This is a genomic window from Mycobacterium sp., assembly GCF_049683935.1.
Classification (GTDB): Bacteria; Actinomycetota; Actinomycetes; order Mycobacteriales; family Mycobacteriaceae; genus Mycobacterium.
Window position 1 is genome coordinate 1 of record NZ_JBAUJR010000194.1, and the last position, 46,820, is coordinate 46,820.

Sequence of the window (46,820 nt, forward strand, 5' to 3'; positions counted from 1 at the left end):
CCCAAAGGGCTTGCCAAGTGTGAGTCCATCACAGCTGCTGCCAGCCGCCCATCCCGAAACTGCCGACCCTATCGATATCAACAATCACCGGATTACGGCTGAATCGAATACTGAGGGTTACCAGTAAACCACTCCATATTGCACTGCACGCCAACGGGTTTGAACTCACACCCTGCCCCGACCTAGCCGATGCTGCCTCGTTCCAACGCCCAGCGATGTTGGAGAGGTAATACCTCGGCAGCGACCTCGAAATCAGCGTCGTAGTGGAGCAGTGTCACAGCATGGGCATTGGCAAGGGTGGCGATCAGGAGGTCGGCCATGCCGACGGCACGATGGCGACCGGTGCTGGCCAGCGACCGCTGCGCATCCAACGCCGCCTGCCAGTGTTCATCATTGGTCGGCAGGTACTCGTATGCGAGACGGCGATCTGACCATAACTGCTCGTATTCCGCGGCGGTCCGGGCGCTATAGAGCGCCTCGGCATCAAGCTGAGCGGTGGTTGCGACCAATCCGGCCTCGATAAGCGGAGCAAGCCGGTCGGCGACCTCGGGGTGCGTCATCCGTGCCGCGGCACTGGTGTCGATGAGATACCGCGCTACTTGCGCCACACATCTCCTCGTTTACCAGCGTCAGCCATCTCCCCCATACCGCCGGTCTTTAACCATGCGATCTGGCGCGCGCGAGCAGAGGCCGCCGCAGCCTGCTGCAACGCAACGCGGACGGTATCCGATACCCCGGACGTCTTGAGTTCCTTCTGCGCCGCGGCCAGCAGCTCATCATCGAGGTCAATCAAGCGCTTTGTCATATCGCCATCCCCGTGTATATATACGAACTCTTGATTCAGTATATACACGCACGCGTCATCAGGCGGCTGCACCGGCCGTGACCGGAGAATATGCAGTAATCGAATACGCAGGGTTACCAGTAAAGTACGCCGTATCGCTTTGCATACCAACCGTTTTCATCCGACGACGGCGACGCCGGGAGCTGGACCTTCACAGATCTAGGACGAAACGCAGCGCTTGGTCAATGGCTTGCATCTGTTCTGGACCAATGATTCCTTGGCGAGATGACAGTCGTTCGGTGGAGACCACTCGCAGTTGGTCGCAGCGAGCGTAGGAAATATGGTCCAGCCCGCTTTTCGCTGGCTCAAGTTCGACGTGGCTTCGCAAGCCGTACCCAACGGTCGTGATCGGCACGACAACCACCAGGTCGCCCGGTCCGTTGTTGAGAATGTCGACCGACACCACCACCGCCGGGCGGTGAAAGGCTGGCTCGTGTCCTACTGGCTGGCCGAGATCGACGTGGTAGACCTCCCCTCGCCAGATCAAGCCAGTGGATCCCACTCGTGACGTTCGGCCAGGTATTGCTCCCACAGTTCGGGGTCGTTGCGCAGGCGCTGGTAATCCCCGTTCAGCCCCCGCAAGAATTCCTGCCTTTCCAAGGCGTCGATTGCGGCGTGCACGACGTCGACGACGGCGGTTTGACGAGCCTTCGCTAAAGATTGCAGCCGTTCAGAATCGGGACGGCGGACTCGGACGGTTGTGGTTTCTGCTGCCATTGAACCAGTGTAGACGAATTGTAGACACAGGTAACGGCGTATCGTCCGAAGTATTCAGCAAACCAGCGTCGGTACAAACCTCGCGCGCCGGCGGGCCCTTGCGTCATGCATTGAGCGGGACGGCTCCCAGGGTCTACATCTAGGCGCCGGTGGCGATCAGCCGGCCCGCCCCGGAAGGAATACGGCGGGATCGAATATGGCGGATTACCGGTTAACCCCGCCGTATCACGTGTTCTACCAATTGCTTTCGTTCTGATGATGTGTGGTGTTCACACAGCGCTCAGAGCTCGAGAACGACACGCAGGGCCGCATCAACGCGGCGCAATTCGTCGAAGCTGAGGAACCCGACGCTACTGCCTAGCCGGCCTGGATCTATCGCTGCAGTCTGCTCAGCAAGCACTCGGGTCTTCACGCCGCCGACTTCGACCTCGGGTCGGAAGCTGGCAGCACGAGCCAACGTGGATGTCGGCGCAACCAGCCAGGTCGACAGCGGCAGTTGATCCGACTGGACGATTACGGCGTATCGGGAACCGGACTGCTCGTGACTGCGACTCCCCCTCGCGGCATGCAACCGAAAGACCTCACCACGCACGCAGTGTCTCCATATCGCGCAGCACCTGCATGGCCGCAGCGCGATCGGACGCGTCTTCGGCGAGCCTTTCCGCCTCGGCGCGAATCGCCGCGCCAGCCTTCCGTCGTGCGGCATCGATAAGGGCAGACCGAACGGCTGCCGACACAGCCGTACCGTCTTTGGTCAAGAACTCCAGCGCCTTCGTTGTGTCTTCGTCGGGCCGGAAGGTAATCGTGGCAGCCATAGCAACAGCGTACGACGTTTTGTAAGACGGTTACCGGTTCCACGTGAGCGCTGGTTTCACATGGCTGCCGCGACCCCCAGCAGCGGCGTCCGCCGACAACCCGGCGTGGCCTTCCAGCGAACAGAACACGGGCATTTTCGAATCGTCTCGCGGCGCATCTCGTCGAAGCTCAGAAACCCCGCGCTCTTGCCGAACCGGTCGGGATTGACCGCCGCGGCCTGCTTGGCAAGTACCCAGGTGTTCACACCGCCGATTTCGACCTCGTGACGAAAGCTCGCAGCACGTGCTGATGTGGACGTCGGTGCAACCGTGGATCTTGCCGCGTTCACCGGTTGGCGGCCAGCACTGCCGCGAGGCCTTCTTGGAGGTCCCTGACGAAAAATTCGGGAACCTCCAGCGACGGGAAATGTCCCCCGGCTTCCGGCGACCTCCATCGGACGATCTGGCGATACCGCTCCTGTGCCCAGGCGCGCGGATACTTCTCGATGTCGCGGGGATATTGGGTGATCGCCGACGGAACGTCGACCCGGAGTTCGGGGTCGAGCGACGCGTGGCTTTCGTAGTAGATACGGGCCGACGATGCGCCGGTGCGCGTGAGCCAGTACAGCGTGACGTCGTCAAGAATGCGATCTCGGGAAATCGTCTCGAACGGGCTGTCTTCGGTATCTGTCCACTCCGCGAACTTGTCCAGGATCCAGGCGAGAAGCCCGGCCGGTGAGTCGACCAGCGAGTAGCCGATGGTCTGCGGGCGGGTCGCCTGCTGCTTCGCGTACGCCGCGCGCAGGCGCCAGAAATCGCGGGTTTCCTCAGCCCATTCGCGCTCGGCCGCAGTCAGGCCATCCATCGTCAACCCAGGCGGTGCCTGTGCGAACGTGGTGTGGATGCCCATGACGTGCGCCGGGAACCTGCCGCCGAGGACCGTGGTGACCACCCCTCCCCAGTCGCCGCCGTGAGCCACGAACTTGCTGTAGCCGAGCCTTCCCATCAGTTCGACCCATGCGGCCGCGATCTTTTCGATTCCCCATCCGGTGGTGGCCGGCTTGTCGCTGTAACCGAAGCCCGGCAGCGATGGGACCACGACGTGGAACGCCGGCATGTCTGTATCCGTCGGATCTGCCAGCTCGTCGACAACACCGATGAACTCGGCAATGCTGCCTGGCCAGCCGTGCGTCAGGATCAGCGGAGTGGCATCTGTGCGCGCGGATGGGCGGTGCAAGAAGTGGATTCCGAGATCATCGATGGTCGTGCGGAATTGGCCGATTCGGTTGAGGTGCTCTTCGAACGACCGCCAGTTGTACCCGGTACGCCAGTAGTCCACGACATCGATGAGGTCGGCGAGCGGAACGCCCTGCTCCCATCGGCGCGGATCGGGCGCGGCGCGATGGACGGTCTCGACTTCCGGGAGACGCGTTGCGGCGAGTCGCGCGCGCAGATCGTCTAGTTCGGCGTCAGTTGCGTGGGCTTCAAATACCTGCACGTCGGCGGCTAGGCAGTTCATGAGATCTCATACCTCCGTGTTGTGGAACCATCTTAGATGGTTCTACATGGCTCTCCGTCCACACGCAACCGGCTAAGCTGGTTCCATGCGCGATGGGTTTCCTGACTTCCGCCTTGGCAGCGTGCTGGCGACCAGCTTCACCGGGACTCTGTCGGAGCGTCATGGCACCGCTGTGGAGCGCATTCCCACGCCGCAGCGACTCGTCGACTGGTTGACGGTGAACGGCCTCGCTGTGGACTCCTGCACTACCGCCCAGCTCGCACTCGCTCGAGAACTCAGGGAATCAATTCACGCCGCGGCGACGGCGGCCGCGAGCCACGCCCCTCTCCCCCTGGCTGCGGTCCAGGTCATCAATGACTGCAGCACTGCGAGCCGGGCAGCGGCCTGCCTGACGCCCGAGGGCAACCGGCAATGGCGGCTTAGCTCGGCGTCCCGCGTCGAAGATGCCCTAGGGGTTATCGCGGCCGACGCGATCAGCATCATCGCGGGCGAACGAGACGGAAAATTGGCCTTGTGCGCATCGCCAACATGCCAAGCCGCCTTCTTCGACACCAGCCAAAGTCGTACCCGCAGATGGTGTGACATGAACACGTGCGGTAATCGCCAAAAAAAGGCGCGCTTCAATGCCAACCACCGCGGCAAGGCTTGAAGCGAAGTGGCCCTCACCTTCGCTGCGTTGAGTTCCGTGAAATCTATTGCTTCAAAACACTATTAACACGTTGGCGGCGTTGTGATCAGGGTGCGGCCATTGACGAGTTCCCGGGATAGACCGCAACTGTGGCGCCTAACGATCGCTCAGCTGAGCGCGAACGCGGTACTGAAGTGCCGAAGCGCGTAGCTATCGTGACCACATGGTCGTCACGCGCGAACTCACCTACGACGTCGACGGACTGACGATGGTCGCCCACCTGGCGCGGCCTGACGGCAAGGGGTCCTGGCCGGCAGTGCTCATCGGACATGACGGAATCGGTCTCGAAGGATATCAACGCTGCCGCGCCGACGACCTCGCCGAGCACGGCTACATCGCGCTTGCGATGGATTACCACGCCGGCCGAACGTACTTCGGTGACCCGCAAGCGATGCTGGCTCGCGTGATGCCACTGATGGCTGACCCCGCCCGCATGCGAGCCATCGGCCGTGCCGCGCTTGGCGTTCTACTCGCGGTGCCCGGCGCCGACCACGAGCGGCTCGCTGCGCTCGGATACGGCGCCGGCGGCCGAATCGTGCTGGAACTTGCCAGCACGGGAGTGCCATTCAAGGCACTCGCCGCGATTCATCCGGGCTTGCCAGCCGCCCACACCGAGGACTGGATCAACGTGGCCGGCTCCTTCTTGCTGTGCACCGGCTCCGAAGACCCACTCTGCACCCCAGGCCAACTGTTCACCTTCACCAGTGTGCTTCAGGACGCCGAAGTTGACTGGCGTGTCAACGTTTACGGCGGAGCCCAGCACGCTTTCTGGGCCGCTCCGATGACCCCTGACGGCTCATTGACCGGTGGCACCACCCACGCCATTGCCACCGTGCCCGGGGTGGGACATCACCCCTTGCACGCGACACGGGCGTGGCGGGCGGTGCTAGATCTGCTCGATGAGACCATCGGCTCGTCGTCCGCTTCGACCCCGGCAATACTTCCGCATCTCGACTGACGCGCTGCTGCGGCACTGTGCCGGTGCGTCACGCCACGCTCTCGCTCTGTCCCGGCGACGGCGTGAAGTACCGTCGTGGAGTGAGCCGGGCCCTCGATATCCGTGTGCCCGGCGGACCCTACGCAATTGCGGTGGGACCGGACGGCGCCATGTGGGTGACGCTTGTTCACTCCGGGGAGATCGCACGCATCGGGCCGGGCGGCGGACTCGACGTGTTTCCTGTGCACCCGCAGAGCAAGCCCTCGATCATTGTCGCCGCGCCTGACGGCGCCCTGTGGTTCACGCGCAACGGTGATGACCGGATCGGGCGGATCGCGGTGGACGGTGCGCAGCGCGAGATCGAGTTGCCCGACGGGAGCGCTCCATTCGGCCTATGTATCGGACCTGACGACGCCCTGTGGTTCACCACGATGACATCAGGCACGGTGAGCCGAATCGGTGCTGGCGATGAGGTGGACGTCGTGGCTATCCCCGGTGGCAGCCCGTCGATGATCACCGCGGGCCCCGACGGCGCGATGTGGTTCACCCTCAACCAGACCAGCGCCATCGGGCGGCTGGATATGGCAGGAACAGTGAGCATCCGGCAGACCCCTACCCCAACGGCGGGACCCGTCGGCATCACCGCGACGCACGATGATGCGTTGTGGTTCACCGAAATTCGCGCGAGCAAGCTCGGCCGCATTCCACTGAACGAAGCGATTCAGGAACTCGACCTGCCGGGCAGGCCCCACGCGGTAGTAGCCGATCAGGCGGATGGGGTCTGGGTCAGCCTCTGGGAAACCGACCAGCTCGCCCGTGTCAATGCCGATGGCGAGGTCACGATGATCGAACTGCCCGCAGGCAGCGAGCCTCATGGACTGGCGGTGGCAGCCGACGGCGCGCTCTGGGTCGCCCTCGAAGCGGGGTACGTCTTGCGCCTGCCCACAAACTAGGCGCGCGGGGATCGGCCGAGCGGAGGCGTTGCCGTCGGGATACGCCGACACCGACCACCGTGACATGTCGATCCCAACCGGAATAAACTCCACGCGCGTGAACTTGGCTCAAGAGTCGTCACTCCCCGACTCAGGAGCAATCCATGACCCGTCCCGTCCGCGTCGCCGTGCAGATCCAGCCCGGCGGCACCCCTGATTACCGCACCTGGCGCGACGCCGTCCTAGCCGCCGACGACCTCGGCGTCGACGTGATCTTCGGCTACGACCACTTCCACCGCCCGGCGATGGAGGGCATCGTCGACGGCAAGCCCGTCATGTTCGACGAACAGCCCGACGTCGCCAACTTCGAGGGGTGGACCGCGCTCGCGTCATGGGGCGAGATCACCTCGCACGCCGAGATCGGGCTCCTCGTCACCGGCGTCGGCTACCGCAATCCGGACCTGCTCGCCGACATGGCACGCACCGTCGACCACATCAGCGGCGGCCGGCTCATCCTCGGCCTCGGTGCGGGTTGGTACGAAAAGGACTACACCACCTACGGTTACGACTTCGGTACCTTCGGTTCCCGCTTCGATCTGTTCGACGAGAGCCTGATTCGCATCGAGAACAGGCTCGCAGCGCTGATTCCGCCGCCCGTGCGCAAGCTACCGATCCTCATCGGAGGCACGGGGCCCAAGCGCTCGCTGCCCGCCGTTGCCCGGCACGCCGACATCTGGCACGCGTTCACCGACCTCGACGCCTTCCGCAGGTCCAGCGACCGCGTCGATGAGTTGGCAGCAACGTTCGGGCGCAACGGCTCCGATATCGAACGTTCGACCCTCTGGGAGAATCCCGACAGCGCCGACGCCTTCCGTGAGGCCGGAGTGACGTTGTTCCAGACCGAACTCACCGCAGACAACGGTTACGACGTCACGTCGCTCAAGCAGGTGCTCACATGGCGGGACAACGGGTGATCACGTTCCCTTCACGTTGAGCACCTGCCGCAGCTCGTACTGAACCTCTACAAGATCAGCGGCGTCAGCCATCACCACGTCGATGTCCTTGTAGGCGTCGGGGATCTCATCCACCCATTGCTCGCCGTGCCGGTACTCGATACCTGTCATGCGGGCGGCGAGGTCGTCGGCGGTGAACAGTTCGCGGGCCTTTCTGCGTGAGAATCGGCGGCCCGCGCCGTGCGGGGCTGAACACAACCCCGCCTGGTCGCCTTTGCCGCGGACCACGTAAGAGCGGGTGCCCATGGAGCCGGGGATGACAGCCCACACGCCTTCGTGGGCGTCCACGGCACCCTTACGGGTCAGCCACACGTCCTTGCCGCCGTGCTTCTCTTTGACGGTGTAGTTGTGGTGGCAGTTCACGGTCTGCTCGAGGAAACCACTGGTGTCGTCGTGGGGTGCTCCGATCCAGTCGGCGAACACGCGGGCGAAGCGGTCCATCATTTCGGCGCGGTTCTCCAACGCGAACTTCTGCGCCCAGTTCAGTTCCCGCAGATACGTCGAGAACTCGGTTGTTCCCTGAGGCAGGTACGCGAGGTCCGGGTTGGGTAGGTCGATCCACCACCGCTTGCAGAGCTGTTGGGCGACCTTGATGTGCTTCTGCGCGATCTTGTTGCCGACACCACGCGACCCGGAATGCAGGAACAGCCACACCCCGTCGTCCTGGTCGATACATAGTTCGATGAAATGGTTGCCGCCGCCGAGGGAGCCGAGTTGTTCGCGCCACTTCGGGGAATGCGAAAGGTCGACGTTGCGGTGGGTTCGACCCTCCCCGTCGTCGCCGGGCCAAGCAAGGTTCTCGAGGTTCTGGATGCGCGCAGCGGTGAAGGCGAAGCGGTCGAGGTGACTGTTGTAGTTGCCCGGCGAGAGCGGTATCGCCCATTCGATTGCCTCGCGCAGCTTTCCGAGGTCACGCCCGGTGATGTCGTCGGCACTGTAGGTGGTTCGGGCCGCGATCATTCCGCAGCCGATGTCCACGCCGACCGCCGCGGGGATGACGGCATCCACTGTGGGGATGACAGTTCCCACCGCTGAACCCTTCCCGGAGTGGGCGTCTGGCATCAGGGCCACGTGGGGGTGGACGAACGCCATCGACGCCGTTTCCTTCGCCTGGTCGATGGTGTTGTCGTCGACATGGGAAGCGAAGTTCAGCAGTTTGTATCCGTCGATCCGCTGCGCCGTCATTGAATTTCTTTCTTTCGTCAGTTCCTCAGCGGGAGAGATGAATCCCAGGCAGCAGCACCGACCGCTTCCATCCCTACGGCCACCCGTGGAGTTGTTGGAGGCGTAGTGGTATGGCTTCAGAGCTCCGAGTGTTCAGGTTGCCCCCCACTGCTGACGTGCGCAACCGAATTTTGTCATCTTGAGCAGGTGTGCAGACAAGCACCTGATATCGGAGTCATCGCGGCGCCACGGGTGCCCCCAGATTCACGCTGTGCACCAGTGCTTTTCACTGGAGAGGCTCACGCCAGCGTTGGCACGCCGCGTTTCACGGCTACGGCGGCGAGAGTCCTATCGAAGGTCGCGAGGCTTGCCTGATGTCGAATCGCGACATCGAGGACGCAGCAGTCCGGCAATGTCAGCCCGCTGCTGGCGCGCAGTTCGGCAAGCCGGAGCGGTTCCTCGCCGTCGTGCGGTGCGACGGCTATGCCCGCGGCGCGAAGGTCGTCTCGCATCGACACCCCCCGTCCTATCCGAACACCGCCGACCAGCACTTCGGCCACAGTGATCGTGTGTGCGAGCATCTCTCCAGGCGTGCCGGTCAGGAGTAGTTCGGTGGCCGCTTCATGATGCGGATCGGCAGGATTCAGATGCGCGATCAGAACACTCGCGTCCAGTGCGATCAACGGGGCCAGTCCGCTCTCAGATCGGCGAGATAGTCAGGACTGAATGCCTCGGCGTATCGGCCGGCGCTGGCCAACACCGCGGCGCGGTGGGTCAGGTTGTCGGCGTGCTCGTCGTTCTCCAGGAGGTTGGCTCCCGCTTCGACCAACCGCACAAGCAGCTTCGAGCGCGACTCCCCCGGCCAGCGTTTGGCGGCTCGGTCCAGGGCGCGGGCAAGCTCGGGCGTTTCTGTCACTTGATACCGGGGGCGGGTTGTCGGCACAGTCGCGAGTGTACCACCGGGAATCAGGTGGTACACCTATGCGCTTTCCTTCTGCTTCCGCATGTCTTCGCAATTACGTGGCGCATCAACGCGGCGCACCGGGGATGAGTCGGTAGAGTCGAAATCACGATGTTGGAGAGGCGCACGGCCTGGCGATTGGCGTTCATGCTGATCGTGCTGTTGACGAGCACGGCGCTCGGTTCAGCCACCGCTGTGGCTGCCGAACTCAGCGACTACCTCTGGGAACGTCGTCCATTGCTGGTGTTCGCGCCCACAGACAGCGATCCGAGACTCGTTGAAACGCTGAGCCGAATCGAGGCCAGCCGATGCGACTTTGTCGATCGCGACATGGTTGTTGGCCTCGTGGTGACGGAGGGCACGAGCACACTCGATGGCCACGTCATCAACGCCGATGAGTCACAACAGTTGGCGAATGAGTATGCGATCGGTGAAAACGCTTTCAGCGTGCTGTTGATCGGAAAAGACGGCGGCGAGAAACTGCGTGTCAACGAGGTGCCGGATCTTCGAACGATTTATGCCGTGGTCGACGGTATGCCGATGCGAAGCGGCGAGATGAGTGCAAATCCGAGTCGGTGTTGATGGCGGGAAAAGCACGACACCGATACATTTCCCGGCGCAGCGGATTCGGCATCCTGCTGGCATGCTCGGCACTTCTGGTTGTGTCGTGCGGGAGCGCGGGGCGATCCGCCAATGCAGATCAGACGACGAACGCTCCGGCGACTCCTCGCCCGCCCGCCCAGGCAGTCGTTCTCGTCGACCTCGACGTCGCCGGCGAGGTGGCCACCTGGCAGACGGTCAACGACCCCGTCATGGGCGGTCTGTCCACCTCGAACGTCACGTTCGGCGACGGTGGGCTCGTGTTCTCGGGTGACATCTCGCTGGAGAACAACGGCGGGTTCGCCTCAGCCCGCGGCCCGCAGAACTCCGAACTCGGGCGGAGAGCGGCAGGCGCGAAGTCGCTGCGAGTGCACGCACTGGGCGACGGCAAGACCTACCTGTTGAAGGTGGGATTGCAAGGGCAGCCATGGTCCTACATCCAGCGCTTCCCTACTGAAGCTGCCGTCCCGCGGATCTACGATCTACCCATCGAGGGCTTCCAGCCTGTCGGCATGCGCCTCGATCCGGCGCCGGACGCCCCGCAGATCTTGGACCCTTCACGCATCAACCAGCTTTCGATCTACATCCTCGACAAACAGCAGGGCCCTTTCGAGATCACTGTCGGCGCAATCGACGCCACAGTCTGAGGGCGCTGGGCACTGCGCGATCGTACCGGCGGCAACGAGCAAGTCAGGCAGAAGCCGCGGTCGCCAAGCGCGAGAGAGTATCGGACAGCTCGTCCTTGCTGACCAGCGGGAACTTCACCTTCTCGAGCAGCTTCTTGTCGGTGACCTTGGACCAATCGTAGGTGTGGCGGACCAGCGTCTCGCTGGGTCCCTGAGATTCCAACTCCCACAGCCACTCCCATCCGGGAGGCTCGGTGCCCGCGGGCGCGGTCTTCCAGGCCAGCAGCTTGTCCTTAGCATAACCGGACACGTGGTTGTCGGTCTTGTACTCGCCACCCATGTGATCACCCTGCATGTTCATCGTGAACACCTCCCCCACCTTCTGGATGCGGTCGGCGTGGTCGACGCTGCGGATGAAGCCGGAGCCGTCGAGCTCCTCGTGCCGCTCGGGGTTGGAGAGGATGTCAAAAACCGCATCCACGGGTGCGGCGATGGTTCGTTCAACAGTGACTTTCGTATCGTCGCTCATCCCCTCACAATGCCCCACAGGACGAGGTTGTTAAACCAAAGCGCGGAGTCTCGACTCCTGAGGCACCTGTCCACCGACCGCGGGCTGGCGGCGTCGGGCGACGGCGGTCTCATCGGGTGCGGCGTCCAGTGAGGCCGCACCGGCAAGGCGCCGGGATGAATTCGACCGCGCCGACGCGTCTCACGAAGAAGACCGGTGATTCGCCGAGTCTTCGGGTCACACCTTCCAAGGGGAGCAGAACATGAGCATTGTCGATATCCAACACCCCGGCAGGCAGGGGTATGACGAGCTGGTTCCGTCACGTTATGCGCTGAAGGTCGGCGACATCGATGTGATGGTGATCAGCGACGGGGTGCTGCCGATCACCGCCGTGACGATGGCCACCAACGTCCCTCCGGCCGACCTGTCGGCATGGCTGAAGGACATGTATCTTCCGCCGGAGGTGCTCGACTGGCCGCTGAATGTGGCGGTGGTGCGCAGCGGTGGCAAGACCATACTCATCGATTCGGGTCTGGGTACCGAGTTTCCGGACTTCCCACGGGCCGGGCAGTTGACCATGCGACTCGTTGCCGCGGGAATCGATCCGTCCTCCGTCACCGATGTGGTGCTGACCCACCTGCACATGGACCATATCGGCGGACTGCTGGTCGATGGGCTGAGAAACCGGCTGCGGCCGGACCTGCGTGTCCATCTGGCGTCGGCGGAGGCCGAGTTCTGGGAGGCGCCCGACTTCTCCCGAACCGTCATGCCAGAACCCATTCCGGAGGTCCTTCGGCGGACCGCCGCGCAGTTCCTGGATGTGTATCGCAGCCAGTTGAAGCCGTTCGAGACCGAGTACGAGGTGGCACCCGGCGTGCTGATCCGGCGTACCGGCGGTCACACCCCCGGCCACAGCATCGTCCGCGTCGAGTCCGGCGGCGAGGCGCTGACATTCGCCGGCGATGCGGTGTTTCAACCAGGGTTCGACAACCCCGAGTGGCAGAACGGGTTCGAACACGACCCCGAGGAGTCGGCGCGGGTCCGCGTCGGGCTGCTGAAGGAGTTGGCCGCCAGCGGCGAGCAATTGGTGGCCACTCATCTGCCGTTCCCGTCTGTCTGTCACGTGGCGGTCGCCGGCGACGCTTTTCGGTTCGTCCCGGCCACGTGGGACTACTGACCGTCACCGGCTGTTGCCGGCCGCGTCCGGGGTGAGCCGCACATGGTGGTTGCTCGTGTCGCGCGTCATTCGTGACACGAGCGCCGTCATCGGCTGTCCAACAGAGATCTTGATCAGCGGCGGAGGCACGCCGGTGATGTCGCAGTAGTTGCCGGGTCCTGGTGTCTGTGGTCGTAGAGTGGCCCCAGGCAAGCAGTTCAACCGGGTAGGTGACTCATGCAGGACACGCCGAAGCCCCTGGCCGGCGGCTTCTTGATCGACGCGGATGACGTCGATCAGATCGAAGAGCAGATCGGGGCCGCATTCGGGGCGATCCGCATCCAGAAGTCCGATTCCACTGCGCGCACCCGCACGCGTGTCTGGCGGAGCACCATCGGAGCCCTCAGCGTCGACGACGCCGAATACAGCTTCGACATGAGCTACCAGATGGAGGCGCCCGAGCACATCCTGTTGTGCCGGGTGCATTCTGGTGTGCTCGAGGAGACCCCGATGCGAGAGTCCGCACGACGCCATGGAACCGGTGCTGTCGTCGCATTCGGCACCGACGCGGGCCGCCCGCTCGCGGGGCGGCAGCAACAAGCGCGTTACCACACCCTCAACGTGCCGCGTCGTGCGCTGGCGGAGGTCGCCGGTGACGACACCGATGGCGAGCCCGTTCGATTGAGCAGTTCCACACCGGTGTCCCCGGCGGCCAACCAGCATCTGGTCGACGTGATCGACCACATCCGTCACGGCCTGCTGGGCAACCTCTTCGCCGCTCAACAACCTCTCGTCTACAGTGGCGTCACCCGATATCTGGCTTCGAGCATGCTGGCGGCGTTCCCTCACACGACGGTTGCTGCGCCGACGCCGGGCGGCGACGTCGACAATCACGAAGCGCTTCGCCGAGCCACGGCGTTCATCGAGGACAACGCCCACAGAGACATTTCGCCGGCCGATATCGCGCAGGCGGCGCGCATCTCCACGCGGGCGCTGGAGACCGCGTTCCGCAGACACCGCGACTGCACCTCGACACGTCATCTCCAACGAGTGCGGCTGACCTACGTGCACCAGGATCTTTTGAAGTCTGGTCCGCACGAGCGCACTGTGGCCGACATCGCGAACGAGTGGGGCTTCTGGAATCTTCCCCGCTTCCGATCCGCCTACCACCAGGCCTACGGGTTCACGCCCGAAAGCACACTGAATCAATAGGTGTCGACGGCGCTCTGGTGTCATTCCGTGCCATTCGGCGGACATGACCGGGCGCCATCCCGTCAAATGCACGAGTGAGTGCAGAGCAGGCGCGCGGGGGCGTCACGATGGCCATCGCCGCACAGGTGTCAGTACAGATGGGGATGGTCGTGGCCATCGGCCTCATCGACCAGATCGGATCCGATGGCACGGCATGGCTTCGACTGGCCTGGGCGGGGGCACTGCTCCTCGTGGTGGTGCGGCCGCGGCCGTCGGCATTCACCTGGCAGACCTTCGGTATGTGCGTGGTCCTGGGGTGCGTCACGGCGGCGATCTCGCTTCTGTTCATGGCTTCGCTGGACCGTCTTGCCCTCGGTACCGCGACGGCACTGGAGTTCTTGGGTCCGCTGGCCATCGCGGTGCTGCACGGCAAAGGGCCTCGCCGGTTCTTGTGGCCCGGGCTCGCCGCGATCGGCGTGGTGCTCTTGAGTCAGCCGTTCAGCGGCGGTATCGACCCCAAGGGCGCGTTTCTCGCGGTATCAGCCGGAATCTGCTGGGCCGTCTACATACTGCTCACGCAGCGCGTCGGCGATGAGGTGGCCGGAGTCAACGGGCTTGCGGTGTCCATGCCGATCGCGGGCGTGGTCTCCAGTTTCTTCGTGAGCACGGCGGTGTTCGAGCGGATCACCCCCCAGGTGCTGCTGTTCGGCCTGGGGATGGCCATCCTGCTGCCTGTGGTGCCATATGTGTTGGAGCTCTTGGCATTACGCAGGCTGACCACCGCGGCGTTCGGCACGCTGATGAGCCTGGAGCCTGCCTTCGCGCTCCTTGTCGGTTTCCTGCTGCTCGATCAGGCTCCCGGGATCGCCGGCATGCTCGGCATCGCGGCGGTGGTGGCGGCCGGCATCGGCGCGGCGCGAGGCGGTGGTCGGGAGATGGCCGTGCCGCTCGAGGTGGGCTGAGGACGAAGTGGGCTGCGGTGACTGTAGCGTGGCGACCGTGGCATCTTCTCGCGTGCGTGCTCCCTTGACTCTCCTGGCCTGTGCCGCCTCCGTTGTCCTGACCGTTGCCGCCTGCGGCTCGGACACCGATACGGAGGCTCCATCCGACGGCGCCACGTCGTCATCCGAGGCCCTCGAATTCTTCCCGCCCGAAAGCGACATGGCGCCGACCGCGCCCGCAGCGCCCAGCCCCTGCCCGACCGAAAGGCCGGCCACCGAGGGCGCAGCGGAATGGACGCTGCCCGGCGCAACCGGCAGCGTGTCGGTCACCGGTCCGACCGACACCGCCTCGCCGCGGGTCGACGTGGAGGCACCCTTCAGCGTGACCGCGACCGAGGTCCACACGTTGCAGGCCGGTGACGGGCCCGTCGTCGCGGACAACGCAACGGTTCTGGTCTGCTACATGGGCGTCAACGGACGTGACGGCACGGTCTTCGACAGCACCTACGACCAAGGCGCCCCGATCGACTTCCCGCTCGACGGGGTCATCGCGGGATTCCAGAAAGCCATTGCGGGACAGACGGTGGGGTCCGAGGTTGCCGTGGCGATGACCTCCGCCGACGGCTACGCCGAGGGGCAGCCCAGTGCGGGGATCGAACAGGGCGACACGCTCGTTTTTGCGATCAAGATCCTCGACGCCTCGAGCTGACACCAGCTGCCCGGTGAAACCTGTTGCGTTTCATCTGTTCTCGGGATGGACCAGCTGCCGCTGCCACGTGCTGACTCGCGGTCGGACTCGGAGAATCCGGGGGCCGCGGACCCGACGAGCCCTCTGAGCTTTGGTTTCACCGCTGCACAGGGGTAGTGCGAGATCGATCACACGCAGGCGCCATCGGCTTCGGCCGGCGGAGGGCGGGTACTCCCCCTGGTCCACCCGTTGTCGGCAGTTGAGGATTCGACGTGAGCAAGACCAGTCAGCGCCAACTCGGCGACTCCGACAGCCCGATCGAAGACGAGCTCGAGGAGACCTTCAACAGGACCGTCACCGAGGGCGCCCAACGTCTGCACCGGAGCTGGCACGAGGTGCTCGTCACCGGCTTCTTCGGCGGTACCGAGGTGGCGATGGGTGTGCTTGCCTACCTCTCTGTTCTGCATGCCACCGGCAATCAACTGCTGGCCGGCTTGGCGTTCTCGATCGGCTTCCTCGCACTCCTTCTGGGCCGCAGCGAATTGTTCACCGAGGGCTTTCTGGTGCCGGTGACCGCGGTAGCCGCGAAGCGAGCCAGCTTCGGCCAGCTCCTCAAACTGTGGAGCGGCACCCTCGTGGCCAACCTCGCGGGCGGCTGGGTCATCATGTGGCTGATCATGGGGGCCTTCCCGAAGCTGCGTGAGCAGACTGTCGAGTCGGCATCTCACTTCGCCACAGCCCCTGTGTCAGTGGAAACGATGTCGCTGGCACTGCTCGGCGGCATGGTGATCACGCTGATGACGCGCATGCAGCACGGCACCGAGTCCGTGCCCGGGAAGATCGCCGCAGCCGTAGCCGGAGCGTTCCTGCTCGCCGGGCTGCAGATGTTCCACTCGATCCTCGACTCGCTGTTGATCTTCGGTGCGTTGTTCACCGGTGACGCGCCGTTCGGATATCTCGATTGGCTCGGCTGGTTCGGTTACACCCTGGCCGGCAACATCGCCGGCGGGTTGATCCTGGTGACACTCCTGCGGCTGTTGCGCTCGAAAGACCGTCTGCAGGAAGAGCGCAGCGACGCCGAAGCCGACGGATCATGACACCGCGAGCCGGCGCTAGAAGGGTCATGGCACAGCGCTGACAGCGCTCGCCGTCACGGGATCGACTGGCGGTGCTGTGTCCGTCGGCTCTTGCGGTGATACATCTTGGCGTCGGCTTCGCGAAGCAATTCATCGAACTCGTTCATCGGCCCGTGGGTCCATCCGACGGACGCGGTCAGCGACACCTGCACTGAGTCGCCGTAGCGGCCCGTCAGCGCACGGGTGATGGCCTCCGCCAGTTCGGCGAGATCGGACACGTCGGGATCCGGCACCAGCACGATGAACTCGTCACCACCGAGGCGATAGGTCGTGCTCGGCGCATCGACGACGCGGCTCAGGCTCCGCGCGGCTTCGGCGAGGATGGCATCTCCGGTCGCATGTCCGTGGGTGTCGTTGATGATCTTGAATTCGTCGAGATCGACGTAGATGATCCCAATCGACCCGTCGGGGTGGGTGCCGCGTCGTCTGCTGGTCCAGTCATCGAAGGCGCGACGGTTGTGCAGGCCGGTGAGTGGATCGGTGATGGCCATGCGGGCGAGTTCGGTCGCGGTGTGCCGGCGGGTGGTGATGTCGTCGTACTGCGCGACCACCATGTCCTCTGCGCCGCCCGTTCCACGGACGAGCACCGCGGTGCAGAGCATCCAGACGAAGGTTCCGTCGACACGCACGTACCGGCGCTCCGAGGACACCTTCGTCTCCGCGCCGCTGACCAACAGTTCGAATTCGGCCTCCGACTCACAGATGTCGTCCGGATGGACCAAGCGGCGATAACTCTTCCCGACCACGTCTTCAGCCTGGTAGCCGAGTGCTTTGGACAAGGCCGGATTGACATGCAACAGAACACCATTGGTGTCAAGCATGGCCTTGCCGAAAGGCGCATTGGCCACCATGGCCTGAAACCTGCGCAGGGCCTCGGCGCCGGCCTGCTCTGCTTCGACACGGGCTGTCTCATCGGTGACCACGGCGTAGAACCCGTCGATGACACCTTTGACCGGGTTCGGGATGTAGGTCACCTGTGCATGACGTGTGGCGCCCTGACTGTCGATGAGGGTTCGGCTGAAGGATTGTTCCCGGCCCGCCAGGGCGGCACGAATGTAGGGCAGGTTGAGTTCGTAGATCTCCTCGCCCAGAACGTGGCGCATGTGGCGGCCCGCGACTTGTTGGGGAGTCGTTCCCCAGTACTCGATGTAGGCATCGTTGGCGAACACGTTGCGCTGATGGCGATCCCAGTAACCGATGAGGCCGGGCAGTCGGTCCAGCAGCGATCGCGACCACTGAACGTCCTCGGCGGACTGATCACCCGACGCCACTACCACCCCCCAGGTCCGCCATCCGGTCAGATGAGCCTACCGCCGATGATCGTCGTCGTTCGACGCCAAATCGCCGCCGCGATCAAGCCTCCCGACCTACCTGCTAGCTGGTACAGGTCATTGGCTGCCAGCGTCGATGTGTGGCGGCGGCGGCCGCGGGAGTCTGATGACACCCGATCATCACCTCTTCGCTCAGGAGCACACGACCATGGACGCCAGCACCACGACGCAGAGTACCCACCGATCGCGGCTGCCGGGTCGTATCGCCGCCACGGTCGTGTCTGCCGCTGCGGTGCTGGGGCCGCAGGCCGCGGGAGTGGCCTCGGCCGCCCCTGACCCGTCGTGCTCACCTGTCGAAGTGGTGTTCGCGCGCGGCACCAACGAGGCACCCGGTATCGGCGCAACCGGGCAGGCCTTCGTCGACGCGCTCAACACCCGTCTGGGAGGCGAGCCCGTCGCCGTCGACCCGGTCGACTATCCCGCGTCGCTGGACTTTCAAGCCGCCACCGGCGGGATCGTGGACGCGGGCAACAAGATCGAGTCGATCGCCGCGTCCTGCCCGGACACCAAGATCGTGCTGGGCGGCTACTCGCAGGGTGCTGCCGTGGCCGCCTACACCACATTCGACGCAGTTCCCCCGGGGCTGACGTTGCCCGCCGGACTCGGGCCGATGCCGCCGTCGATCGCCCCCCACGTCGCCGCAGTGGCGCTGTTCGGTACCCCCGACAACTGGTTCCTGAACCTGGTCGACCACAACGCGCCACCGGTCACGGTGGGACCGCTCTACTCGGCCAAGACCATTCAGTTGTGTGCTCCCGGGGACCCGGTCTGCTTCCCTGGTGGCTTCGATCGTGCCGCCCACAGCGCCTACAAGGACAACGGGATGGCCGACCAGGCCGCCGCGTTCACAGTCAACGCTGTGACGTCCGCCGACGCGCACACCACCGACTGACCGGTCACACCACCATCCACAATGCCAGCGAGATCAGGAACACGGTGCCACCGAGCGTGGTCTCCATGACCGTCCAGGTTTTCAGGGTCGTCTTCACATCCATGCCGAAGAAGCGGCTGACGAGCCAGAAGCCTGAGTCGTTGACGTGGGAGAGGACGGTCGCGCCTGCGGCGATCGCGAACACCAGCAGCGAGAGCTGAATGCTGCTGAGGTCAGCTTCGAGGGCGGCGGCGCTGATCAGACCCGCGGTCGTGGTGATCGCCACGGTGGCCGAGCCCTGCGCGACACGGAGCAACGTGGCGATGAGGAAGGCCTGCACGATCAGTGACATGCCCAGGCCTGACAGTGAATCGCTCAGTGCGGCGCCGATGCCGCTCAAACGCAGCACCCCGCCGAACATTCCGCCGGCGCCGGTGATCAGGATGACCGAGCAGACCGGGCCGAGCGCCTTGTCGAAGATGGTGCTCACGTCGGCCATCGAGTGCTCCCGCAGTCCCAGCACGAGCGTGGCCACGATCACCGTGATGAGCAGTGCGACGCTGGTGTTTCCGAGCAGCATCAGGTATTCCGCCCACGTCGCGCCCTCGGCGATGACACCGGCGGTGGTGAGCGTGCTGAGCACGGTGTTGAACGAGATCAACACGAACGGCAGCAGCAGCACGCCGAGCACGGTCGAAAACGCGGGCGCCGAGCGGGTCAGGGTGCTTCCCGCTGCCGAGCCCTGACCGGTCGTGTCGCCGGCGGCTGAGTCGTCGGCAGTGGTGATCTCGCGACCACCGTTCATCTCACCGAACAACGCCTCCGGGACGTCGACGTGCACTCGACGGCCGATGAACTGCGAGACGAGCAGCACGCCGACGTACCACGACAGCACCGCGACCGGGACGCCGATGAGCAGCGTCAGACCGATGTTCGCGCCGAATGCTTCGGCTGCGGCGACGGGTCCGGGATGGGGCGGCACGATCGCATGCATGGCGGCGAAGGCGCCGGCGGCCGGGAGACCGTACAGCAGGAGGGATCCGCCGAAGCGCCGAGCGACCGTCATGATGATCGGCAGGAACACGACAAGCCCGGCATCGAAGAAGATCGGGAAACCGAACAGCAGCGCGGCCACGCCGAGCGCGAGGGGCGCTCGTTTCTCACCGAACCGGCTGATCAATGTGTCGGCGAGTACCTGGGCGCCGCCGGTGAGTTCGAGGAGGCGGCCGATCATCACGCCGAAGCCCACCAACAGCGCCACCGAGCCGATCGTGTTCGAGAAGCCGAAGGATATGGCGCTGGGGACGTCGGCGACCGGGATGCCGGCCGCCAGTGCCGTCAGCACGCTCACCAGCACCAGCGCCACGAAGGCGTGCATGTTCACTTTGATGATGAGGAACAGCAATACGGCGACCGCCGCGGCGGCGATCAAGAGCAGGGTTGTCGTCCCGTATGCCGGATCAATTGCTTCCACGAGGGCTCCAAACTGTCAGTGCCCGGCCAGTTCCGGACGTTTCACGACCCTGAAGTAGGTGGTTCTGACGGTTCATCAGCCCCCCGTTCGATCGCGTGTGATCGACAACGGCGCTGATATACCCATGGCGACGATGAGTGACGCCGTTCCCTGTACCTGCTCCATTGTGCTTGGTGTCACATAGAATGACCTAAAAGGCATACGAATACAAGGTCTACGGACAAATAGCAGGTTTTATCTGGCGGATGTGGCAGGTAAGGCACGATGAATGACGGGTGTGCCGATCGCGCGCACCTACATGACTTGTTGTATCTGGATGAGATTGCCACATGTGTCGTCCAGCACCGCGGTGGACACCGGGCCCATTGCCGTGGGCTCCTGGGTGAAGGCCACCCCGAGATCGCGTAGTCGCTGGTACTCGGCTTGGACGTCGGAGACCGTGAATGCGGTGGCGGGAATGCCGTCGGCCACCAGCGCCTCCTTGAAGGGTTTGGCGGCGGGGTGTTCGTCGGGCTCGAGGACGAGTTCGGTGCCCTCCGGCTCCTCCGGCGACACCACGGTGATCCACCGGTGCTCACCCATCGGCACGTCATGCTTCAGCAGGAAACCCAGCGCCTCTGTGTAGAACTGCAGCGCCCTGTCCTGGTTGTCGACGAACACACTCGTCAGATTTATTCTCATGGTGGTTGTCCTCCAGGGTCTTTGAGCCACCTCCGAACGATCGGTAGGAGTGGCGCGGTGTTGATGTAGTGAAATTTGTAGCGGCCCTCGCGGCGGGTCTCGACAAGGCCGGCAGCCTCGAGGACATCGAGGTGCTGCGAGACCGCCTGGCGCGACGACCCGAGGCCGTGTTTGGTCGCCAGGCGCGCGCAGATCTCGAACAGCGTCTGCCCGCTGCGCTCGGTCAGTTCGTCGAGGATGGTGCGGCGGGTGGGATCGGCCAAGGCCTTGAAGACGTCTCCCACGCGACGACATTAGGCAAGTGGATACTTGCCTGTCAAGCATTCCGGCCGCAGTGGACCCAGTGTCGTGAGGCGGATCGCCGGTCCATGATGGGTGCATGGAGTCGACCCGCGTGGATCGGTGGCTGTGGGCGGTACGGCTGACAAAAACCCGGCCCGACGCGGCATCCGCGTGCCGGGGTGGTCACGTGCGGGTCAACGATCGCCCGGCGAAACCGGCGACGACGGTCTCCCCCGGCGACGAGGTGCGTGCCCGGGTGGGTGAGGTGACACGGATCGTCCAGGTCGTCCGGGTGATCCACAAGCGGGTTGGCGCCGCCGATGCCGTCACCTGCTATCTGGATCGCACCCCCGCGCCTCCACCGACCTCGTCCGTTCCGGTGGCCGCACGAGATCGGGGCGCGGGCAGGCCGACCAAGCGTGATCGGCGGGTCCTGGACAAATGGCGTGCAGCGCAGCGGTGAACTCCGCGACCGCGCAGCGTCCGTATCGGTCGCAGAACTTCTTACGAAGATGTGACCGAGGTGCCCGTACGCGGTGCCGACCGTAACGGCGAATCGTCACATGACGAACTAACCGACGTGGCACCGCTGCGGCGGTGGACCGCTCGCGTTGCGGTGGATGCGAAGCAGTTGCATCCGATCCAGTGAACGACCTGCTGGGCCGCATACCTTTTCGTGAGAAACGGCGCCTCCTTACGCGTCCAGAGAGAACGGCAGAATCAATGAAATTCGTGCACAGTGTGGGGCGTCGGCTGCAAGCCGGCGCCTTGGCGGCCCTGCTGCTGGCGGGCTTGATCACCGTCGGCGGCGGATCGGCGACCGCCGGGGCGTACTCGCGGCCGGGCCTGCCGGTGGAGACGCTGATGGTGCCCTCGGCGGCGATGGGCCGTGACGTCATGGTCAGATTCCAGGGTGGTGGGCCCAAGGCGGTGTACCTGCTCGACGGTCTGCGGGCCCGTGATGACAACAGCGGCTGGGACATCGAGACCGCGGCATTCGAGGACTATTTCGAGTCCGGCCTGTCGGTCGTGATGCCCGTCGGCGGCATGTCGAGCTTCTACACCAACTGGCAGAACCCCGCGGTCGGCAACGGCCGCACTCAGAGCTACCAGTGGGAGACGTTCCTGACCTCTGAACTGCCGGCGTACCTGGCGGCCAACAAGGGAATCTCGACCAGCGGCAACGCAGTCGTCGGTCTGTCGATGGCAGGCAGTGCCGCGCTGATACTGGCCGCGTATCACCCCGGGCTGTTCAGCTACGCGGGGTCGCTGTCGGGGTTCCTGAACCTGTCCGAAGGCATCTGGCCGACGCTGGTCGGCTTCGCGATGCGGGACGCAGGTGGCTTCGATGCGTCCGCGATGTGGGGTCCCGGCGGCGGTCCGGCATGGCAGCGCAACGATCCGACTCTGCAGGCAGGCCGACTGGTGGCCAATGGCACCCGTATCTGGGTGTACACCGGCAACGGCAGGCCCGGCGATCTCGGCGGTGGCGGCGATCTTCCCGGTCAGATCCTCGAGAGCATCACTCAGGACAGCAACCGAGCGTTCCAGGACGCCTACCTGGCTGACGGTGGGAGCAACGCCACGTTCAACTTCCCGCCCAACGGCACCCATGGATGGGGTTACTGGGGTTCGCAGCTCAACGCGATGAAGCCGGACATCCAGCGCACGCTGGGCGCCTGATCCACAGGTGACAGGGCCGGAGCGCGGATGACGTCCGCGTTCCGGCCCGCTGGGTTGTGAACGCCGCGGGCTCAGGTCCCGTCCGGCTCGGCGACATGGGTCTGCCACCGGGCCCGACGCTGCGCAGCAGTCTGCTCCCACCACGGAGGCTGGCCGCGCTCGCCCAGTGCGACCTTGGCGGCATCCACCCCGGCGCGAGCAGTCGACTCGCCGTCGGTCCCCTTGGTACGACGCACTTCTCGGCGCCACGCCATCAGGATTCGGGTGAGTTCAGCTCGCCGGTCTTCGGGTATCGACGGGTCGGTGGCCCGCCAGCGGCGCCCGTCGATGACCACGTGATGTCCGTCTTCGGTGGTCGGCAACTCGCCCATTGGGCAGAGCTTAGTTCTGGGACGCGCCGCCATCGCGGCCCGTTTGGGTCGTCGATGCCTTTGACTGGGCAGATGGGTCAGCAAGTGCGCACCGAATTGAGTCGGATAGTCGACGCCGCCGGCGCCGGGGCCGCCGATGCCCGCGTCGCCCTGGGCGACGGTCCGATCGGGCAGAGACTGGCGGCGGCCGTTCGCGCGCTGGCGATACATCGTGGTCCGGACAGCAGCACCTGCCCGTCAGATGCGGCGCGGATCGTCGGCGGTGAGAATTGGCGCGAGTTGATGGAGAGCGCCCGGGAGGTGGCACGGGAGTTGGCCAGGTCCGGTGACGTCGAGATCACCCAGGGCGGCCGCGTCGTCGATCCCGACAGCGAGTGGCGCGGCCCGATCCGGATCCGCGTCACCCGCCGCGCGCGCTGACACCGGCAGTCACAGCCCTGCTACGTGTTTTCGTCAGTGCACGTCGACCAGGTGTAGCGCTGATCGGAGGTGGAGTGACTGTCACCGAGCATGAACGCGCGGTGGTAGCGGCTCGAACGGCCGATCGTCGCCATCCAGGTGGCGACGGTGCTGGCACGGTTGCGTACCCCGGTGAGCGCGGCGATGTGAATGAAGCCCCACCCCAGCCATCCCGGGAAGCCGGCGATCCGGATCGGGCCGACCTGCAACAGTGCGTGGCCCCGTGAGATGTAGGCCGCGGAACCCAGATCGCGGTAGCGGTATCGTCGGCGAGATTTACCGGTGAGTTCGCGGCGGATGCACGACGCGACATGCAACCCGCCCTGCATCGCGTTCTCGGCGACACCCGGCAGGTCGTCGCGACCGACGAGATCGCCGATCACGAAGATCTCAGGGTGACCGGCGACCGAGAGGTCGGGTTCGACCTCGATTCGGCCGGACCTGTCGGATGGGGCCTCGAGGATCTCGGCCAGGTGCCGGGCAAAGGGTACGGCCTCGACCCCGGCGGTCCAGAGCACCGTGCGCGCCGCGTACTGCTCGTCCGGGCCGCCGGCCTTGGGGGTGACGGTCACGCCGTCCCGACGCACATCGGTGACGTGCACACCGAGTCGCAACTCCACCCCCAGTCGCTGCAGGGTCCGGGCAGCTCTACCCGCCAGTTCCGGCGCAAAGCTCTTCAGCACGCGGTCCCCGCCGTCGAACAGCAACACCCTGGCATCCTCGGGTTCGATGCTGTGGAACTCGTTGGCCAACGTCCGTGTCGCCATCTCCCGGATCTGGCCGGCCAGTTCGACTCCGGTGGGACCGCCGCCGGCGACGGCGAACGTCAGCCAGGCATCGCGGTCGGGACCGGGTGGCAGCGTCTCGGCGATCTCGAATGCCGTGAACAGGCGCTGACGGATGTTCAGTGCGTCGTCGAGTGTCTTCATCCCGGGTGCCCACTGCTCGAACTGCGGGTTGCGGAAATAGGATTGCCGCATACCTGCTGCCACCACGAGCACGTCATAGTCGACCATGAACGTGGATTCGTCGGGTCGGCGCGCTGTCACCCGCCGCGAGTGCGGGTCGAGTTCGAGCGCTTCGCCGAGCAGAGTGGTGATGTTGCGGTGGCGGGCGAACTCCTCCCGCAGTGGCCGGCTGATATGCCCGATGCTGAGTGTGCCTGTGGCGCACTGGTAGAGCAGCGGCTGAAACAGATGGCCGGCCGAGCGATCGATCAGGGTGACGTCGACGTCGGCGCCTCCCAGCCTCTTCGCACAGAACAGTCCACCGAAGCCGCCTCCGATGATCAGCACCCTGGTGCGGTGGTCGGTCATGGGACTCGACGGTAGTCGCCGACGCATCGGGCGGCGTGCTGCGGCCGAAATCTGCTCGACGGATCCTCTGCCGCCGTCGATACTCGTGCTGATGCTGACCCCCGACCAGATCGCGCAGCGAACAGCCCGCGCCGTGGACGCCGCAGCGGCCGCGGGCCGCCATCTCGGGCTACGCGTGACTCACCCACGGGTGCTCTACGACGTGTTCTCGGTGATCGTCCACCTGGCCCCCGCACCCGTGGTGGTGCGGGTGCCGACCGTGCTCCCCCGCTCCTACTCCGCATCGCCCGCACGGCAGGTGGCTCAGCAGCGTGCGGAGCTCTCGGTGGCGGGATGGCTTGCTGATCGCGGCCATCCTGTGGTGGCACCCAGTCCGCTGGTGCCACGCGAACCCGTTCGGCGGGACGGTTTTCAGATGACCTTCTGGAACTATGTCGAGGAGGCGCCGGACGTCGAACTCAGCGTGGGACGCCGCTTCGAGACGACAGCGCGGCTGCACGCCGCGCTCCGCGACTTCGACGACACCCGACTGGGATTCTGGACGCCGTTCAACGACTACATCCCCGACGGTCTGCGCGATCTCGAACAGCGACCGGATCTGCTGAGCGCTGCCGATTGCCAACGGGCACAACAGGAATGGTTGGTGCTGGCTCCCCTGATCGCATCGCGCAGCGATTTCACCGCGGCGTTCCCCGGGGCGGGCGTCCAGACGATCCACGGCGACGCCCCCTTCTACAACCTCATCTGCACCGCAGAAGGTGAGATGTGGTCCGATTTCGAGCTCGTCACGGCGGGTCCGGTCGAGTCGGACCTCGCCATGGCGGGCGCCGAGGGAATCGCCGCATACGACGAGTCCGCGGCGCGGCTCGGACTGCGGCCATCGGACCCGCAACTGCTGCGGGTGACCGAGGCAGCCGCCATGTTGGCGGCGCTGGCCTGTCTGGGGTTGGCGCCGCAGCTGCCGATGCTGGTGGAGGCGTTGAAGCCGGTCGTCGACCAGTGGCGGGCCGCGCCGTCGATCGCGGAAGTCGTCGCGTCCGACAATGAGCACGATGACTGAACCCGACTTTCTGCGACGCACCCGTGAGGGATATGACCGCACCGCGCGTCTTTACGCCGAGCGTTTCCAGCACCACCTCGACGACAAACTCGTGGACCAGGCGATCCTGTCCGCATTCGCAGGACTGGTTCGTCAGGCCGGCAACCGTCGCGTCGCTGATGTCGGCTGTGGCACCGGAGTCGCTACTGCCATCCTGCATGGCCTGGGCGTCGAAGCGTTCGGAATCGATTTGTCTCCCTATATGATTGACGAGGCCGCGCGCCGAAACCCGCGGCTCGTTTTCTCGGTCGGATCGATGTCGAATCTGGACCTACCCGATGCCAGTGTTGGCGGAGTGTGCGCGTGGTATTCGATCATCCACCTTCCCGACGAGGAGCTACCCGCTGCGATGGCCGAGTTCTGGCGGGTGCTCGCCCCGGGCGGGTCGGTGCTTCTGGGCTTTCAGGTCGGCGACGAGCCCAGAGTGTTGACGGCGGCATTCGATCAGGTCGTCGAACTGACTTTTCATCGGCGTCTGCCCGCCGCGGTCTGCGAAGTCCTCGCCGATGCCGGCTTCACCGTGCATGCACAACTCCTCAGAGCACCCGAGGATGACGGGCTCGAATCGACACCGCAGGCGTTTGTGATCGCCCGGAAGCAGTAGACCGATCTCGCTGCCGCGGGTAGGCGGCCAGCACCTGTCGGCCTAGCCTGGACACCGTGTCCGACGAGGATCGTGTCCGCTGGGATCGGCGGTACGCGGACCGCGACGTGGGGTCCACCGATGACGTCGCACTGCCCAAGGTCTTTCGGCCGCACTCCGAGACGTTCCCCGACGCCGGACGCGCACTGGATCTCGGGTGTGGGTCCGGCGGGGTCGCGGTCTGGCTGGCTCAGCGTGGACTGGAGGTCCGGGGATATGACGTGTCCGCGGTGGCCATCACGCAGGCCCGCGAACTGGCTGAGCTATGCGGGGTGGCTTCGCACTGCCGCTTCGAGCAGGTTGATCTCGACGACGGTCTGCCGGCAGGACCTCGGGTGAACCTGGTGATCTGCAACAGATTTCGCGATCGACGCCTGGACCGGCCCATCGTCGCGCGGCTCGTCGACGGCGGACTCCTCGCGATCAGCGCACTCAGCGAAGTCGGTGCCGCACCAGGACGTTTCCGCGCGAAGGCGGGTGAACTGAGACGGGCATTCGACGGCTTGGACGTGATCGCGGAGCGGGAAGCGGACGGGGAGTCGTGGCTGCTGGCCCGCCGCCCGGGTCGTGACGGCTCAACCATCACGTAGCACCGTCGCAGCGGCGATCAGGCAGGATCGGTTCTGTGTCCGCACCGCCTCTGACTCTGCCGGCGCTCCTCGCGCACAGCGTGCGGGAGTTCGGTGAGCACACCTATCTCGTGTCCCCCGACGATCGGCTCTCGTATTCGCAAGCCGATGCCCGTTCCGGTGAACTCGCGCGCTGGTTGCTCGCCGCCGGAGTCGGAAAGGGAACCCGCGTCGGGATGTTCTTCGCCAACGGCACTGAATGGGTGACCTGGTGGCTCGCAGTGTCCCGGGTCGGCGCCGTCGCCGTCCCCCTGAGCACGATGTATCGCCCCGCCGAGATCGCCAAGGTCGTCAGGCTGGCCGACATCGCAGTCCTGGTGGCACCCAGCCGGGTGTTGGACATCGCTGTGGCAGAACGGCTCGAAGCGGCCTTCCCGGAGTTGTCCGGGCACACCGGCGAGCGGTTGGTGTTGTCCGCGGCACCGTTCCTGCGCCGCATAGTCCTGGGCGGGGACGCTCTGCCGATCTGGGCGAGCCGTCACAGCGCTGACGACGCAGACTGCGTACCCGCCGGCATCCTGGCGTCCGCCGAAGCCGAAGTCTCGCCCGCCGATCTCGCGATCATGGTGCACACCTCGGGATCCACCGCCGATCCCAAAGGTGTCCTGCACACCCACGGCACCCTGGTCCGGCAGACGTCGACGTGGCCCGGCGCAATTCGTGCCGTCACCGGTTCGCGGGCCGCGCCGGTGATCCTGTGCGCGATGCCGTTCTTCTGGATCGGCGGCGTGCTGGCCGCCACCGGTGCATTGCACGAACCCGTCACCCTGCTCACGATGCCCAAACTGGATGCCGGAGCTGCGCTTGCACTCGCAGAATCCGAGCGGGCCACCGGGATCGTGGGGTGGCCTGCTTTCACTCAGCGAATGCGGGAGCACCCGAGCTTCGCCGAGCGCGACCTGTCCAGCGCACCGATGTTGCGTGACGGGCCGCTGGACCTCGCCATGACCGATGTGCCCGACGGGTTCCCCATTCACCGCACCATGTCGGAGACGGCGGGGGGCTTCGCCTTCACGGAGACGAAGATCGTCGACGACAGCGGCGTGCCGGTCGATGACGGCACCGTCGGTGAGCTTCTGGTCCGCGGCATCGGCGTGATGGCGGGATACAACAAGCGCGAACGCAGCGACACCTTCGATGCCGACGGGTGGCACCACACCGCAGACCGGGTGTATCGCCGAGCCGACGATCCACGCCTGTTCTACGTCGGCCGCACCGGCGATCTCATCAAGACCTCGGGAGCCAACGTCTCACCGCTGGAGGTCGAGGCGGTGATCGAGGGATTCGACGACGTGGCGCAGTGTGTGGTGGTCGGCATCGATCATGCCGAGCGCGGCGAGGAGGTCTGCGCTGTGCTGGTCCCCGCGATCGAGGACGTCGATGTGGACTCGGTGGCCCGCCGAACGCGCGATGCGTTGTCGTCCTACAAGGTGCCGACCCGCTGGGTGCTCGTGACCAGTGCGCAGATCCCGACCCTGGCCAGCGGCAAACTGGACCGAAAAGCAGTGCGCTCATGGGTCATCGACGCGCAGGCTGGTGACCACACGTCATGATCAATTCTGTCGAGGCAGCAGTTCCTCCACGAAGGACTCGAGGAAGGCCATGCTGCCGACCCCGCCCGCCGGCCTGATCACGAACTTCGTCAGTCCCGCGTCGATGTAGTCATCGAGCTGGCGGTGCAGCTGCGTCCAGCTGCCGGCCACGAGTTCTGCCGGGTCGAGATCGGGTCGCCGCCGTCGAATGGCGGCGAGCACCGGCTCAGGCAGATCGCCGCCACCTACAGCCAGATTGATTCCGAAATGATCCGCCGGCACCGTGCGACCGTGCGCCTGGGCAGCGGCGCCGATCTCGAGTCGCGCCTGCCCGGCCTCGGCGGGAGTCAGGAAGCTGCCCAGCCAGCCGTCGCCGTACGCACCGATGCGCCGGAACCCGGCCGAGGTCGCACCACCGAGCCAGATATCCAGTGGCGCAGCTGTTTTGGGAACTATCTCAACATCGCGGACCGTGAAGAACCGGCCTTCGTAGGTCACCTTGTCGTCGCGCAGAACCGTGCGCAGCAGTTTCAGTGATTCGTCGAACACCGCCGCGCGCTGCCCGTCGGGAACCTCGAACAGGTCGCGTTCGGCGGGCATGGCGGACCGCAAGCCGAAAACCGGAAGGACCCTCTTCGGTGCGAGCGCCGCGAGGGAAGCCAGCTGTTTGGCGACCAGCACCGGGTGGCGGCCGGGTAGCACCGCCACCGAGGTGCCCACCTTCAGCTTCGTGGTCCGGGCCAACGCATAGGCCATGCCGACGAAGGGATCCACCGCGGGCGAGTAGACGAGTTCGGAGAACCACAGCGAGTCGATGCCGGTGTTCTCCAGGTGATCCACCACCCCGGGCAGCGCGTCAGGGGCGACGTCCGCACCGAGGCTCACTCCGAACCGAATCTTCACGCCTGCCTCCTGATCTGGCCTGTGCCTCTGGCCAACGCGCGCACGACGCCTTTTGTGCCCAGCGCCCGCCGTCCGGCCGTCTGCGCCCGGCGGTGAAAGGATGTCGCACGTGGCAGAGCGCATCACGTTTCCCAGTAGCAGTGGTCCGGCCCTGGCGGGTCTGGTAGACCCTCCCGAGGGCGACGTCCGTGGGTGGGGTGTGTTCGCCCACGGGTTCACCCTCGGCAAGGACTGCCCCGCCGCGAGCAGGATGTGCAAGCAATTCGCCGTCGACGGTATCGGCATGCTGCGTTTCGACAACCTCGGGCTGGGCCAGTCCGCAGGTGACTGGGGTGACGGGTCGTTCTCCCACAAAGTCGCCGACACCGCGCGAGCGGTGCAGTTCATGAACGAATCGGGCCGCGAGGTCCGTCTTCTCGTCGGGCACTCCTTCGGCGGAGCCGCAGTGATAGCCGCCGCGCACGACTGCCCGACGGTGGCCGCGGTCGCCAGCGTCGGCGCGCCCTATGAACCCGCCCACGTGGAACACACGTACGACGCTCTCCTGCACCGGATCGAGGCGGAGGGCGAGGCGCAGTTCATGATCGGCGGCAAGGCCCTCACGCTGCGACGACACTTCATCGACGATGTAAGGGCTGCCGACCTGCGTGAGCGGATCAAGACCCTGCGCCGCGCCCTGCTCGTCATGCACTCGCCCACTGACAACACCGTCGGCATCGCCAACGCCAGCGAGATCTTCCGGGCCGCCAGGCATCCCCGTAGCTTCGTGTCGCTCGAGGGTGCCGACCACCTCCTCACCGAGAAGAATCAGGCGGCACGGGCGGCCCGGATCATCAGCGCCTGGGCCGACCCGTACCTCTGACTCTGTCGATCAGTCGTCGCTGCCGGAGTCCGAACCCGAGTCGCTCTTCTTCGAATCGGAGTCGCTGCTCTTCGAAGGAGCGGTCGAATCAGTCGATTCGTCCGACTTCGTGCTGGGCTTCTTGAAGCTGTCGCTGAGCTTGGAGATGCTCGTGTTGATCCTGTCCTGCACCCTCTTCATCGAGTCGCTGACGGTGCTCGGCTTGCGGTGCTTGGGTCCGGTCGAGACCGAATCCAGCTCGGTGTCGTCTTCGACGACGGTCACTTCCGGCACCGACAGCGACTGCGTCGCCTCCTCGGATTCGGTCGCCTCGACCTGCTCCACCGCTGCCGTCACGGGGGCGGGCTCGGTGGTGTCGGGGTCTTCCAGGACCGGGCCGGGAATCGGCTTGTTGTCCGGATTGGGGACGAAGGGTGCGCAGATCGCGCACTGGGTGCCCAGCACGAACGGGTTGAAGTCGGTGTTCAGTCCGTTGCCGATGCTGACCAGACTTCCGGTGACCAGTTCCGGGGTCACCGGCTTGACCTCGGTGAAGTCCGGGGTCTTGGTCAGGCTGTTGTAGAAGCTGGTGAACGGCGCGGCGGGATCGAGCTTCACGTTCTGGCCGGACCACGGGACCTCGGGTCCGTCTTCGTCCTTGACGTAGCACTGGCCGTCCTCGCTGCAGGTGATCCCGGCGCGGGTCTCGGGGAAGGTGTATCCCTCTGGCGAAAACAGTGCGACAACATTTCGAAGATCAAACATTTTGCTCAGAATGCTTGTCGGGTCATCGCACGCTCCGACACCGGTTCCGGTGCAGCCGGTGGACATCGGTAGCTGGGAGGCGGCGATCGCGGCGACCATGTTGCCCAGCGGCACCGACAGCGCGGGAAAGGGAACCAGCAGATTGGTGATCGCCTGGTACCGGGACGGGTCGGCGGGATCTGTCCCGAGAATGTTGGTCTGGCTGTACACCCACCAGCTGCCCGTGTAGCGCAGATTCCTGCCGAGCCCGACCACGTTGCCTTCGGGTTGCGTCAGGGTCACGCCCTCGTAGGTCGGCTGGAAGTCGAAGTCACCGTTCGGGTCCGACCCCAGCTGAACGTTGCCCTCTCCCAACGCATTGAAGAAATTGAAGGGGGTATTCGCCAGGGCGATGAACAAGTTGGCGGGAATGTTGAAGACGTTGGTGCTGTCGGCGGTGGGGACGAACGGCGTCGCCGACGGCAGGCCCGTCAGCTCGTTGCACAGGACGCTGGTCTCGCCCTGGGCGCAGCTCTGCGCTGCGGCGACGAGGCTGACGTCCCAGCTCGCCGTGCGCGGTTCGGGTTGGGGTGTGACGGCCGGGGTCGCGGAGATGACGCCGGCTCCCACGAGCGCGACGCCCGCGGTCACATAGGAACGTGCGGTTGTGGGCATGAGGTGCCTCCATGTTGCTGTGCTGACCCCGACCGGCACAAAACGTATCCATAATGTGACCGTCTGTCTACCTGATGGCGCCGTCGTGTCACGCAAAGGTCATTTGCTGACGGTTGCGTCAGTTAATTTTTTGCCTGGAATCAGCAAACTGCATGGAGACACACCGGCAGTTCCGGGCACACGTCACCCCCTGCAGTGGAGAGGGGCTGAACCCCTCAGCTGCCGCCTTCCTCCGCCGGCAGCGGAGGAGGCAAGGGCGTCGTCGCGGTCGGGGTCGCCTCCGGCGCCTGGCTCGGCGTCGCGGTGCCACCCGATCGGTGGAAGTCGGTCATCGTCTCGTCGCGGATTACGCGCTCTCCCACACTGATCACCAGCGCCGTCGACGTCACCATGTAGTCGATTCCGTCGTTGGTGGCGGTGAAGGCACCGTCCGAGGACCGTGACGCGGGTCTGATGAGCCTGGCGCCATCGCGCACCCGGACGCCCCGATACTGCAGATCACCGTCTGAGCTCTGGCAGATCGCCACCCGCGAGCTCGCCGTACTGCCGAACACGACGACCGTGTCCGGAGGCGTGCATCGCGCAGTCGAGTTGAGGTATCCCTGACTGTCGAAGGGGGGCGCCGATGTCGCCGACGGCGCTGAGACGACGAGGAGGGCGGAACAGACGGCGGTGGTCACAGCCGCACGGCGAGAGATCTTGCGGAAGGTGGACATCACCTTCCACCAGACCACGTCCGGGCTGATCACGGGTACTCCGACCATCGATGAACACAGCATCGTTCACGCTTCGAGACCGGACCGTAATGACTTGACGGGTTGTGGCGATGAAATTGACGATGACTGAAACTCCTCGGCGGCGGCGCGGTGTCGCGGCCTCATGCCACGCGGTTGTCGCCACCATGCTGACGGCACTGACCCTGACCACAGCTCTGGTACTGGGCGGTGCTTCGGCGGGCACCGCCCAGGCCGCGCCACCGCAACTGGTGGCCAAGGACTTCTCCAAGCCGGCGATCGTCATCCTCGGCTACGGACTCAAACCGGACGGCACCATGCGTCTGATCCTGCACACCCGGGTTCTCGCGGGTCTGGCTGTCGCGCAGATCTTCCCGCAGGCGCCCATCATCGTCACCGGCGGCAACCCCCGCAACGGAAACACCGAAGCCGAGCAGATGGGCAAGATGCTGCGGCTCTACGGAACTCCTCGCGAGCGGATCATCCTGGAGGAGCGGGCGAACAGCACCGTGCAGAACGCCGCCTTCTCGGTTCCGCTGGCCAAGCAGGCCGACACTTCGGGAATCATCCTGATCACCTCGTCGTCGCATCAGGACCGTGCTGACGGAAACTTCGCCGATGCCGGCGGCAATGTGCTGGCCACGGTGAGCTTTCCGGACCAGAATCCCTCGATCAACATCGCCCAGTTCGTCCGGGACGTGATCAGCCCGTTCGTCGCGATCAGCTAGTGGGCTAACGTCGGCGGGTGTGGACGCTGAACTGCAGTCGCGCCCGCACCGGTGGGGACTGGGAGCCTTCCTGGTCGTCGAACTGGTGTACCTGCTGTCGGCATTTTCGCTGGCGTTCCTGCTGGGTGGTCGGGGGTCGCCGCAGATTCTGACGGTGGTCGTGGTCGTCGCAGTGCCCACACTCCTGGCGGCCGCGTTGGCGATGCTGATCACCACGATCCGGGGTAACGGTCCGCGCTGCGACCTGAAGCTCCAATGGTCATGGCGTAGTGCGGGATCGGGGCTGCTCTTCGGAATCGGCGGCCTGTTCCTGACGGTGCCCGCATCGTTCCTCTGGGTGGCCGTCGCAGGCGAGGACGCGAACTCCGCGGCGGGGGACGTGTTCGGCGGAGTGCGCGGTACCTGGGCGTGGGCCGTCGTCGTGTTCATCGTCATCGTCGTCGTCGCCCCGTTCTGCGAGGAGATCCTCTACCGCGGCTTGCTGTGGGGTGCGGTGGAGCGGCGCTGGGGACGTTGGGTGGCGCTGGGCGTCACCACCGTGGTGTTCGCGATCGCCCACCTCGAATGGACCCGGGCCCCGCTGCTGCTCGTAGTGGCGCTCCCGATCGGGCTGGCCAGGCTCTACACCGGCAATCTGACGGCGAGCATCGTCGCCCACCAAGTCACCAATCTGCTCCCCGGGCTGGTGCTGATGTTCACCGTCGCCGGCGCCGTGCCCGCGGGGTGACCTCAGTCGAACGTGCCGCCGAGATAGTCGCTGCGGCAGGCACGTCGGGCCAGCTTGCCGCTGGTGGTCCGTGGGATCGAACCCGCAGGGACGATCCGCACGTCGCTGACCGGCACTCCGTGGCGGCGCAACACCGCGGCCTTGATCGAGTCGACCGCCGATGCCCGGTCGATACGTGCGGTTCCAGCGGCGCGTTCGGCGACCACCACGACCCTGTCACCGGTATCCCCCGGCACCGTGAACGCCGCGGCATAACCACGCCGGATCATCGGCGAGGCCTCGGCAGCGCTGGTCTCGATGTCCTGTGGGTAGTGGCTGAGCCCCGCCACGGTCAGCACGTCGGCGATGCGACCCGTGACGAAGAGCTCACCGTCCAGGTAGCAGCCGAGATCTCCGGTGCGCAACCATGTGCCGGCCGATCGAGCGCCCGCCGCGTGGCTACCCGTTGCCAAGGTCGAGTTGAGGTGAGCGCCGAAGGTGCGGTCGGTGTCCGCCGGTCTGCCCCAGTAGCCTCGGCCGACGTTTGCTCCCTGTAACCAGATCTCGCCGACCCGGCCATCGGGAAGCTCGACGGCGGTCTGCGGATCGACGATCACGGCCCACTGGCTCCGGGCGATGGCGCCGCACGACACCTGGGCCACGGCCCGCGGGTGATCGGAGTCGACCGCAACGGCGTGGCCGGCCGCGAGCCGTTCACGATCGAGGTGCACCACCGTCGCCTCGGCGGCGGGCTCGATCGTCGACACGAACAAGGTCGCCTCCGCCAGCCCGTAGGACGGCTTGAACGCCGTGCGAGGCAGACCGAACGGTGCGAACGCGTCGTTGAACATCCTGATCACGTCGATGCTGACAGGCTCAGAACCCACGATCATCACGACGTTCTTCAGGTCGATCCCCGATCCCTCAGCGGGTAGGCCGCGCTGAACCGTCCACTCGTAGGCGAAGTTCGGCGCGGCGGTCACGACCCGGCCGATACGCGAACCCGCCGACAACGCCTCGATCCAGCGCAGCGGCCGCCGCACGAACGCCGTTGGTGACATCAGGGTGGAATGACCGCCGTACACCGCGGGGAAACCGATCATCGACAAACCCATGTCGTGATACAGCGGTAACCAGCTGACGCCGTGGGTGTTCCGGTCGAGCAGGTCGATCGACAGGATCATCTGCAAGAGATTTGTGCCCACCGCGCGGTGAGTGATCTCGACGCCTACCGGCGCACGTGTCGCCCCGCCGGTGTACTGAAGGTGGGAGACATCATCAACGTTGACCGCGGCCGGCACGTATTGCCCTGCAGCGGAGTCGGGGACGTCGTCGATCACGATGACATCCGGGCGCATTGTCGCGGCAACCCTGGCGCCCAGGAAGTCGTCGATGCCGCCTCGTGCGGCGGAGGTGGTCAGCACAGCGGTGGGTCGCGCGTCGTGCAGCGCGGTGTCGAGGCGCTCTGCGTGACCTGGCAACTCCGGCGCGAACAACGGCACCGCGATGGCGCCGGCCTTGATCGCGGCGAAGAAGGCGGCGACGTAGTCGAGACCCTGGGGTGCCAGGATCGCGACCCGGTCTCCACGTCCGGCCACGCGTTGGATCCGCGCCGCGATCGCGCGCATCCGGACGCCGAGCTCGTTCCATGTCATCTCGAGGGCGCGGCCGCCTTCGGGTCCGGTGAAATCCAGATAGCGGTACGCGATCGACTCCCCGACGTTGGCGATGTTGCGGTCGATGAGGGAGACCAGGTTCACGCCGGGTGGCAGCACGATGCCGCCGTCGGCATCCAGGCAGTCGTCGATCTGCAGCAGTCCGTCACCGATTGCGGTGCTCCGCGGGCCGCTGCGACTCATGCCCCGCAGTCTAGGCGTCGCCGGCAGTTCGCCGGTCGTGATGCTCCGCACTCATCGGGATGCTCCGTAATCCGCCACAGCACAAAAACATTGTGTCGCAGTGCATTCCATGCGCGACTCGCCAGCGGTTAGTCGGCAGACGACTCCGACTCCGACTCCGACTCCGAGTCCGAGTCCGACGAATCAGGATCGCCGCTGTCCGAATCCGAGGCATCGGCGGCCGAGCGGGCGGGCTCGTCGCCGTTGGAGGATCGTTCATCGGTTCGCGAATCGTCCGTGTCCTCGCTCTCGTGGAGGTCCTCGGCGGCGTCCTCTTCCTCGGCGAGGTCGGCGTCCTCGTCCGTGTCCTCGGCGACATCGTCGTCCTCGTCGACATCGTCGGCAGTGTCGTCGTTCGAGTCGTCATCTGCCGACGGATCGTCCTCGAGATCGGCGATCGAGCGGTCGTCCGGATCGGTGTCGGTGCTGGTATCGATCGCGGTGTCAGCCGGCGGCGCGTCGATCCCCGCAGTGCTGACGTCGTCGTCGGTTGCGTCGTCCGACTGTGCGCCGCGTTCGGCCATCAATGACGTGAAGATCGGGGTGTCTGTGTCGTCCTCGGCGTCGTCCTGCACGGAGAACTGTTGCAGCACATCGTCATGCGACTCCGGGTCGATCAAGCCGGGATAGTCCCGATCGTAGGCGGAATCGATGATCGCCTTGAGAGGATCGTTGAGCCTGTCGGCGAGCTCATTGAGACCGAGGATCCGCAGGGGCTCCAGTAGTGGGATGTTCTGGCTCCGGATCAGGACGTAGGTCGTGTTGCCGTCCTGCCAGACCAGTTTCTCGGCGTTCTCGAGGTCGACGTCGTCGTACCGGGAGATGTGGACGTACTGGAAGCCGGCGAACGCATTGGCCAATGCGAGAAGGTTGAACGGGTCATCCGGGAAATCTGCCGCGCCGTCGTATTCGATGGCGATGTCGAGCACGGAGTAGTCGGTCTCCGGTGTCGGGTCGCCGAGGTCGTACACCGGGCGCACGCCGCCGTACTTGCGCAGCGGATTGGCGACGAGAACGAAGGACAGATCCTCCGTGGCGGGAGCGCCGGCCTTTCCGGCGTTGTCCTCCAACCATGCACTGGAGATGAGTGCCCCCTGGGAGAAGCCGACCACGGTGGTCGGGGCCTGCGCCGTCCTGATCGCCGAGGTGAGAGCACGCAGACCGTCGGCCTCCCCGACGACCGGCAATCCCGACAGGTAGCGGACCGGTGTGCAGGTGTTACCCGAGGATTCAGAGCAGTAGGCGCCCTGGAACATCTCGCTCATGTCGAAGTGGAGTGTGCCACCGGCCGTGTAACCAGTAACCGTGAGGACATTTGCTGTCAACATGACGTTCGGCGCGGTGATCGCACACGCCGCCGTGATCGATGCGGCTCCGGCAGCGGCGAGAATTCCGCGCACGTATGGTCCTTGTCGGTTGTCGCCCAGTAGTGCTGGGCAGCTGGCTGTAGGGGCAACCAGAGATTAAGCGACACCTGTCAAGTCCGCAATCGGAGAGGATGATTCAGATATCGGCACGGTCAGGACGGCCCAATCTCAGTTCCAGACACCATCGACCTTCTGCGGTGTCGGGTATCCGGACGGCCGAAACTGGGTGGGCACATCCGACGATGGCCGGTGAACTCGGCTCGCAGGTGAGGTATCCCGGGCGAACGCAAGGAATTGGTTTGCTGATGGGTGCATCGAGCCGCCCGGCATTTATCTGCCTGAGCTTTGCTGCACCCCGCAGTTGATGGCACGCGGACTTCAGCGGGCCGCCGGGTGAGCGTCAAAGTAGCTGCTGGTCAACATGTTTGACCACATCCCGGGCGACCGGCCCGGCCTGGTTCACGCGATGATGCGCACCAGATACGGAGTCATGTCCTTGGTGCGGACCGGCGAGACGGCCACCCCCGAGTCGGTGGTCTCGACCATCTGGCCATTGCCGATGAAGAGCGCGACGCTCTGAGTTCCCTCGGGGCCGTAGAACAGAAGGTCGCCCGGTAACGCGAGGTTCGGCATGACCTTCTGGCCGACCTTGTACTGCTCGCCCGAGGATCTCGGCAGCTTCACCCCGGCGCCGGCGTAGGCGTAAACCATGAGTCCGGACGCATCAAAGCCCACTGCCTCGATCCGTCGTGGCTCGGGGGCGGGTGCCGGGACGCCGAGACCCGGCGTGACGGTGGGCAGGTTCAGTCCGGGCGCCAGGTCGAGAGCCCCGGCATCGGTTGCCGCCTGATCAGGTTCGGGCACAGAGACGGTGCCCTTGCTCGGCCCCGAGGCGCCACCACCGCCGTAGGCGAACGGGACGCCGCGCTGCGAGAGCGCCCGCGCGATCACCAGGTCCACGGCCTTCTGGTTGGTGGCCGAGCGCGGGTCAGCGGTCGCGAGGCCAGGCGTCGCCACCAAAAGGGCAAAACCGATTACGAGGACCAGAACGCGTCGCATGGCACTTCCACCGCTTTCCCGATGCCGGCACCCCTGTGGCGCCGGACTGTCAGTGATTCACAACAGTCACTATGACCACTTCTACACCACGTGTCAGGGCGAATTGACGTCATCGCAGCACGGCAGAGCAAGGCGATGCAGGACTGGAATCGAACGGTGATCTACGGCGGCGTGCCGCCGTTTAAGGTGTGTGCCGGCTCACGCCTTGAGCGCCGCCAGGGCTGCGTCATAATCGGGCTCCTGCCCGATTTCGGGCACCAACTCCGTGTACGTCACGGCGCCGTCCGCACCGATCACCACAACCGCGCGGGCCAGCAGCCCGGCCATCGGACCGTCGGTGATGGTGACCCCGTAGTCCTCACCGAAGCCGGCGCGGAACGCCGAGGCGATCTCCACGTTCTCGATGTCCTCGGCGCCGCAGAACCGCTTCTGCGCGAACGGCAGATCCTTGGACACGCACAGCACTGACACTCCGTCCGCGGCCGCGCGTTCGTTGAAAGTGCGGACGCTGGCAGAACAGACCGGGGTGTCCACCGATGGGAAGATGTTGAGCAGCAACGGCTTGTTGGCGAAGCTGTCGGCCTTGACTTCGCCGAGATCGGTGCCGGTGAGGGTGAAGCCGGGCGCCGGCGATCCGACAGCGGGCAGTTCGCCGATGGTGTTGATCGCATTTCCCCGCAGGATTATCTGTGCCATGCGACCAGTCTGCCAAGCGCCCTCCGCGGTGTCGCGTCTGGGTGTGGACCTCAGGCGGTCGACGGTGCGGGTCTGCCGTACATCTTCGCGATATCGGGCGAATCCAGCCAGCCCGAATAGGTCGGCCGCTTCGGCCAACCCTCAGGTGAATCCTGCCATTCCTCCTGCCGGCCGTACGGGAGCACGTCGATGAGCGGAAACGTATGGCTGAGCTGCTCGGTCCCTCGGCCGTTGGTATGCCAGGTCCGGTACACGGTGTCACCGTCGCGCAGAAACACATTGACCGCGAACCCGGTGCCGGGCGCCGCGTCGACATCGGAGGCGAACGGACTGTCCGACGACGAGTACCAGTCCATCGTGTTGCCGACCCTCTCACGGTAGGCCAGCGCCTCGTCGATCGGTCCCGCGGTCACGATCACGAACCGCGCGTCGTAGCTGCCGAGGAAGTCGAGCCGGGTGAATTGTGAGGTGTAGCCGGTGCACCCTCCGCACTGCCACTCGGCACCGTCACTCCACATGTGGTTGTAGACGATGAGCTGCGAGCGCCCGCCGAAGATGTCGGCGAATCGGATCGGCCCGTCCGCCCCGATCAACGTGTAGTCCGGCATCTCGACCATCGGCAGCCGGCGCCGTTGCGCGGCGATCGAGTCGAGTTCGCGGGTGGCGGCCTTCTCCCGCTCCCGTAGCTTGTCGAGTTCCTCGCGCCAGGTCTGGACATCCGCCACGGGCGGCAGGGCATTGGTCTCGGTCATGGAAGTCACTCTCCGGCAGGTCGGTCGGTGTGGTCATCGGTATTGACCAACGGCGAGCCGTTTACTCATCGCTGACAGGATGATCGTCATGACCCAGACCAACAACGCATCGCCGAGGATCGGCCCGGCTGACCCTGATTCGTGGTCCACCCGCCTGTGGACGGAGATCGGTCCGATCTTCACGTCGATCACGGCACACCCGTTCGTCACGGGGCTCACCGACGGCAGCCTCGATCCCGAGGCCTTCGCGCACTATGTCGCGCAGGACGTCCACTACCTGCGTGCCTACGCTCGCGCACTTGCGGTGGTGGCGGCGAAGGCGCCCACGCTGGCCGATACGGCGGTGTTCGCCCGGCACGCCGCCGAGGTCTTCGACGTGGAACTGGCGCTGCACGGTGAGCTGCTGCCCGCGCTCGGGCTGAGCCAGGACGCCGTCGACGCGGCTCCGGTGTCTCCCACCACCCAGGCCTACAACAGCTATCTGCTGGCCACCGTCTACAGCGGCAGCTTCGCGGACGGGTTGGCCGCGGTGCTCCCCTGCTACTGGATCTACGCAGAGGTCGGAGCCGAACTGATGGAGCGGGGCTCGACCGACGCCCGCTATCAGCGCTGGATCGACAGCTACGGAGGCGAGGAGTTCGCCGCGACCGTCACCGAGGTCCTCGGCCTGGCCGATCGGACCGGCCCGGGCCTCACTCCGGTGGACGAGTCGGGTGCGCGCGCGCACTTCGTCACGACGTCGCGCTACGAGTGGATGTTCTTCGACGCGGCCCACCGGCGAGAAGCCTGGCCGGTATGAACCTGGGATACGGCCGGACGGCGGGCGCCGTTCGTCCCCAGTGGCTATGCTGGCGGCTTTCCTCACGACCGCGCAGACGACGCCGAGGAGGCCGAGGAAAGTAATGCCCGCCGATGCTGCCGCACCGCCTCCCCCGAAGTCCGCGGGCGGGCACATCCGGCTGACCTCGCACAGCGGTGGCGCCGGCGCCCCGGCCATCGTCTGGGGTGCTCCCACGGCGGCGCTGCGTGGTCCCGTCGTCGGAACCACGGCCACCCGGGCCCATCGAAATGTCATCGGAACCCACAGCGGCGCCTACGGCGTCTACCGCGCATTGGCCGTCGCGGCGGGGTCGCTGTCGCGTGACCACCGTGCGGATCTGACCAACACCTCGCCCACGGATATCGTCGGCCCCCACCCGCAATGGGGCGACGCCGCGTCGATCGTCAGCCTGGATCCGTGGGGCGCGATGGTGGCCGAGGTCTTCGCCGACGAACTCGCCGCCGGACTCGACATCCGTCCCACGATCGCGGTCACCAAGGCGCAGGTGATCCTGCCCGAGATCGGGGAGGCGATCCTCAAGGGGCGCCTCATCCCGGACGAACGGGTACTGCTCCCGACCGGGGCAGCGCAGGTGACCAAGGCCGCGATCGAACCGGTGTGGCATCTACCCGGTGTGGCGCGGCGCTTCGGCTGCAGTGAAACCGAGCTGCGGCGAGCGCTTTTCGAAGAGACCGGCGGCATGTACCCGGAGTTGGTGACTCGGTCGGATCTCGAGGTGTTCCTGCCGCCCATCGGCGGCCAGACCATCTATATCTTCGGCGACCCCCGTGGCCTTGCCGATCCGGCCGTGGAACTGACAGCCCGGGTGCACGACGAGTGCAACGGTTCGGACGTGTTCGGATCTGACATCTGCACCTGCCGGCCCTATCTCACCCACGCGATCGAAGAGTGCATCCTGGGGGCGCAGCGCGGCGGGGTCGGCCTGGTCGCCTATTCGCGCAAAGAGGGGCGCGCACTCGGCGAGGTGACGAAGTTCCTGGTCTACAACGCACGCAAACGCCAGGTCGGCGGCGACACCGCCGACCAGTACTTCGCCCGCACCGAATGTGTTGCGGGCGTGCAGGACATGCGGTTCCAGGAACTCATGCCCGACGTCCTGCACTGGCTCGGCATCAGCAAGATCGACCGGTTGGTGTCGATGAGCAACATGAAGTACGACGCGATCACCGGGTCCGGCATCGCGGTCGGTGAGCGGGTGTCGATCCCCGATGCGCTCATCCCCGCCGACGCCCAGGTCGAGATCGACGCGAAGACGGCGGCCGGCTACTACACCCCCGGGGCGGCACCCGACGCCACCGAACTCAGGAAGGTCAAGGGCAGGGGCCTGGACGCATGAACGCGCGCAGCGGTGCGGACTCCGATCTGCGCGCGACGCTGCCGGCCGATGCCGCCGCGATGCTGCGCACCACCGATGCGGTGCGCACCCGGTCTGCGCAACTACTCGACCGGGCCCGTGCGGGTGAATCACGCTGGTTCACGGTGCACGACGACGCGTTGCGCTCTGCTGCCGACGAGGTCACCTCCGTCACCTCCACCCGCTACCCGGACCTGGTGATCCCCTACCACAGCCGGTGGCGTCATTTCGAGGCCGGCGGAGTGGACCGTCGTGCCGAACTCGATCGTCTGCTCGACTCGTCCGGTCGCCACGAACGGGCGCGGGCCATGATCGATGTGGCGGTGATCAGTGTGCTCCTCGACGCCGGCGCCGGAGCCGACTGGAGCTTTGCCGAGCACCGGGGCGACACCACATGTCGGTTCACCCGGTCGGAGGGCCTGGCCGTCGCGAGCTGGCACGGGTTCGTCACCGGGGTGTTCTCCAGCGATCCGGCGCAGCCGCTGAGGGTCGACGCGGCCGGACTGCGTGCGATGACCGAGGACCGCCTGGCCCGGATGCTCCAGGTGAGGCCGGACAATCCGCTGGTCGGTCTGTCCGGCCGAGTGCAGCTGGTGCGCCGCCTCGGTGACGCGCTGGCCGCCCATCCTGACGTGTTCGGCGCTCAGGGCAGACCCGGCGGGCTCTTCGACGCGCTCGCCAAAGCGGGCGATGAAGTCGATGCCGGTGACATCCTGATGCACCTGCTCACCTCCCTGTCGCCGATCTGGCTGTCGGACAACACCATCGGTGCTGAGGCGCTGGGCGACTGCTGGCGCCACGACGCGGTGACAGGTCCCGGCCTGACAGCCGGATGGCTGCCGCTGCACAAACTGTCGCAGTGGCTGACCTACTCGCTGATCGAGCCGTTCAGCTGGGCCGGGGTGACGGTGACCGGAGTGGATGCCCTGACCGGACTGCCCGAGTACCGCAACGGCGGGCTGCTGCTGGACACCGGGGTGCTCCGGTTGCGGGAGCACGGATATGCCATGCGCACCTGGACTCCCGCCGATGAACTCGTCGTCGAGTGGCGGGCACTGACGGTGGCGCTGCTCGACGAACTGGCGCCGCTGGTGCGTTCCCGCTTGGGGTTGACCGCCGCTCAGATGCCGCTGGCCTGCGTGCTCGAGGGCGGCACCTGGGCAGCGGGCCGTGCGATGGCGCAACGCCTGCGTGACGGTCTTCCGCCGCTGGTCATCGCCAGCGACGGCACGGTTTTCTGAAAGGGGCCAGGAGGCTACATGAGCAGCATCAGCGCGGGCGGGGTGCATCTTGTCGAGCACCCCTTGATCCAGCACAAGATCACCCTGCTGCGCCGAAAGGACATTTCCACCAACAGCTTTCGTCGGCTGGTGCAGGAGGTGTCGGTCCTGATGGCCTACGAGGTGTTGCGCGAGATCGCCACGCACGAGGTCGAGATCGAGACTCCGATGGAGCGCACCACCGGCCGGATGATCGACGGCAAGAAGCTGGTGTTCGTGTCGATCCTGCGGGCGGGGACCGGGATTCTGGACGGCATGCTCGAGGTGGTCCCATCGGCCCGCGTGGGTCATATCGGTCTCTACCGGGACCCGAAAACCCTTGTTGCGGTGGAATATTACTTCAAGATGCCCGGCGAACTGCACGAACGCGACGTTGTCGTCGTCGATCCGATGCTGGCCACCGGCCACTCGGCGGTGGCTGCGGTGGACCGACTGCGCGAGCACGACCCGAAGTCGATCAAGTTCGTCTGCCTACTGACCTGTCCCGAAGGTATCGCCGCGATGGCGGACGCCCACCCCACCGTGCCGATCTACACTGCCGCGATCGACCGGCAACTCGATGAGCACGGCTATATCCTGCCGGGGCTCGGCGACGCAGGCGACCGCATCTTCGGCACCAAATAGCACCCACCCAACCAACCCGAAGTGGCTCCCACCGCGGTGGCATGCGCCGTACTGTGAGTTATGGCCATCATCGAAGCTGACCTCCAACCGCAGACGCCGTTCGAGCGGGATGTCGCCGAAACGCAGAGCTATTTCGACAGTCCCCGTTTCGAGGGGATCATCCGTCTCTTCACCGCCCGGCAGGTCGCCGAGCAGCGCGGCACGATCCCCTCCGACTACGCGGTAGCCCGAGAGGCTGCCACGGCGTTCTATCCGCACCTGCGTCGGCTCTACGAGCAGGGCAAGAGCATCACCACCTTCGGCCCCTACTCCCCCGGCCAGGCCGTGGCGATGAAACGGATGGGCATCGAGGGCATCTATCTCGGCGGCTGGGCCACCTCCGCCAAGGGCTCCATCAGCGAGGATCCCGGACCCGACCTCGCGAGCTATCCGCTGAGCCAGGTGCCGGAGGAGGCTGCCGGCCTGGTCCGGGCGCTATTGACCGCAGACCGCAATCAGCAGTACCTGAGGTTGCGGATGACCGACGACCAACGCAAGACGACGCCCGCCTACGACTACCGGCCCTTCATCATCGCCGACGCCGACACCGGCCACGGTGGTGATCCGCACGTGCGCAACCTGATCCGCCGCTTCGTCGAGGCGGGAGTGCCGGGCTACCACATCGAGGACCAGCGGCCGGGAACGAAGAAGTGCGGCCATCAGGGCGGCAAGGTGCTGGTGCCGTCGGACGAACAGATCAAGCGGCTCAACACCGCCCGGTTCCAGCTGGACATCATGCGTGTGCCGGGGATCATCGTCGCACGCACCGACGCCGAGGCGGCGAACCTGATCGACAGCCGCGCCGACGAGCGGGACCAGCCGTTCCTGCTGGGCGCCACCAATCTGAAGATCCCGCCCTACAAGTCGTGCTTCCTGGCGATGATGCGGCGCTTCTACGACCAGGGCCTGACCGAGTTGAACGGTCATCTGCTCTACGCACTGCCCGACGCGGAGTACGCGACAGCGGAGGCATGGCTCGAGCGGGTCGGCCTGCTGACAGTGATCGACGAGACCGCTGCCGGCTGGCAGGACGGCACCGAGCCGTCCGTCGACGCCGCCTTCGACACCGTGGAGTCGCGCTTCGTCGACGCCTGGCAGGAGGAGGCCGGTCTCAACACCTACGGCGACGCGGTGGCCGAGCTTCTGGAGTTCCGCGACCGTGAAGGCGAGCCGTCGGACATGAGCGTCGCGGAGTGGCGCGAGTTCGCCGAACGGGCACCGCTGAATTCGGCCCGGGACAAGGCCAGGGCGTTGGGGGCCGACGTCGCCTGGGACTGTGAGCGGGTCAAGACGCCCGAGGGCTACTACCAGGTGCGCGGCGGAATCCCGTACGCGATCGCCAAGTCGCTGGCGGCAGCCCCGTTCGCCGACATCCTCTGGATGGAGACCAAGACCGCCGACCTGGCCGACGCCAAGCAGTTCGCCGACGCGGTCCACGCCGTCTACCCCGACCAGATGCTCGCCTACAACCTGTCGCCGTCGTTCAACTGGGACACCACCGGCATGACCGACGAGGAGATGCGGGCGTTCCCCGAGGAACTCGGCAAGATGGGGTTCGTCTTCAACTTCATCACCTACGGCGGCCATCAGGTCGACGGGGTCGCCTCCGAGGAGTTCGCGACCTCGCTCCGCCAGGAGGGCATGCTGGCGTTGGCGCGGCTCCAGCGCAAGATGCGACTGGTCGAATCGCCCTATCGCACACCACAAACCCTCGTCGGAGGGCCGCGCAGCGACGCCGCGCTGGCTGCGTCGTCCGGCCGGACGGCGACGACCAAATCGATGGGCAAGGGTTCGACCCAGCATCAGCACCTGGTGCAGACCGAGGTGCCCAAGAAGCTGCTGGAGGAATGGCTGGCACTGTGGAGCGAGCACAACAAGCTTCCCGAGAAGCTCAGTGTGCAGCTGCGGCCCAGGCGCGCCGGCTCCGATGTGCTCGACCTGGGGATCTACGGTGACGGCGCCGACCCGTTGGCCAACGTCGTCGTCGACCCGATCAAGGACCGGCACGGGCGCAGCATCTTGACCGTGCGCGACCAGAACACCTTCGCCGAGCACCTGCGCCAGAAGCGACTGATGGACGTGATCCATCTCTGGCTGATCCATCGGTTCAAGGCCGAGATCGTCTACTACGTCACGCCCACCGAGGACAACATCTACCAAACCGAGAAGATGAAGTCCCACGGGATCTTCAGCGACGTCTACCAGGAGGTGGGCGAGATCATCGTCGCCGACGTGAACAAGGCGCGGATCGAGGAGCTGCTCGCACCCGACCGGGAGGCCCTGACCCGCTTGATCAGCAAGCAGGACTAGCTCAAAACTCGCCGAAACTGTATTCCACGCGCCGATATTCGTCTTTTGGCCGCCTGGAATACAGTTTCGGCGGACGTGGGGTCAGAGGAGTTCGGCGGTGCGGCGGAGCAGACCGCGCCACCGGTCGACCGTGTCGTGATCGGTCACGGTGAACCGTTCGAGTTGAGCGTGATCGGGTCCCGCAGGCATGGGTGCCGCAGGCAGGTGACCGTCGATCGGGATCAGGGAACGGGCTTCGGCGACGATGTCGCCATCGACCAGGGGCCTGTCGGCCGGCCCGCAGGCGAATGGCAGGTCAGGCAGCACCGCCGCAAGTGCGACGTCGCCGGCCTGGCCGATGCTCGTCTGCCCGGTCAGGTTCACCACGCACGGCAACCCGAGCGCCTCCGCGCGGCGCATCGCGCGGCGGACTCCCCCGAGTGGCCCACACCGCAGCACGGCGATGTCGGCGGCTCCGGCATGTCGTCCGGCCTCGGTCAGCAG

The 46,820-nt window shown here is 65.7% G+C and carries 53 protein-coding genes and 1 pseudogene; 27 read left to right on the top strand and 27 right to left on the bottom strand.

Features of this window, described 5'->3' with window-relative positions; translation table 11 throughout:
* Nucleotides 1-182: 182 nt before the first annotated feature.
* From WA965_RS10765 to WA965_RS10800, 8 genes are all read right to left on the bottom strand, one after another.
* Nucleotides 183-608 (bottom strand): PIN domain-containing protein, encoded by a 426-nt coding sequence (locus WA965_RS10765; RefSeq protein WP_526294146.1) that lies wholly within the window; start codon nt 606-608, stop codon nt 183-185.
* Nucleotides 596-805, bottom strand: a complete 210-nt coding sequence (locus WA965_RS10770) for a DUF2191 domain-containing protein (RefSeq protein WP_526294147.1) — start codon at nt 803-805, stop codon at nt 596-598. The genes WA965_RS10765 and WA965_RS10770 overlap by 13 nt, the downstream gene beginning before the upstream one ends.
* Before the next feature lie 190 nt (nt 806-995).
* Nucleotides 996-1,376: a type II toxin-antitoxin system PemK/MazF family toxin gene (locus WA965_RS10775; RefSeq protein WP_526447498.1), complete on the bottom strand. Its 381-nt coding sequence runs from the start codon at nt 1,374-1,376 to the stop codon at nt 996-998.
* Complete coding sequence (locus WA965_RS10780; protein WP_178360226.1) at nt 1,328-1,561, bottom strand: hypothetical protein; 234 nt, start codon at nt 1,559-1,561, stop codon at nt 1,328-1,330. Before WA965_RS10780 ends, WA965_RS10775 begins: the two co-directional genes overlap by 49 nt.
* 280 nt (nt 1,562-1,841) lie before the next feature.
* Nucleotides 1,842-2,153: a type II toxin-antitoxin system PemK/MazF family toxin gene (locus WA965_RS10785; protein ID WP_526294149.1), complete on the bottom strand. Its 312-nt coding sequence runs from the start codon at nt 2,151-2,153 to the stop codon at nt 1,842-1,844.
* A complete protein-coding gene (locus tag WA965_RS10790) occupies nt 2,143-2,376 on the bottom strand; it encodes a hypothetical protein (protein ID WP_526294150.1) in 234 nt (77 codons plus the stop codon). Before WA965_RS10790 ends, WA965_RS10785 begins: the two co-directional genes overlap by 11 nt.
* 56 nt (nt 2,377-2,432) lie before the next feature.
* Nucleotides 2,433-2,621 carry a hypothetical protein gene (locus WA965_RS10795; protein WP_526294151.1) on the bottom strand — a complete coding sequence of 63 codons (189 nt, stop codon included), beginning with the start codon at nt 2,619-2,621 and terminating at the stop codon, nt 2,433-2,435.
* Nucleotides 2,622-2,701: 80 nt separating this feature from the next.
* On the bottom strand, nt 2,702-3,874 hold the full coding sequence (locus tag WA965_RS10800; RefSeq protein ID WP_526294152.1) for an alpha/beta fold hydrolase: 1,173 nt from the start codon (nt 3,872-3,874) through the stop codon (nt 2,702-2,704).
* 85 nt (nt 3,875-3,959) lie between these two features.
* Here WA965_RS10800 and WA965_RS10805 point away from each other — a divergent pair, with 85 nt between their 5' ends.
* From WA965_RS10805 to WA965_RS10820, 4 genes are all read left to right on the top strand, one after another.
* The gene (locus WA965_RS10805) at nt 3,960-4,523 is read left to right on the top strand and encodes a CGNR zinc finger domain-containing protein (protein WP_526294153.1); all 564 of its coding nucleotides are present in this window, start codon (nt 3,960-3,962) and stop codon (nt 4,521-4,523) included.
* Nucleotides 4,524-4,725: 202 nt separating this feature from the next.
* Complete coding sequence (locus WA965_RS10810; RefSeq protein WP_526294154.1) at nt 4,726-5,520, top strand: dienelactone hydrolase family protein; 795 nt, start codon at nt 4,726-4,728, stop codon at nt 5,518-5,520.
* A gap of 80 nt (nt 5,521-5,600) precedes the next feature.
* Nucleotides 5,601-6,452 carry a Vgb family protein gene (locus tag WA965_RS10815; protein ID WP_526294155.1) on the top strand — a complete coding sequence of 284 codons (852 nt, stop codon included), beginning with the start codon at nt 5,601-5,603 and terminating at the stop codon, nt 6,450-6,452.
* Between the two features lie 143 nt (nt 6,453-6,595).
* The gene (locus WA965_RS10820; protein ID WP_526294156.1) at nt 6,596-7,405 is read left to right on the top strand and encodes an LLM class F420-dependent oxidoreductase; all 810 of its coding nucleotides are present in this window, start codon (nt 6,596-6,598) and stop codon (nt 7,403-7,405) included.
* On the opposite strand, the gene WA965_RS10825 is transcribed toward WA965_RS10820, so the two are convergent.
* The 3 genes from WA965_RS10825 to WA965_RS10835 all read right to left on the bottom strand — a co-directional run bounded on the left by WA965_RS10825 (nt 7,406) and on the right by WA965_RS10835 (nt 9,524).
* Entirely contained in the window at nt 7,406-8,629 is a 1,224-nt protein-coding gene (locus tag WA965_RS10825) for an RtcB family protein (RefSeq protein ID WP_526294157.1), read from the bottom strand.
* A 278-nt stretch (nt 8,630-8,907) separates the two neighbouring features.
* On the bottom strand, nt 8,908-9,291 hold the full coding sequence (locus WA965_RS10830) for a type II toxin-antitoxin system VapC family toxin (RefSeq protein WP_526294158.1): 384 nt from the start codon (nt 9,289-9,291) through the stop codon (nt 8,908-8,910).
* Nucleotides 9,288-9,524: a hypothetical protein gene (locus tag WA965_RS10835; protein ID WP_526294159.1), complete on the bottom strand. Its 237-nt coding sequence runs from the start codon at nt 9,522-9,524 to the stop codon at nt 9,288-9,290. The genes WA965_RS10830 and WA965_RS10835 overlap by 4 nt, the downstream gene beginning before the upstream one ends.
* A 192-nt stretch (nt 9,525-9,716) precedes the next feature.
* On the opposite strand from WA965_RS10835, the gene WA965_RS10840 reads away from it, so the two are divergent.
* Both WA965_RS10840 and WA965_RS10845 read left to right on the top strand, forming a co-directional pair.
* Nucleotides 9,717-10,151: a DUF4174 domain-containing protein gene (locus WA965_RS10840; RefSeq protein ID WP_526294160.1), complete on the top strand. Its 435-nt coding sequence runs from the start codon at nt 9,717-9,719 to the stop codon at nt 10,149-10,151.
* Entirely contained in the window at nt 10,151-10,816 is a 666-nt protein-coding gene (locus tag WA965_RS10845; protein WP_526294161.1) for a CIA30 family protein, read from the top strand. Before WA965_RS10840 ends, WA965_RS10845 begins: the two co-directional genes overlap by 1 nt.
* 43 nt (nt 10,817-10,859) lie before the next feature.
* On the opposite strand, the gene WA965_RS10850 is transcribed toward WA965_RS10845, so the two are convergent.
* Entirely contained in the window at nt 10,860-11,324 is a 465-nt protein-coding gene (locus tag WA965_RS10850) for an SRPBCC family protein (protein WP_526294162.1), read from the bottom strand.
* Between the two features lie 241 nt (nt 11,325-11,565).
* Between WA965_RS10850 and WA965_RS10855 the strand changes: the two genes are divergently transcribed.
* From WA965_RS10855 to WA965_RS10875, 5 genes are all read left to right on the top strand, one after another.
* Nucleotides 11,566-12,480: an MBL fold metallo-hydrolase gene (locus WA965_RS10855; RefSeq protein ID WP_526294163.1), complete on the top strand. Its 915-nt coding sequence runs from the start codon at nt 11,566-11,568 to the stop codon at nt 12,478-12,480.
* 216 nt (nt 12,481-12,696) lie between these two features.
* Entirely contained in the window at nt 12,697-13,671 is a 975-nt protein-coding gene (locus tag WA965_RS10860; RefSeq protein WP_526294164.1) for a helix-turn-helix transcriptional regulator, read from the top strand.
* 74 nt (nt 13,672-13,745) lie between these two features.
* A complete protein-coding gene (locus tag WA965_RS10865; RefSeq protein WP_526294165.1) occupies nt 13,746-14,612 on the top strand; it encodes an EamA family transporter in 867 nt (288 codons plus the stop codon).
* 28 nt (nt 14,613-14,640) lie between these two features.
* Nucleotides 14,641-15,300: an FKBP-type peptidyl-prolyl cis-trans isomerase gene (locus WA965_RS10870; protein WP_526294166.1), complete on the top strand. Its 660-nt coding sequence runs from the start codon at nt 14,641-14,643 to the stop codon at nt 15,298-15,300.
* 251 nt (nt 15,301-15,551) lie between these two features.
* A complete protein-coding gene (locus WA965_RS10875; protein ID WP_526294167.1) occupies nt 15,552-16,376 on the top strand; it encodes a formate/nitrite transporter family protein in 825 nt (274 codons plus the stop codon).
* Between the two features lie 53 nt (nt 16,377-16,429).
* On the opposite strand, the gene WA965_RS10880 is transcribed toward WA965_RS10875, so the two are convergent.
* A complete protein-coding gene (locus WA965_RS10880) occupies nt 16,430-17,686 on the bottom strand; it encodes a sensor domain-containing diguanylate cyclase (RefSeq protein WP_526294168.1) in 1,257 nt (418 codons plus the stop codon).
* A gap of 208 nt (nt 17,687-17,894) precedes the next feature.
* On the opposite strand from WA965_RS10880, the gene WA965_RS10885 reads away from it, so the two are divergent.
* Nucleotides 17,895-18,638: a cutinase family protein gene (locus tag WA965_RS10885; protein ID WP_526294196.1), complete on the top strand. Its 744-nt coding sequence runs from the start codon at nt 17,895-17,897 to the stop codon at nt 18,636-18,638.
* A gap of 4 nt (nt 18,639-18,642) precedes the next feature.
* On the opposite strand, the gene WA965_RS10890 is transcribed toward WA965_RS10885, so the two are convergent.
* The 3 genes from WA965_RS10890 to WA965_RS10900 all read right to left on the bottom strand — a co-directional run bounded on the left by WA965_RS10890 (nt 18,643) and on the right by WA965_RS10900 (nt 21,056).
* Nucleotides 18,643-20,091, bottom strand: coding sequence for a GntP family permease (locus WA965_RS10890; RefSeq protein ID WP_526294169.1), 1,449 nt, complete (start codon nt 20,089-20,091; stop codon nt 18,643-18,645).
* A 294-nt stretch (nt 20,092-20,385) separates the two neighbouring features.
* Entirely contained in the window at nt 20,386-20,772 is a 387-nt protein-coding gene (locus tag WA965_RS10895; protein WP_526294170.1) for a VOC family protein, read from the bottom strand.
* A complete protein-coding gene (locus tag WA965_RS10900; protein ID WP_526294171.1) occupies nt 20,769-21,056 on the bottom strand; it encodes an ArsR/SmtB family transcription factor in 288 nt (95 codons plus the stop codon). Before WA965_RS10900 ends, WA965_RS10895 begins: the two co-directional genes overlap by 4 nt.
* Before the next feature lie 95 nt (nt 21,057-21,151).
* On the opposite strand from WA965_RS10900, the gene hslR reads away from it, so the two are divergent.
* Nucleotides 21,152-21,517 carry an Hsp15 family ribosome-associated heat shock protein gene (gene hslR, locus WA965_RS10905; RefSeq protein ID WP_178360243.1) on the top strand — a complete coding sequence of 122 codons (366 nt, stop codon included), beginning with the start codon at nt 21,152-21,154 and terminating at the stop codon, nt 21,515-21,517.
* Nucleotides 21,518-21,777: 260 nt separating this feature from the next.
* Nucleotides 21,778-22,737 (top strand): alpha/beta hydrolase, encoded by a 960-nt coding sequence (locus WA965_RS10910; protein ID WP_526294172.1) that lies wholly within the window; start codon nt 21,778-21,780, stop codon nt 22,735-22,737.
* Between the two features lie 71 nt (nt 22,738-22,808).
* Here the strand turns inward: WA965_RS10910 and WA965_RS10915 are convergent, their stop codons facing one another.
* Complete coding sequence (locus WA965_RS10915; protein ID WP_526294173.1) at nt 22,809-23,108, bottom strand: hypothetical protein; 300 nt, start codon at nt 23,106-23,108, stop codon at nt 22,809-22,811.
* 72 nt (nt 23,109-23,180) lie between these two features.
* Between WA965_RS10915 and WA965_RS10920 the strand changes: the two genes are divergently transcribed.
* Nucleotides 23,181-23,528 carry a DUF3253 domain-containing protein gene (locus WA965_RS10920; RefSeq protein ID WP_526294174.1) on the top strand — a complete coding sequence of 116 codons (348 nt, stop codon included), beginning with the start codon at nt 23,181-23,183 and terminating at the stop codon, nt 23,526-23,528.
* Nucleotides 23,529-23,548: 20 nt separating this feature from the next.
* Here the strand turns inward: WA965_RS10920 and WA965_RS10925 are convergent, their stop codons facing one another.
* Nucleotides 23,549-24,883, bottom strand: coding sequence for an NAD(P)/FAD-dependent oxidoreductase (locus WA965_RS10925; RefSeq protein WP_526294175.1), 1,335 nt, complete (start codon nt 24,881-24,883; stop codon nt 23,549-23,551).
* Here WA965_RS10925 and WA965_RS10930 point away from each other — a divergent pair.
* From WA965_RS10930 to WA965_RS10945, 4 genes are read left to right on the top strand one after another with little or no spacing between them, the layout of a single operon-like run.
* The gene (locus WA965_RS10930; protein ID WP_526294176.1) at nt 24,852-25,943 is read left to right on the top strand and encodes an aminoglycoside phosphotransferase/kinase family protein; all 1,092 of its coding nucleotides are present in this window, start codon (nt 24,852-24,854) and stop codon (nt 25,941-25,943) included. The genes WA965_RS10925 and WA965_RS10930 overlap by 32 nt on opposite strands.
* Entirely contained in the window at nt 25,936-26,586 is a 651-nt protein-coding gene (locus WA965_RS10935) for a class I SAM-dependent DNA methyltransferase (protein ID WP_526294177.1), read from the top strand. The genes WA965_RS10930 and WA965_RS10935 overlap by 8 nt, the downstream gene beginning before the upstream one ends.
* Nucleotides 26,587-26,642: 56 nt before the next feature.
* Nucleotides 26,643-27,215, top strand: a complete 573-nt coding sequence (locus tag WA965_RS10940) for a class I SAM-dependent methyltransferase (RefSeq protein WP_526294178.1) — start codon at nt 26,643-26,645, stop codon at nt 27,213-27,215.
* 35 nt (nt 27,216-27,250) lie between these two features.
* The gene (locus WA965_RS10945) at nt 27,251-28,807 is read left to right on the top strand and encodes a class I adenylate-forming enzyme family protein (protein WP_526294179.1); all 1,557 of its coding nucleotides are present in this window, start codon (nt 27,251-27,253) and stop codon (nt 28,805-28,807) included.
* Here the strand turns inward: WA965_RS10945 and WA965_RS10950 are convergent, their stop codons facing one another.
* Nucleotides 28,808-29,689 (bottom strand): TIGR03854 family LLM class F420-dependent oxidoreductase, encoded by an 882-nt coding sequence (locus WA965_RS10950; RefSeq protein WP_526294180.1) that lies wholly within the window; start codon nt 29,687-29,689, stop codon nt 28,808-28,810.
* Nucleotides 29,690-29,798: 109 nt separating this feature from the next.
* On the opposite strand from WA965_RS10950, the gene WA965_RS10955 reads away from it, so the two are divergent.
* Nucleotides 29,799-30,551: an alpha/beta hydrolase family protein gene (locus tag WA965_RS10955; RefSeq protein ID WP_526294181.1), complete on the top strand. Its 753-nt coding sequence runs from the start codon at nt 29,799-29,801 to the stop codon at nt 30,549-30,551.
* 9 nt (nt 30,552-30,560) lie between these two features.
* On the opposite strand, the gene WA965_RS10960 is transcribed toward WA965_RS10955, so the two are convergent.
* Together WA965_RS10960 and WA965_RS10965 are read right to left on the bottom strand one after the other, a co-directional pair.
* Nucleotides 30,561-31,949, bottom strand: coding sequence for a hypothetical protein (locus WA965_RS10960; protein ID WP_526294182.1), 1,389 nt, complete (start codon nt 31,947-31,949; stop codon nt 30,561-30,563).
* A gap of 215 nt (nt 31,950-32,164) precedes the next feature.
* Nucleotides 32,165-32,665, bottom strand: a complete 501-nt coding sequence (locus WA965_RS10965) for a hypothetical protein (protein ID WP_526294197.1) — start codon at nt 32,663-32,665, stop codon at nt 32,165-32,167.
* Nucleotides 32,666-32,787: 122 nt separating this feature from the next.
* Here WA965_RS10965 and WA965_RS10970 point away from each other — a divergent pair, with 122 nt between their 5' ends.
* Both WA965_RS10970 and WA965_RS10975 read left to right on the top strand, forming a co-directional pair.
* Nucleotides 32,788-33,411: a YdcF family protein gene (locus WA965_RS10970; protein WP_526294183.1), complete on the top strand. Its 624-nt coding sequence runs from the start codon at nt 32,788-32,790 to the stop codon at nt 33,409-33,411.
* 19 nt (nt 33,412-33,430) lie between these two features.
* On the top strand, nt 33,431-34,138 hold the full coding sequence (locus WA965_RS10975) for a CPBP family intramembrane glutamic endopeptidase (RefSeq protein ID WP_526294184.1): 708 nt from the start codon (nt 33,431-33,433) through the stop codon (nt 34,136-34,138).
* A 2-nt stretch (nt 34,139-34,140) separates the two neighbouring features.
* Here WA965_RS10975 and WA965_RS10980 read toward each other — a convergent pair whose 3' ends face one another.
* The 5 genes from WA965_RS10980 to WA965_RS11000 all read right to left on the bottom strand — a co-directional run bounded on the left by WA965_RS10980 (nt 34,141) and on the right by WA965_RS11000 (nt 39,889).
* Complete coding sequence (locus tag WA965_RS10980; protein ID WP_526294185.1) at nt 34,141-35,976, bottom strand: fatty acyl-AMP ligase; 1,836 nt, start codon at nt 35,974-35,976, stop codon at nt 34,141-34,143.
* Between the two features lie 128 nt (nt 35,977-36,104).
* A complete protein-coding gene (locus WA965_RS10985; protein WP_526294186.1) occupies nt 36,105-37,415 on the bottom strand; it encodes a PE-PPE domain-containing protein in 1,311 nt (436 codons plus the stop codon).
* Nucleotides 37,416-37,841: 426 nt separating this feature from the next.
* Nucleotides 37,842-38,441, bottom strand: a complete 600-nt coding sequence (ripD, locus tag WA965_RS10990) for an NlpC/P60 family peptidoglycan-binding protein RipD (protein ID WP_526294187.1) — start codon at nt 38,439-38,441, stop codon at nt 37,842-37,844.
* A 198-nt stretch (nt 38,442-38,639) separates the two neighbouring features.
* Nucleotides 38,640-39,137 (bottom strand): thiol peroxidase, encoded by a 498-nt coding sequence (gene tpx, locus WA965_RS10995; RefSeq protein ID WP_526294188.1) that lies wholly within the window; start codon nt 39,135-39,137, stop codon nt 38,640-38,642.
* 50 nt (nt 39,138-39,187) lie between these two features.
* Nucleotides 39,188-39,889: a DUF899 domain-containing protein gene (locus WA965_RS11000; RefSeq protein ID WP_526294189.1), complete on the bottom strand. Its 702-nt coding sequence runs from the start codon at nt 39,887-39,889 to the stop codon at nt 39,188-39,190.
* A gap of 79 nt (nt 39,890-39,968) precedes the next feature.
* Here WA965_RS11000 and tenA point away from each other — a divergent pair, with 79 nt between their 5' ends.
* The 5 genes from tenA (at nt 39,969) to aceA (ending at nt 46,337) form a co-directional block, all read left to right on the top strand.
* Nucleotides 39,969-40,688, top strand: coding sequence for a thiaminase II (gene tenA / locus WA965_RS11005; RefSeq protein WP_526294190.1), 720 nt, complete (start codon nt 39,969-39,971; stop codon nt 40,686-40,688).
* A 103-nt stretch (nt 40,689-40,791) separates the two neighbouring features.
* The gene (locus WA965_RS11010; RefSeq protein WP_526294191.1) at nt 40,792-42,066 is read left to right on the top strand and encodes a GTP cyclohydrolase II; all 1,275 of its coding nucleotides are present in this window, start codon (nt 40,792-40,794) and stop codon (nt 42,064-42,066) included.
* Nucleotides 42,063-43,325: a DUF1688 family protein gene (locus WA965_RS11015; protein ID WP_526294192.1), complete on the top strand. Its 1,263-nt coding sequence runs from the start codon at nt 42,063-42,065 to the stop codon at nt 43,323-43,325. The genes WA965_RS11010 and WA965_RS11015 overlap by 4 nt, the downstream gene beginning before the upstream one ends.
* Nucleotides 43,326-43,343: 18 nt before the next feature.
* On the top strand, nt 43,344-43,988 hold the full coding sequence (gene upp, locus WA965_RS11020; protein WP_526294193.1) for a uracil phosphoribosyltransferase: 645 nt from the start codon (nt 43,344-43,346) through the stop codon (nt 43,986-43,988).
* 60 nt (nt 43,989-44,048) lie between these two features.
* A complete protein-coding gene (aceA, locus tag WA965_RS11025) occupies nt 44,049-46,337 on the top strand; it encodes an isocitrate lyase ICL2 (RefSeq protein WP_526294194.1) in 2,289 nt (762 codons plus the stop codon).
* An 81-nt stretch (nt 46,338-46,418) separates the two neighbouring features.
* Here the strand turns inward: aceA and WA965_RS11030 are convergent.
* Nucleotides 46,419-46,820, bottom strand: a pseudogene (locus WA965_RS11030) (O-succinylbenzoate-CoA synthase); the annotation flags it as partial.

Excerpts from the sequence above, each read along its gene's own strand:
- WA965_RS10860 (WP_526294164.1), top strand. The coding sequence starts at position 12,697 with ATGCAGGACACGCCGAAGCCCCTGGCCGGCGGCTTCTTGATCGACGCG.
- ripD (WP_526294187.1), bottom strand. The coding sequence starts at position 38,441 with ATGCGACGCGTTCTGGTCCTCGTAATCGGTTTTGCCCTTTTGGTGGCG.
- WA965_RS11010 (WP_526294191.1), top strand. The coding sequence starts at position 40,792 with ATGCCCGCCGATGCTGCCGCACCGCCTCCCCCGAAGTCCGCGGGCGGG.
- WA965_RS10970 (WP_526294183.1), top strand. The coding sequence starts at position 32,788 with ATGACTGAAACTCCTCGGCGGCGGCGCGGTGTCGCGGCCTCATGCCAC.
- WA965_RS10960 (WP_526294182.1), bottom strand. The coding sequence starts at position 31,949 with ATGCCCACAACCGCACGTTCCTATGTGACCGCGGGCGTCGCGCTCGTG.
- WA965_RS10930 (WP_526294176.1), top strand. The coding sequence starts at position 24,852 with ATGATCAGCACCCTGGTGCGGTGGTCGGTCATGGGACTCGACGGTAGT.
- WA965_RS10810 (WP_526294154.1), top strand. The coding sequence starts at position 4,726 with ATGGTCGTCACGCGCGAACTCACCTACGACGTCGACGGACTGACGATG.
- WA965_RS10925 (WP_526294175.1), bottom strand. The coding sequence starts at position 24,883 with ATGACCGACCACCGCACCAGGGTGCTGATCATCGGAGGCGGCTTCGGT.
- WA965_RS10770 (WP_526294147.1), bottom strand. The coding sequence starts at position 805 with ATGACAAAGCGCTTGATTGACCTCGATGATGAGCTGCTGGCCGCGGCG.
- WA965_RS10850 (WP_526294162.1), bottom strand. The coding sequence starts at position 11,324 with ATGAGCGACGATACGAAAGTCACTGTTGAACGAACCATCGCCGCACCC.
- hslR (WP_178360243.1), top strand. The coding sequence starts at position 21,152 with ATGGAGTCGACCCGCGTGGATCGGTGGCTGTGGGCGGTACGGCTGACA.
- tpx (WP_526294188.1), bottom strand. The coding sequence starts at position 39,137 with ATGGCACAGATAATCCTGCGGGGAAATGCGATCAACACCATCGGCGAA.
- WA965_RS10780 (WP_178360226.1), bottom strand. The coding sequence starts at position 1,561 with ATGGCAGCAGAAACCACAACCGTCCGAGTCCGCCGTCCCGATTCTGAA.
- WA965_RS10840 (WP_526294160.1), top strand. The coding sequence starts at position 9,717 with ATGCTGATCGTGCTGTTGACGAGCACGGCGCTCGGTTCAGCCACCGCT.
- WA965_RS10935 (WP_526294177.1), top strand. The coding sequence starts at position 25,936 with ATGACTGAACCCGACTTTCTGCGACGCACCCGTGAGGGATATGACCGC.
- WA965_RS10855 (WP_526294163.1), top strand. The coding sequence starts at position 11,566 with ATGAGCATTGTCGATATCCAACACCCCGGCAGGCAGGGGTATGACGAG.
- WA965_RS10910 (WP_526294172.1), top strand. The coding sequence starts at position 21,778 with ATGAAATTCGTGCACAGTGTGGGGCGTCGGCTGCAAGCCGGCGCCTTG.
- aceA (WP_526294194.1), top strand. The coding sequence starts at position 44,049 with ATGGCCATCATCGAAGCTGACCTCCAACCGCAGACGCCGTTCGAGCGG.
- WA965_RS10920 (WP_526294174.1), top strand. The coding sequence starts at position 23,181 with ATGGGTCAGCAAGTGCGCACCGAATTGAGTCGGATAGTCGACGCCGCC.
- WA965_RS10790 (WP_526294150.1), bottom strand. The coding sequence starts at position 2,376 with ATGGCTGCCACGATTACCTTCCGGCCCGACGAAGACACAACGAAGGCG.
- WA965_RS10885 (WP_526294196.1), top strand. The coding sequence starts at position 17,895 with ATGGACGCCAGCACCACGACGCAGAGTACCCACCGATCGCGGCTGCCG.
- WA965_RS10805 (WP_526294153.1), top strand. The coding sequence starts at position 3,960 with ATGCGCGATGGGTTTCCTGACTTCCGCCTTGGCAGCGTGCTGGCGACC.
- WA965_RS10800 (WP_526294152.1), bottom strand. The coding sequence starts at position 3,874 with ATGAACTGCCTAGCCGCCGACGTGCAGGTATTTGAAGCCCACGCAACT.
- WA965_RS10820 (WP_526294156.1), top strand. The coding sequence starts at position 6,596 with ATGACCCGTCCCGTCCGCGTCGCCGTGCAGATCCAGCCCGGCGGCACC.
- WA965_RS10895 (WP_526294170.1), bottom strand. The coding sequence starts at position 20,772 with ATGAGAATAAATCTGACGAGTGTGTTCGTCGACAACCAGGACAGGGCG.
- upp (WP_526294193.1), top strand. The coding sequence starts at position 43,344 with ATGAGCAGCATCAGCGCGGGCGGGGTGCATCTTGTCGAGCACCCCTTG.
- WA965_RS11015 (WP_526294192.1), top strand. The coding sequence starts at position 42,063 with ATGAACGCGCGCAGCGGTGCGGACTCCGATCTGCGCGCGACGCTGCCG.
- WA965_RS10825 (WP_526294157.1), bottom strand. The coding sequence starts at position 8,629 with ATGACGGCGCAGCGGATCGACGGATACAAACTGCTGAACTTCGCTTCC.
- WA965_RS10965 (WP_526294197.1), bottom strand. The coding sequence starts at position 32,665 with ATGTCCACCTTCCGCAAGATCTCTCGCCGTGCGGCTGTGACCACCGCC.
- WA965_RS11000 (WP_526294189.1), bottom strand. The coding sequence starts at position 39,889 with ATGACCGAGACCAATGCCCTGCCGCCCGTGGCGGATGTCCAGACCTGG.
- WA965_RS10845 (WP_526294161.1), top strand. The coding sequence starts at position 10,151 with ATGGCGGGAAAAGCACGACACCGATACATTTCCCGGCGCAGCGGATTC.
- tenA (WP_526294190.1), top strand. The coding sequence starts at position 39,969 with ATGATCGTCATGACCCAGACCAACAACGCATCGCCGAGGATCGGCCCG.
- WA965_RS10915 (WP_526294173.1), bottom strand. The coding sequence starts at position 23,108 with ATGGGCGAGTTGCCGACCACCGAAGACGGACATCACGTGGTCATCGAC.
- WA965_RS10980 (WP_526294185.1), bottom strand. The coding sequence starts at position 35,976 with ATGAGTCGCAGCGGCCCGCGGAGCACCGCAATCGGTGACGGACTGCTG.